The sequence below is a fragment of the Brenneria salicis ATCC 15712 = DSM 30166 genome (assembly GCF_003315515.1).
In the GTDB taxonomy this organism is placed as follows: Bacteria; Pseudomonadota; Gammaproteobacteria; order Enterobacterales; family Enterobacteriaceae; genus Brenneria; species Brenneria salicis.
The window spans coordinates 1-55,541 of sequence record NZ_QNRY01000025.1 but is presented as its reverse complement, the minus strand read 5'-3'; the positions used below and the strand labels follow the sequence as shown (position 1 = coordinate 55,541).

The following is a 55,541-nucleotide window of genomic DNA, read 5'->3' as shown; positions in this document are numbered from 1 at the left end:
GCGGAACCACCGTAGGTTTTAGCCAGAACGGTAGTGATAGCAGCGGTCAGCGTTGTTTTACCATGGTCAACGTGGCCGATAGTACCGACGTTAACATGGGGTTTTGTACGTTCAAATTTTTCTTTAGACACGGCGATATTCCTTACTCAAATGCTCTCTCCCTATGGAGGGAGCACGGGATCAATGTGTTAAACCCGGATTATTTACCACGGGCTTCAATAACGGCCTGAGCTACGTTGTTCGGCGCTTCAGCGTACTTCAGGAACTCCATGGAATATGAAGCGCGACCCTGAGTCTGCGAACGCAGATCGGTAGCATAACCAAACATCTCGGACAACGGAACCTGTGCGCGAACAGTCTTGCCGGTTGCAGTATCTTCCATACCTTCGATGATGCCGCGACGACGGTTAAGGTCACCGATTACGTCACCCATGTAGTCTTCCGGCGTTTCAACTTCAACTTTCATGATCGGCTCAAGCAGAACAGGTTTCGCTTTCTTAAAGCCGTCTTTAAACGCCAGTGAAGCAGCCAGTTTAAACGCCAGTTCCGAGGAGTCGACATCATGGTAAGAACCGAAGTGCAGACGCACAGCGATATCCACTACCGGATAACCCGCCAGAGGACCCGCTTTCAACTGTTCCTGAATCCCTTTATCAACAGCCGGGATATATTCGCCAGGGATCACACCACCTTTGATGTCATTGGTAAAGGTGTAACCCGGGCCGCCTGGTTCCAGCGGAGACAGGTCGATCACAACGTGACCATACTGACCGCGACCACCAGATTGCTTGGCATGCTTACCTTCGATGTCTTTAACCGTGTCACGGATTGTTTCACGATAGGCAACCTGAGGTTTACCGATGTTCGCTTCAACGTTGAATTCACGCTTCATACGGTCAACGATGATTTCCAGGTGCAGTTCACCCATACCTGCGATGATCGTCTGGTTTGATTCTTCGTCAGTCCATACACGGAAAGACGGGTCTTCTTTCGCCAGACGTCCCAGTGCCAGACCCATTTTTTCCTGGTCAGCTTTGGTTTTTGGCTCAACCGCGATAGAGATGACCGGCTCTGGGAACTCCATACGCTCCAGAATAATCGGAGAGTTTGGATCACACAGGGTGTCGCCTGTCGTCACGTCTTTCAGACCGATTGCCGCAGCAATGTCGCCGGCACGAACTTCTTTGATTTCTTCACGTTTGTTGGCGTGCATCTGAACGATACGGCCAAAACGCTCACGCGCGGATTTCACTGAGTTCAGTACCGTGTCGCCGGAGTTCACCACGCCAGAGTATACGCGGAAGAAAGTCAGGTTACCCACAAACGGGTCGGTGGCGATTTTGAACGCCAGTGCAGAGAACGGCTCTTTGTCATCGGAATGACGCTCAGCCGGGGTATCTTTACCGTCGTCCAGAATACCTTTGATCGCAGGTACGTCGGTCGGCGCCGGCAGATATTCGACAACCGCATCCAGCATTGCCTGTACGCCCTTGTTCTTGAACGCGGAACCACAGGTGACCAGAATGATTTCGTTGTTCAGCACGCGTTGACGCAGAGCGGATTTGATCTCTTCCTCGGACAGTTCTTCACCGCCGAGATATTTTTCCATCAGTTCTTCGTTTGCTTCAGCCGCGGACTCGATCAGATTCTGGTGCCATTCCTCAGCAAGATCCTGCATATCAGCCGGAATCTCTTCATAAGTGAAGGTCACGCCCTGATCGGCGTCATTCCAGTTGATGGCTTTCATCTTCACCAGGTCGACAACACCAGTGAAGCTGTCTTCCGCGCCGATTGCCAATTGCAGCGGAACAGGGTTCGCACCCAGACGGGTTTTGATCTGTCCCACGACTTTCAGGAAGTTCGCGCCCATACGGTCCATTTTGTTAACGAACGCAATACGCGGAACTTTGTATTTGTTAGCCTGGCGCCATACGGTTTCAGACTGGGGCTGAACACCACCAACCGCACAGTAAACCATTACTGCGCCGTCAAGAACACGCATGGAACGTTCTACTTCGATGGTGAAGTCAACGTGTCCCGGGGTATCGATGATGTTAACGCGGTGCGGCTCAAACTGCTTGGCCATACCAGACCAGAAAGCGGTGGTAGCAGCGGAGGTGATAGTGATACCACGTTCCTGCTCCTGCGCCATCCAGTCCATGGTGGCCGCGCCGTCATGAACTTCACCGATTTTGTGGTTTACACCCGTGTAGAACAGAATACGTTCTGTCGTGGTGGTTTTACCGGCGTCGATGTGTGCACTAATACCGATATTACGGTAGCGTGCAATGGGTGTTGTACGAGCCATTTGTTTCCTCTATATCCTAGGGCGTTCAATTTAGTTAACCCAGGCGGGTTGGCTGTTTGAAGCGCCCGCCTGGTTAGCATAACTACAACGAAGGGATTACCAACGGTAGTGAGCGAACGCCTTGTTGGCTTCAGCCATACGGTGAACGTCTTCACGTTTCTTGACAGCAGTACCTTTGTTTTCCGCTGCATCAGAAAGTTCGTTCGCCAGGCGCAGAGCCATAGATTTATCACCGCGTTTACGAGCAGCTTCAACGATCCAACGCATTGCCAGGGCATTGCGACGGACCGGACGAACTTCAACTGGTACCTGATAAGTAGAACCACCAACGCGGCGAGACTTAACTTCGACAGTCGGGCGAACGTTATCCAGCGCTACTTCAAAAGCTTCCAGGTGATCTTTACCAGAACGCTGAGCCAGGGTCTCAAGCGCGGTATAGACAATTGCTTCAGCAGTAGATTTTTTACCATCTACCATCAGGATATTTACAAATTTGGCCAGCAACTCTGATCCGAATTTCGGATCCGGCAGGATTTTACGTTGACCAATGACGCGACGACGTGGCATGGAAATACTCCGTTGTTAATTCAGGATTGTCCAAAACTCTACGAGTTTAGTTTGACATTTAAGTTAAAACGTTTGGCCTTACTTAACGGAGAACCATTAAGCCTTCGGCTTCTTCACGCCGTATTTGGAGCGGGCTTGCTTACGGTCTTTAACACCAGAGCAGTCCAGCGCGCCACGAACGGTGTGGTAACGCACACCTGGCAGGTCTTTAACACGACCGCCACGGATCAGGATCACGGAGTGTTCCTGCAGGTTATGACCTTCACCACCGATATAGGAGGTAACTTCAAAACCGTTAGTCAGACGAACACGACATACTTTACGCAGTGCGGAGTTCGGTTTTTTCGGAGTGGTGGTATATACACGCGTACATACGCCACGTTTCTGCGGGCAGGCTTCCAGCGCCGGAACGTTGCTTTTCGCAACCCTCAGAGCGCGCGGCTTGCGTACCAGCTGGTTAATTGTTGCCATTAATAAAGCTCCTGGTTTTTGCTTCGTAAACACGTAATAAATCGTCTCGTACTCGCGCAAGGCAAAGTATGAGGACGCAGAATTTTAGGGCTGGCGGTGAAAGGAGTCAAGAAATATACAAAAATTCAGCGTTACCACGCCAGCTGTTGTGGATGTTGCGCCGTCAATTGAACAAACTGATTATAACCAATTAACATGGCACTGCCTAAAATTTGTGCAGCGATACCTCTGGCATCGGCATCATGCTGGATAACATATAAAGAGACAGGCGCTGCATGCAGGCGTTTCGCCATGTCGGTTTCAGCCAGCGCCGCAATCACGCCGTCCTGCATTAAGACCAACACGTCGCCAGACTTCAGACAGCGTAGAAGTGAATCCATGTCGCTGTGGTAGGGGGAATGAGAAAGAGTGTGCAACATAAATAAAGTGCCTGTCGCTAAAATGTGAGAACCGAATGGTAACCGGCTAACTTGTCACGCCACGCCGCCGGAGCAAGCAGTTCAATGTCCACAACCCAATCCGTATTCATATTGACGCCACGCTGACGGATTGATGTTTCGCAAGCATAGCAATGTTCAATGTCATACAGCGGCAGCACGCCAAAGGTCGCGATATAGTTACGCATCAGAATTTTTTCAGGCTGTTGCGCCGGCAATAGTTGCAAAACGCCATCGCCAATAAAGAATACGCCGATTTCTTCGGTTAGCGCGGACATCGCCAGAAGCGCATCCAACCCTTCCCGTCCCGACGCGTTGCCATGAGGCCCGTGACTAAAAACAAAAGCAATACGCTTCATGACTCTGCCTTCAAAGCCCGATTAAAACTGTATGACCCGATCACATGCCAGCACCGACTGGGCCAACTCGCCCAAACCGCTCAGAGTAAAACCAGACTGTAAATTGGCGCCGCCCAATTTGAGTTGCTCAGCCTGCTGTTGATCAGTAACCCCACGCCGCAATGCGGCGGCAACACAGACGTTCAGCGCCACATCATGCTCCTGTCCCAAACGCTGCCAGGCACGGACAAGATCAAACTCATCGTTTGCCGGCGACGTCAAGTGGTTGGCATTAAGTACACCTTCACGGTAGAAAAAAACGCTTTCCAACCGATGCCCTTCCACCAATAGCGCTTGCGCGAACTGAAAAGCGCTACTCGCCTGCTGAGTTCCGTAGGCTGGCCCCGTCACCAACAGACAATAACTCAGCATCCGCGCTCATGTCCGCTGAAATCGCCGCTTTTAAACTGGCGAATATAAAGATACACCGTGTGCTTGGAAATATTCAGACGTTCGGCGACCTGGTTGATCGCATCTTTGATGTCGAAAATGCCTTTTTCATACAAACTCAGGACAATCTGCCGGTTCTTCGCATTGTTTGAGACATTGCGATCGGCATTGACTTCCTCAATAGAGAACTCCAACGTCTGTGCTACCAGATCATCGACCGAAGAAGCAAAGTTGACCGATGACGCCACCTCGTGCGCTTCGGGCGGAATGAAGGTCTGAACAATCTGGGAAAAAGGGACATCCAGATTCATATTGATACACAACAACCCAATGACGCGCTGGTTGCGATTGCGAATCGCAATCGTAACCGATTTCATCAGTACGCCGCTTTTAGCACGGGTGAAATAAGCTTTGGATACGCTGCTATCCTCCCCGGCCATATCATGCAACATACGCAATGCAAGATCAGTGATGGGCGAGCCGATTTTCCTGCCGGTATGTTCACCGTTGGCAATCCGCACGGCTGAACATTTAAGATCTTCAAGCGAGTGCAAAACAATCTCGCAATGCTCGCCGATTAACATGGCCAGACCATCGACCACCGCTTCATACGATTTCAGGATCTCATAATCCGTCTGACTAAACGGACGTTCATCCAGCAAATCAAGGTCATAAGATTCGCCGGATACAAGCGAATTAGACATGGCAGACACCACCCTCAACGTCATTTATTTATTGTATTGACAGGAGACATAGTCTAGCAAATGTCCACTCTATCGTCCCCGAATTTAACGGTTGCATTACGGAACGTTGAACTTGCTCATATCTTTATATTGGAAAGAAAAAACCGCAGGCTGATGACCTGCGGTTGATGTCTCATCATCTTATTTTGATATGAGTTACTGGGCGCTTTCCTTGGTGGCAGGTTTTTCTGCTTTCGCAGCATCCGCGGCTTTCACGTCAGCTTCAGATTTGATATCCAGCAGTTCAACGTCGAATACCAGCGTGGAGTTAGCTGGAATGCCAGGTACGCCGTTTTCACCGTACGCCAGTTCTGGTGGAATAACCAGTTTGATTTTTCCGCCTTTCTTCACATGTTTCAAACCTTCAGTCCAGCCAGGGATGACGCCATCCAGACGGAAGGAAAGCGGTTCGCCGCGTTTATAGGAATTATCAAACTCGTTATTGTCTACCAGCGTACCTTTGTAGTTAACCACCACCGTATCGCTGTCTTTCGGCGCGTTGCCGCTGCCTTCTTTCTCTACCAGATAGAGCAGGCCGGATTCGGTTTTTTTCACGCCTTTTTCTTTGGCGAAAGCGTCACGATACTTGGCGCCTTTATCCGCGTTGTCTTTCGCGTCCTGCTTCATCTTGGTTTCAGCCGCTGCTTTTACCCGGCCTTCAAAACCTTGCAGCGTCTTTTCAATTTCTTCGTCACTCAATTTGCTCTTATCGGCAAATGCGTCCTGAACGCCGGCAATCAGCTGATCTTTATCCAGTTTGATGCCCAGTTTTTCCTGCTCTTTCAGCGAATTATCCATGTAACGCCCCAAAGAGGCGCCTAATGCGTAAGCCGCGGCCTGTTCATCATTCTTGAATTTAGCCGTGGCGCTCGCCGTCTCTGCCGCCAGAGCCTGACCAGCGTTCAGAGTGAGTGCCATCGTCGTCGCTAACAGCGTTACTTTAAACAGTGATTTCATCCATTTCTCCAGCATCTGGAGCAACACGCTCCAGCCATCATTAAAATAAATTCGCGCCTACTATAACTGTGCGTCCGAAGACAACACAACGACACGCATAACAAACTTTTGATAAAAAATCGTCAGATAGCCTATTGGTCCCTATTCCGACCGTTTTTACTACCAGAAGTTTCCGCTTTCTGACAAACTCAGAGGGAAACAGCGTCAAGAGGAAAAACCATGTCTCCGTCTTTACTTGAAGAGCGGCTCGAACTACTGGAAAGCCGTCAGGCCTTTCAGGAACTGACGATAGAAGATCTGAATCAAACCATTATTCAACATGAGCGGGAAATCAGTCGGTTACGTGAGCAGGTGCGTCTGTTGACGGAAAGATTACGGACTCAGCAAACCTCGTTAGTCGCGCCACAATCAGAAGAAACGCCGCCGCCGCACTACTGATATCCGATCGCCTGGCGTCGCCCCCATACAAAAAACCTCAGAACAACAGCCATTGCTCTGAGGTAATCTATCTCTCTTATCTCTATCCACCCACCGCGCGCCACACCGCGCTTTGAGAACAACATTCACGTTTATCCGCAAAACGATTTCCGTCAGCCCTCAGGCCAGACGCATTAGTGGCAACCGCAGCCTCCGTTGCCGCCACAACCACCTTTACCGTGCTCGTGACCCTGCTCATGGCCATGACCGCCGCAGCAACCATCGCCATATTCATGATCGTGTTCGCCGTGAACGTGACCATGCGCCAGTTCTTCTTCGGTCGCTTCGCGGATCGCGATGACTTCGACGTTGAAGCTCAGATTCTGGCCTGCCAGCATATGGTTGCCATCAACCACCACGTGGTCGTCTTCCACTTCGGTGATCTCGACCGGCACCGGGCCCTGGTCGGTTTCAGCCAGGAACCGCATGCCGACCTGAAGCTCATCCACGCCCATAAAGACATCTTTGGGCACGCGCTGCACCAGGTTTTCGTCATAGTTGCCATAAGCGTCGTTGGAAGCAATATTCACATCGAAACGCTCACCCACAGCACGGCCTTCCAACGCATTTTCCAGACCGGAAATCAGCGAGCCATGACCATGCAGATAGTCCAGCGGCGCACTCACCGGAGACTCATCAACCAATACACCGTCTTCTGTACGTACCTGGTAGGCCAAACTGACCACCAGATCTTTTGCTACTTTCATGATATCTCCTACCGTTGGAAATCAAACTGGCGCAAATTGTAGCTGAAAAAAATCCTCATGTACCGTCCGCCAATTCAATCAGGATGAAAAATGCCGATAATGTCTTCCGTTGAGCGTCCCGATGGCGCAGCCGGTTCATCCGACTGGCGTTGGTGATAGCCGCATTTGACGCAGGTCACAACCTCAGTGTCATCTTCACGTCCTACAGCCAGCGTATCCTGCGCCTGACATTTGGGGCAGACCGCCCCGGCAATAAATCGTTTACGCATTATTCATGGCCTATTTTCTGTTTCCGCATCGTCAAGCTCGTCCCAGTCATCAGGTCGGCGTCGTTCACGCTGCATTTCCCGCTGGAAAATATCCTCCAGTTCACGCCGCGCTTCTTTAACACGGGAGATCTGAGCGCCATCCCCCGGCAACTGCGGCATCAGTTCACGCAGCATGCGCATATCCAGACGCCGGAAATGCTGTTGCGCGCGGAATGCCTGATGCGGATGCATCCCCAGCGACATCAGCGTTTTACGTCCCAACTCCAGCGCACTGGAAAACGTTTCGCGCGAGAAATGCATTACGCCGGCCTGCAACAATTCATGCGCTTCAACCCGCCCGCGCGCCCGCGCTAAAATTTCCAGATGCGGAAAATACTGTTGACACAAATGCACAATCTCCATGGTATCTTCCGGCGCATTACAGGTAATGACGATCGACTGCGCTTGCTCCGCCCCCGCCGCCCGCAATAGCTCCAGTTCCGTCGCATCGCCATAGTACACTATTATAACCATAGCTTCTCATCAGGCTGACGGCGCTGATATCGCGCTCCAATACCGTGATCCGCATTTTGTTCGCCATCAACAAACGGCCAATGACCTGCCCGAAGCGCCCGAATCCCACGATAATGACCTGCGGTTCATCGTCGGCCACATAGGGATTCTCATCGGAGACGCCCTGTTGGTTATAACGGCGCACCAGAATGCGATCGATCACCTGCATTAACAGTGGCGTCGTCATCATGGATAACGTCACCGTCACCAACAGCAGCGGCAGTTGTTCGCCTTTCAGTACGTTGTGGGTCGATGCGGCGGAAAACAGGACAAACGCAAACTCTCCGCCCTGGCTTAACACGCCGGCAAATTGCAAACGCTCCGAACGGCGCATCCGATTGCGTCGCGCCAAAACATAGAGCACCACGCCTTTGACCGCGACCAACACCAATACCGCAATCAATATCTTAATGATATGGGTATAGAGGATCCCCAGATTCAGCGCCATCCCGACGGAGATAAAGAACAATCCCAGCAACAGTCCTTTAAACGGTTCGATGGCGATTTCCAGTTCATGACGGTACTCGCTTTCCGCCAGCAACACGCCCGCGATAAAAGTGCCAAGCGCCATAGAGAAACCCAGCGCTTCCATAAAGAGCGCCGAGCCCAACACCAGCAACAGCGCGGCGGCGGTAAAAACCTCGCGCACGCCGGATGCCGCAATGAAGCGGAACAACGGACGCACCAGATAACGGCCGCCAATCAGCATCCCGATGAACGCCGCCACCTTCAGTCCGATATGGCTCCAGTCGTCCACCTCGCCTTGTACCCCGGCCAGAATCGGGATCAGCGCCAGTGCGGGTATCACCGCCAAATCCTGAAACAACAGCACAGAGAAACCAAGCTGGCCCGATTCGCTGCGGTTCATGCCTTTTTCACGCATCAGCTGCAGCGCCATCGCCGTGGATGACATAGCAAGCCCGATACCGCCAATCAAGGCAGACTGCCAGGAGAAATCCGTCAGATAGAGTGCGCCGCCCAGTATCACCGTACTCAGCCCGACCTGTGCGGCGCCCACGCCGAAAATCGAACGCCGCAGCGTCCACAATTTTTTCGGATTCAGTTCCAGGCCGATGATAAACATCAGAAAAACCACGCCAAGCTCGGAGAAATGCAAGATCGCCTCAACGTCCCGGATGAATCCCAACCCCCACGGTCCAATCGCGATCCCGGCGATCAAATAGCCCAATACCGCGCCGAACCCCAATCTTGCGGCAATAGGCACAGCAACCACCGCCACAAATAGAAACAGCACGCCAGCGGTCAGTAGCGCAGAGCTCGCCATAATCAGCGTTCCTTTTTATCGAAAGGCGATGCCAGCCACTCACCATAAGCCTGGGCATAACTTGCCAGAACATCCGGTTGCAGTCGTCGCGCCCAGTAAACCACCATCGGTTGTAGCCAGTGCATACGGCACATCGACGCCGTCAGTTCAAATGGACGCAACAGATCCCCGATGGAGAAGCGGCTATGACCTTCTGTCTGATAGACATATTCAGGCTCGCCCGTGGTAATCACCGAACGCCAGTATTTTCCTTCCTGCGCATTGCCGCCAATACCATTGGCAAATCCACGCGACAATACCCGATCAAGCCATTCTTTCAGCAAAGCCGGGCAACTGTAGGTATAAAGCGGGTGTTGGAAAACAATCACGTCATGTTCACGCAGCAACTGCTGTTCATGGTGGATATCAATAAAAAAATCAGGATAGTGCGCGTACAAATCATGCACCGTGACATTATCCAACTGTTGTGCCGATTGCAATAAAACCCGGTTCGCCACTGAATCCTGTGATTCAGGGTGGGCATACAGCAGCAAAATCTTTGGCGGCTGCGACATCAATCCCCTCCAAAGCGTCGTCATGGTTGACGTTTTCCGTTACCATGCAGCGCAACGACAAAAAAGCGGGACACAATACGCCCTGCTATCAGGTCCATAATTTAACATACTCTGAACATACGGCGCTTTATGATTGTTTTCTCTTCGCTGCAAATTCGACGTGGTGTGCGCGTGTTATTGGATAACGCGACAGCCACGGTTAATCCAGGTCAGAAAGTCGGTTTGGTCGGTAAAAATGGTTGTGGCAAGTCTACGCTGCTGTCATTACTGAAAGGTGAAATCAGCGCCGATGGCGGCGGCGCCACCTTTCCGCAGAACTGGGCGCTGGCATGGGTGAATCAGGAAACCCCGGCGCTGGATGTCCCGGCGCTTGATTACGTTATTGATGGCGATCGCGAATTTCGTCAGTTGGAAGCCGAACTGCAAACCGCCAACGAAGAGAATAACGGGCATGCCATTGCGACGCTGCATGGCAAGCTGGACACCATTCAGGCCTGGACCATTCAGGCCAGAGCCTCAAGTTTACTGCATGGACTAGGTTTCTCGCAAGATCAGCTACAGCAGCCCGTCAGCGCATTTTCCGGCGGCTGGCGTATGCGCCTTAATCTGGCGCAGGCGCTGCTTTGTCGCTCTGATTTGTTGTTGCTTGATGAACCGACCAACCACCTTGATCTCGACGCCGTCATTTGGCTGGAAAAATGGCTGAAAAGCTATCCGGGTACATTGGTGCTGATTTCGCACGACCGCGATTTCCTCGATCCCGTGGTGAATAAAATCCTGCATATCGAACAGCAGACGCTGAACGAGTACACCGGCAACTACTCCTCATTTGAACGTCAGCGGGCAACCCGGCTGGCGCAACAGCAATCGCTGTATGAACACCAGCAGGAAAGAGTGGCGCATTTGCAACACTATATCGACCGTTTTCGCGCCAAAGCAACCAAAGCAAAACAGGCGCAAAGCCGGATAAAAATGCTGGAGCGCATGGAGTTGATCGCCCCGGCCCATGTGGATAATCCTTTCCGTTTCAGTTTCCGCCCGCCAGAATCGCTGCCCAACCCGCTGTTGCGCATGGAGAAGGTCAGCGCAGGCTACGGCGATAAGCTGATTCTGGAGTCAATCAAACTGAATCTGGTGCCTGGCTCGCGTATCGGCTTGCTGGGGCATAACGGCGCGGGGAAATCCACGCTGATTAAACTGCTGGCGGGAACGCTCGCGCCGATACAAGGTGAAATCGGCCTGGCCAAAGGGGTGAAGTTGGGATATTTCGCCCAGCATCAGTTGGAATTTCTGCGGGCGGACGAATCGCCGTTACAGCACCTTGTCCGTCTGGCCGAACGGGAAACCGAACAGCAACTGCGTGATTACCTCGGCGGTTTTGGTTTTCAGGGCGACAAAGTCACCGAGATCACCGCGCGTTTCTCCGGGGGCGAAAAAGCCCGTCTGGTTCTGGCGCTGATTGTCTGGCAGCGCCCGAACCTGTTGCTGCTGGATGAACCGACCAACCACCTCGATCTGGATATGCGGCAGGCGCTGACCGAAGCGTTGATCGATTTTGAAGGCGCGCTGGTGGTGGTATCGCACGATCGCCACTTGATCCGCTCCACAACCGACGATCTTTATCTGGTGCACGACCGCAAAGTCGAGCCTTTCGATGGCGATCTGGAAGACTACCAGCAATGGCTGGTCGGCCTGCAACGTCAGGATAATGCCTCGGATGAGATGTCAAAAGAGAACACCATCAACAGCGCACAGGCCCGAAAAGAACAAAAGCGGCGGGAAGCCGAACTGAGAGCGCAAACGCAACCGTTGCGTAAGCAGATCGCCAAACTTGAGCAGCAGATGGAAAAGCTGGGCGCCGCGTTAAGCACAATTGAGGCACGGCTGGCTGACAGCGAACTTTACGATATCAGCCGCAAAGCGGAGTTGACCGACTGCCTGCAACAACAGACCAAAATCAAAACCGAACTGGAAGAAACCGAGATGGCCTGGCTTGACGCGCAGGAGCAGTTGGAGCGGATGAATCAATCGCTGTCATAACGAATACCGGTTGCGGGTTGGCAGGCGATACCAACGCGCAACTGGCTGCTAACGCCAAATCAACAGCACGCACGCCGCGGTCGGCAACCCCATCGAAACGTTGAAGATAATCCACGCTTTTTTACTGCGCAGCAGACGGCCAATCAGAGCGCCAAACCCCAGCCATATGATGCCCGCCACCACATTCACTAGCACCATGCTAATGCTTATCGCAATGACCGACCGGCTGTATCCCTCACCCGCCAGACTAAAACTGGCGACCGCCCCCAACGCCATCAACCACGCTTTCGGGTTCAGAAACTGTAGCAGCCAGCCCTGATAGAGTCGCACTGGCTGGGGCGGTGCAACGGATGTGTCGAGTTTCTCATAAGCGGAGGTGGCAATTTTCCACGCCAGCCAGAGCAGGTAAGCACTGCCGAGCACTTTGAGGATAAGATGCAACGAGGGATAGAGCAGAATCAGGCTGCCAACGCCAAACGCCACCATCAGTAAAATACTCTGCATCCCCAACATAATCCCCAGCATCAGCCACAAGGAACGCAGAAAACCAACATTGGCGCCAGACGTGGTTAGCAACATATTATTAGGTCCGGGCGTGATCGCGGCAACCCACAGGAAACCCAACATCGAGAGAAATAAACTCAGTTCCATGAAGTGGGCGCCCCTCGCCCGACCATATTGATTTGATACTGTTTTGTCGTTTGCAAAAAAGAGTGATTAACTGGCAGCCTCGAAGCTAACAGTGTGATATTGATCGCACAAGATCTACCAACAACATTTTATCAATATGATGCATGACGTTTTTCGCCCGCTTATCGGCGCCAGCAATCCCCATATTCAGACACTGCTCCCCAGACTGGTGCGACGCAAGGCATTGCTGCAACCGATCTGGCAGACGCTCGAACTACCTGACGGCGACTTCGTCGATCTCGCCTGGAGCGAAGCCCCTGATCAAGCCCGCCATAAGCCGCGCGTGGTGTTATTTCACGGTCTGGAAGGCAATTTCCATAGCCCGTATGCGCACGGTCTGTTACATGCCTGCCGGCAACACGGCTGGCTGGCCGTCATCATGCATTTTCGGGGATGCGGCGGTAAGCCCAATCGCATGAAACGCATCTATCACTCTGGTGAAACAGAAGATGCCAGCTACTTTCTACGCTGGTTACAGAACACTTATGGCGATGTCCCTACCGCGGCGATTGGCATTTCTCTGGGCGGAAACATGCTGGCCTGTCTGCTGGAAAAACAAGGCGATGAGTGCCTGTTGTCCGCCGCCGTGATTGTTTCGGCACCATTGATGCTGGAACCGTGCAGCCGACGGATGGAACAGGGCTTCTCTCGCGTTTATCAACACTATTTACTGCATCTGCTGAAGCAAAATGCGATGCGAAAGCTGGTCGCCTACCCCGGCACGCTGCCGGTTCAATTGGCGCAGTTGAAAAAAATAAAACAGCTACGCGAATTTGATGATGTGATTACTTCACGGGCTCATGGCTTTAACGATGCCGCCGATTATTACCACCGCTGTAGCGCCCTGCCCCAGCTGTCGCTGATACGCAAACCGTTGCTGATTATTCATGCGAAAGACGATCCGTTTATGACCAAAGATGTCATTCCCGACTTTTCCCGCTTACCGGCTAATATTGAATATCAACTGACAGATTACGGCGGACATGTGGGTTTTGTCGGCGGATCGCTGCTTAAACCGGAGATGTGGCTTGAACAACGTATTCCGCACTGGCTTACTCCTTTTCTGGATAACGTTATTTCTGACTAACTTTCCGACTCTCTATTGTGGAAAAACACCGTGATTATTCCCTGGCAACAACTCGATCCTGAAACGCTGGATAACCTCATCGAATCTTTTGTACTGAGGGAAGGAACCGACTACGGCGAAGAAGAACGCACGCTGGCGCAAAAAGTCGCGGATGTACGGCGGCAATTGCAAGCCGGCGAAGTGGTGCTGGTCTGGTCTGAATTGCATGAAACCATCAACATTATGCCCCGCGGCCAGTTTAATGCCGGTGAGCATCACTCGTATTGAGCGACTAAACATGTTAAAAATCATTCATACGACACCATGCATATCTGTTTCCTTTTCTGATGGCGTTCAGTCTCCGTGATGGCAGTACGGATGCGCGCCGCCATCACGGAGTAACGCGTCTCATGTCACAAAAGCATCCGATTATTGCCGTCACTGGCTCCAGCGGGGCGGGAACCACCACCACCAGTCTGGCATTCCGCAAAATTTTCCAGCAGTTAACGATACGGGCCGCCCAACTGGAAGGAGATAGTTTCCATCGTTATACCCGTCCTGAAATGGATATGGCGATTCGCAAAGCACGCGATCTTGGCCGACACATCAGCTACTTTGGCCCTGAAGCCAATGATTTCAGTCTGCTGGAACAATCATTCATTGAATATGCCCAACATGGTCGAGGACAGACCCGAAAATATCTTCATACTTACGACGAAGCGATCCCCTACCATCAGGTTCCCGGTACTTTCACCCCCTGGGAACCAATACCATCCCCGACCGATGTGCTGTTTTATGAGGGCTTGCACGGTGGCGTAGTCACCGATCATCATAATGTGGCGCAGCACGTTGATCTACTGGTGGGCGTGGTGCCTATCGCCAACCTGGAGTGGATTCAAAAACTGATCCGTGACATCAATGAACGCGGGCATTCACGCGAAGCCGTCATGGATTCCGTCGTGCGCTCAATGGAAGACTACATTACCTACATCACGCCGCAGTTTTCACGCACCCACATTAACTTCCAGCGCGTCCCCACCGTGGATACCTCCAATCCGTTTGCGGCCAAATCCATTCCGTCGCTGGATGAAAGCTTCGTGGTGATCCACTTCCAGGGGCTGGATAATATTGATTACCCTTATCTGCTCGCCATGTTGCAAGGATCATTTATTTCTCACATCAATACGCTGGTTGTCCCCGGTGGAAAAATGGGGCTGGCGATGGAGTTGATTATGGCGCCGCTGGTGCAACGGCTGCTGGAAGGGAAAACCATTGAATAACCTGGCTGTGACACGACAAGCGATGCATGTCGCGTCACGATGATAGTACGTCAAGTTATGTCCGGCCAGATCGGAAGCCTTACGTAAGATCCCGCACTTGATGACTGTGTGTAACCTCAACAGTCTTACTCAGCATCAACGCCACCGAACAATATTTCTCTGCTGACAGCGACACCGCACGCTCTACCGCTTTATCGGTCAGCCCTTTCCCCGTTACGATAAAATGCAGATTGATGTGAGTAAACAGACGAGGCGCTTCCGTTCTCCGTTCAGAGGTTAATTTCACTTCACAATCGACGATATCGTGACGTCCTTTCTGCAAAATCGACACCACATCGATTGCACTGCAACCGCCAACCGACATTAAAACCATTTCCATCGGGCTTGGCGCTTTATCCCCCGCATTGCCGTCCAACAGAACCTGATGCCCTGATGAGGACTCGCCAAGAAACGTTAACCCCTCAACCCATTTGACTCGTGCCTGCATGGTGCCTCCACTAAAAAATATTTGAACATTTATACGGTTACTCTATAAAAAATCCGATAACCGACGCTTTGTCATGCTGAAGCGAGACAACACAAGACACGCCCCCTCAAGCTGTGCTAAAAACGAAAATAGAATCTGCGTTTTCTGGACAAACTCAGATACAAGGAAGATGATGGCGTCGCCAGATAGTAGGTTCCAGTATATTCCCTGACGTCACTCGGCCTACATGGAATTTGGTTTCTTAGCAGTAAAATACGCCGTACAGGGAACTCTGAGCCCTGTGATTTGCGCAGTGAATTACAACAGAGGATAATAGCGAATGGTTCTCGGCAAACCGCAAACAGACCCCACTCTCGAATGGTTCCTTTCCCATTGCCATATCCATAAGTATCCATCGAAGAGTACGCTTATTCACCAGGGTGAAAAAGCAGAAACGCTTTACTACATCGTGAAAGGCTCTGTCGCAGTGCTGATCAAAGATGAAGAAGGCAAAGAAATGATTCTTTCTTACCTCAATCAGGGAGATTTTATCGGCGAGCTTGGCCTGTTTGAAGAAGGCCAGGAGCGTAGCGCCTGGGTTCGGGCTAAAACGGCTTGTGAAGTCGCTGAAATTTCTTATAAGAAATTCCGGCAACTGATCCAGGTCAATCCAGATATCCTCATGCGTCTGTCCGCGCAGATGGCAAGTCGTCTGCAAGTGACGTCAGAAAAAGTCGGCAATCTGGCTTTTCTTGATGTGACAGGACGTATTGCGCAAACATTGCTCAACCTGGCGAAACAACCGGATGCCATGACTCACCCGGATGGCATGCAAATAAAAATCACCCGTCAGGAAATTGGACAGATCGTTGGCTGTTCGCGTGAAACCGTGGGCCGCATTCTTAAGATGTTGGAAGACCAGAATCTGATCTCCGCACATGGCAAAACGATCGTCGTTTACGGCACTCGTTAAACCATTCTCCTACCCTACAAAAAGCGTGAAGATTACTTCACGCTTTTTTAATCATTTCAAGCCAATAACGAATTAACTGGCGGCGTTAACCACCGCTGCAACAGCTTTCGCAAACTTGCTCATTCCCTGATCGATATCTTCCTGCTCAATAACCAGAGAAGGGACGAAGCGAATCACGTTCGGACCGGCCATCAACACCATTACCCCCTGCTCCGTTGCCGCGGCTAAAAAGTCACTTGCACGGCCATGCCACTCAGGTTTCAACTCAGCGCCTAACAATAACCCCATACCGCGAATCTGCTCGAAAATATTATATTGCTGATTAATCTTTTCCAGCGCATTGACGAACCGATCATGGCGATCCGCCACTCCCGACAGCACTTCCGGCGTATTGATCGTATCGAGTGCGGCCTCTGCCACCGCGCAAGCCAGCGGATTGCCGCCATAGGTCGTGCCGTGCACGCCCACTGTCATCACCGAGGCAATATCTTCGGTGGTCAGCATCGCGCTGATCGGAAACCCGCCCCCAAGCGCTTTCGCCGTAGTCAGAATATCCGGCGTAATCCCGTAATGCATATAGGTAAACAGTTTGCCCGTTCTGCCCATGCCGCTTTGCACTTCATCGAACACCAGCAACGCATTATGCTGATCGCACAGGTCACGCACCCCTTGCAGAAACGCGGGCGTCGCCGGCGTAATTCCGCCCTCGCCCTGCACCGGTTCCAACACCACCGCGCACGTATGGCCATCCATCACCGCTTTGACCGCCGCCAGATCGTTAAAAGGCACATGAACGATATCCGCAGGTTTTGGCCCAAAACCATCGGCGTATTTTGCCTGCCCGCCAACGGACACCGTGAACAAGGTTCTGCCATGAAACGCGTTATAAAACGCGATGATCTTGGTCTTGTACGGGCTGTGGCGTTTAATGGCATAGTGACGCGCCAGCTTAAACGCGGCTTCATTGGCTTCCGCCCCGGAGTTCACAAAGAATACGCGATCGGCAAAAGTCGCCTCAATCAGCTTACCGGCCAGACGCAACGCCGGTTCATTGGTGTAGATATTACTGGTGTGCCACAGTTGTTCGCCCTGCTGTTTCAATGCGGCAACCAGCGCAGGATGGCAATGCCCCAGCGCGGTAACGGCAATACCTCCAGAGAAATCAATATATTCCCGCCCCTGCTGATCCCATACCCGGCTTCCTTTACCTTTTACCGGCACAAACTGCGCTGGTGCATAAACCGGCAAAATCATTTTATCGTGAGTTTCTCTTGTTACTGCTTTGTTCTCTGTCGCCATTTGCAGCCCCGCTCTGATATCCCATTATTCCGCATGAAAATATAGTCATCAAATATGCATAAAAAATCAAATTCAGGCAATATTAAATCACTAGTGCAAAACAATTACTTTTTATCTGGTTAAATTTTAAGGAAATTATCAAGAAGCTGATGCCCTTGCTGACTAAGTATGCTTTCTGGATGGAATTGAACTCCTTCCAAGGGTAGTGAGCGATGCCGAATCCCCATAATCTCATCACGTTCGCCGTCACGCTCACTCCAGGCAGTCACCGCAAAGCAATCGGGTAAAGAATCCGCGGCAATGATCAGCGAATGGTAACGCGTCACCGTCAACGGCTGAGATAACCCGGAAAACACTCCGGCATCATCATGAGTGATAACGGAAGTTTTCCCATGCATGACCTGGCGTGCGCGTATAACACGCGCGCCAAATGCCTGTCCCAGCGCCTGATGACCAAGACAGACGCCCAGAATAGGCAATTTATCAGCAAAATGGCGGATCGCCGCCAATGAAATACCGGCGTCATCCGGGGTACAGGGGCCAGGAGAAATCACCAGCCGATCAGGTGCAAGCCGCTCAATATCCGCCAGTTGCAGTTCATCATTACGTTTGACCAGCACGTCCGCCCCTAACTCGCAGAAATATTGATACAGGTTGTAGGTAAAGGAGTCGTAGTTATCGATAATCAGCAACATGATTAAATCAACTTATTGATAAATAAAGGTTATATGATTTTTTGTTTCTTTTGATACCCGCAAATAATCCTGGTGCTTTCTCATGGGAAAGCGCAATACAGACTATTGTACCTGTATCCAATACCAAAAGGGTGGCAAGAGATTAACGTCATCAATCATACGGACGATCTTCAACCAATTGGGATTAAGGTACGGCGTGAGAAGCTGAACATCAGGCAGTTTGTTTTCGTGCACCAACTGAATACCAGTGTTTCAACCGGATAGCTAATTTATTAGCAGACATATAATGACTCAGGCATTAATAATACATTCATCAAAAAAAGCTTATTATTGATAGGTAATATATATTATTCCCGTCCATTAAAATATAAAACCATTTATGAATGCTTGAAGAGCTTTTCGTCTGATAATAACGGTGATTTTCGTCGAAGATTTGCACCCAGGAAAATTAAAATTTTAGTTAAGTTACAAATGAGCATTGATATCAATCACAACAATAATTTCACATTGATAATAACATGATATTATCTGGAAAAGAATTAAAGAAACAGCACTGTAATTAAACTCCAAATAAACCACATCTATATGATTTTAAAAATTAAATTAGGAATAACTCATACAAAAATTGATAACAATAATTAATAAACCTTACCAAAAATGAATTTTAAATATATTAAATTACAACTATTGCAATATTCGTTTTTTTTGATAATACTGTTTTCGGGTTTTAATAGAAATTTCGTTTCATTTTTATTGAAATAAAAACCCAATAACTGGGCATCAATAATCATAAATGCCCTTATGAGCGTTATTCTCAAAGGAGATGAGCCAAATGAAATATCTATTGCCTTCAGCAGCCGCTGGGCTGTTATTGTTAGCTTGCCAATCGACAATGGCGGCTAGTACGGGGGGTTATGCCACCACGGATGGCGGCGACGTATCTGGCGCCGTCAAAAAAACCGCACGTTCTCTACAAGATATCGTTGATATCATTGAAGCGGCGAAAAAAAATGATAGTGGTAATAAAGTCAAAGGAGGCGCTTATCCACTGGTTATTACCTATAACGGGAATGAAGATGCGCTGATCAAAGCCGCTGAAGATGATATCTGCGGGCAATTGAGCAAGCCTACCCGCAGCGTTACGATCAAGGAGTTCACCAAAGGGATCACGATCACCGGCACCAATGATTCTTCAGCCAACTTTGGTATCTGGATTATCAATTCATCTGATGTCGTGGTACGCAATATGCGTTTTGGCTACATGCCTGGCGGGGCGAATGATGGAGATGCTATCCGCGTCGATAACTCACCCAATGTCTGGATCGACCACAACGAGATTTTTGCCAAAAACGTTGAGTGTTCCGGTACGCCGGACGGTGATACCACGTTTGAATCAGCCGTGGATATCAAGAAAGGAGCCACCAATGTCACCGTCTCTTACAACTACATTCACGGTATCAAGAAAGTGGGCCTGAGCGGATCAAGCTCCAGCGATACCGGTCGTAACCTGACCTACCATCACAATATCTACAGCGATGTGAACGCCCGTCTCCCGTTGCAGCGTGGCGGCCAGGTGCACGCCTATAACAACTTGTATACCGGCATCACCAGCTCCGGTCTGAACGTTCGTCAGAACGGTATTGCGCTGATTGAACGTAACTGGTTTGAAAATGCGAAAAACCCGGTGACATCACGTTACGATGGTTCCAACTTCGGTACCTGGGAATTGCGTAACAACAACATCACAAAACCTGCTGATTTCGCGACCTACAATATTACCTGGGATAAAGACTCCAAGCCCTACGTCAATGCCGAGGATTGGAAAAGCACAGGTACTTTCCCTGCCGTCCCTTACAGCTACTCACCGGTAACGGCGCAGTGCGTGAAAGATAAGCTGGCGAATTACGCAGGTGCAGGCAAAAACCTGGCGGTGCTGACCTCTTCCGACTGTAACTAAAATCAACCGCATTTCGCTCTCACTCAGAGAGGAAGGACGGAACATGCTTGGGCGAGATCGTCGGATCTCGCTCATTTTTTTGGATTTATTTAATTCGATAAAATACCCGCTATCGGTTGCGCTCACTCACTGACAACAACAGGCGCCGACATAAATCCATCACAATTTTTATCACTTCGCTTGCCGCTTAAATTTTATTCATATTTAACAAAAAGTGCTCAAGCTCCTATGTAACATGCCGATAACATATTATGAACCACCATTATATCTACGGACAACCTATCAGCCCGCATTTTCCCTGTCGGCTAACGCGCAGGGAGGCTAAATCACAGGTCTCTTCATCAGAGATTTTAGACATTAGAGAGTTACCAGGGCTTGAATCATGAATTTCATTCGTAATACCAAAATCAGAACCATGATGGTGCTTATCCTCATTCTGTTTTCATTGCTATGGGGGGGTGTCTCGGCATTTGCCTTATATTCCTTAAACCAACTAACTTCAGAACTAAACCTGACCGGCGTTCAGCAAAATAATGGCGATATTATCAATGGCGCCAGCGGGCAATACTATCGCGCTAAAAGTGCATTGGATCGTGCGGTTGAGGCCAGAGATCAAAACAACGCTGCCGCTGTCGATGAGGAAATGCGCAGCGTCGCTGCTGAAATCGCCAGCCTCAAGGCCGGTCTGGAAGCGTTCCAGGTAACCGATCACGCTAATATCGATAAGGCCACTATCGATAATATTTACAATAGCTCCTATCAGTTGTTCAGTCAGGCCATCGTACCGATGTACGACGCCATAAAAGCGGAGCGTATGGATACATTTTTCCAGCTTTCCACTCGCGACTATCGCGATCTGCGCAGAAACTTCACCAGTGCCATTGATCAATACAATGGGGTGATCAATCAGTTGAAGCATAAGGCGCAGGCACGCATTAATTATTGGGTAAGCCTGTGTCAGAAAATGCTGGTCGCCGCGTTAATCGCCGGCTTGATCATCGTCCTGTTGACGGACCACTATCTGGCGAAATTTGTCGTTCGACCTCTCGAACTGATCCAACAGCACCTTGAGATCCTTTCTGTCGGCCAGTTGCATACCCGTCTGGCGGAAACCGGGAGGAATTGCGTCGGCAAACTGATCCCGTTCGTGCAGCAGATGCAGTCAAACTGGGTTAAAACCGTTTCCGAAATTCGGATGAGCGCCGAGGAGATCTACCGTAGCTCTGGCGAAATCGCCACGGGCAACACGGATCTGTCTTCTCGTACTGAAGAGCAGGCTTCCGCGCTGGAGCAGACCGCCGCCAGCATGGAAGAGCTAAGCGCCGTCGTCAAACAAAACGCCGACAACGCCAGTCAAGCAAGCGTATTGGCGCAGAACGCCTCGAAAACCGCTAACAACGGCGGCGATATCGTTGGCGGCGTGGTCAAAACGATGAGCAATATCTCCGGGAGTTCACAGAAAATTTCCGATATCACCAGCGTGATCAATAGCATCGCCTTCCAGACCAATATTCTGGCATTGAACGCCGCGGTGGAAGCCGCGCGCGCCGGCGAACAAGGCCGTGGTTTCGCCGTGGTCGCCAGCGAAGTGCGTAACCTCGCTCAACGCAGTGCGCAGGCGGCGAAAGAGATTGAAAGTCTGATTGTCGAATCGGTCAATAACGTCAAGATCGGTTCAGAGCAGGTGGCGCTTGCCGGCAACGCGATGGAAAATATCATGAAAGCCGTCACCAACGTTACCGACATCATGGGAGAAATCGCCTCGGCATCAAGCGAGCAAAGTAAAGGCATTAGTCAGGTTGGCGAAGCGATTGTGGAAATGGATAGCGTAACGCAGCAGAACGCCGCGCTGGTTGAGCAATCAACCGCCGCCTCCGCGTCTCTGGAAGAGCAGGCCCGCCATCTGACGCAGGTCGTGTCTATTTTTAAACTTTCTGCCGAGACGGAAGCGAAAACCAGCGATATCAAGCACAAATCAGCCCAGCCAGTGGCTGCTCTGGCGCCGAAGAAACCGCTCGTCACCAACGGGAACACGAACTGGGAAACCTTTTGATACTGTCTTGTCGCTGACCTGATGCGCCAGAAAAGCCAACTTTTCGGTCTGTGTCAATCGCGACGGCGAAAAAGCCAAATAATGCCCCGACCCTCTCCATCAGGAGAGAGCCGGGGCGGATTGAGAGAATATCAGGGCAGCACTTTCGCCGACTGGATCACGATAGGTTTGGTCGGCACATTCTGATAAGGACCGACATTTTCAGTCTGCACCTGCGAAATTTTATCCACCACGTCCATACCTTTCACCACCTTGCCAAAGACCGCATAGCCGAAGTCACGTTGACCATGATCGAGAAACGCGTTATCGGCCACATTGATAAAGAACTGGCTGGTCGCGCTGTCTTTTTCTGCCGTGCGCGCCATAGCGATGGTGCCGCGCAGGTTACGCAAACCGTTGTCCGCTTCGTTTTTGATCGGCGGATTAGGTGCTTTCTGCTGCATATCGCTGCTAAAGCCGCCGCCCTGAATCATAAAGCCGGGGATCACACGATGGAACGTCGTACCGTTATAGAAGCCGTTGTTAACGTACTCGATAAAGTTTTTCACCGAAACCGGTGCTTGTTGATTATCCAACGCCAGTTCAATATCCCCGGACGAGGTAGTCAGCAGGACGTTCGTGATGCCGGAAGCAGCAAATACCGGAGAAAAAGCAGTCAGTGAAATAAAAGCCGCCGCAGCAACCAGAGTACGTTTAAACATGAGAATTCCTTTTTGAAGAGGCCAACTACAGAAAGCGTAATGATTGTAAATATCCATACACTTCAAAGCCACCCATTTACCTTTTTTTACGTATTACACTCTGATTGTAACCAGCCGTAACGCAATAATGGGAAACGTAATCCTATCCCATCCGTTCCGAACGCACAGCCAGATCGCGGCTATACTGGCGGCTGGCATCCACCAGCATTGTGGTATAGGCGTTCTTTGTCGTATCGCGGGTTAAATCGCCGGTTTCCAGCGTTTCGAGTATTCGGCCGTATTGCATCACCGCGACGCGATCGCATAAATGGGCAATAACGCCAAGATCGTGGGTCACCAACAGATACGTTAATTTCTCCTGCTGTTGCAATTCAGCCAGCAGATTCAGAATTTCCGCCTGCACGGAAACATCCAACGCCGAGGTCGGTTCATCCAGCAATAGCACCCTGGGTTCCAGAATCAACGCGCGGGCAATGGCCACACGCTGGCGCTGCCCGCCCGAAAGCTGGTGCGGATAACGGCGGCGAAAGTGTGTTCCCAGCCCTACTTTCTCCAGCAACGTATCGATACGATCCTCGCGATCGTTAAAACGGTGGATGGACAGCGGTTCTTCCAGGATCGCCTCCACCGTATGACGAGGATGCAGAGAGCCGTAAGGATCCTGAAAGACCATCTGTACTTGACGACAACGCGCCGGATCGATGCGGTGCGCCAGCTGCCGACCATCAATCAGCAGACGTCCCCGCCAGTGATTGAACAACCCGGACAGACATTTCAGCACGGTGGTTTTCCCCGAACCGGATTCACCGACCAGACCGAAAATATCGCCATCGTCAACGGTCAGGTTCACGTCATACAGCACCTGATTTTGGGTACTTCCCTGACCAAACGACAGGTTAAGGTTATTCACTTCAATCATCGTCTTGTTCAGATTCAACGTTTCAGCAGTCATGATTATTTTCCTATCCATTGAGCCAGGCCGGATCGCGGTTCATCACCGGTAAACGCGCACGCGGATGATCAATACCCGGTAACGCGTTCAGTAAGCCGCGGGTATAAGGATGCTGCGCGTTATCCAGATCGGCGGCGGCAATGGACTCCACCACCCGCCCGGCGTACATCACCAGCACCCGATCGCAAAAGCTGCGCACCAGATTGATGTTATGGCTGATGAAAATCAGCCCCAGACCGCGTTCGCCGACCAGATCGTCGAGCATCGCCAGCACCTGCAAGCGCACGGAAACATCCAACGCCGACGTCGGTTCATCGGCAATCACCACTTGCGGTTCGGTAATCAGCATCATCGCGATCATGATGCGTTGCCCCTGCCCGCCTGAAATTTCATGGGGATACAATCGGTAGACCCGTTCCGGCTGGCGGATGCGCACCACGTCCAGCATCGTCATGACTTTTTGCTTCGCTTCCTGACGTGAAACGTGATGATGAGCCAGATAAGCTTCGGCGATCTGATCGCCGACGCAGACCACCGGATTCAGCGAATATTTCGGGTCCTGCATAATCATCGACATCCGCTTGCCGCGGATCTGACGCATGCGGGCTTCGTCCGCTGTTAACAAATCCGTGTCGCCGAAACGCAGTTTATCGGCGGTGATGCAGGCGCTATGAGGATGCAGCCGCAACAGCGCGCGACCGACCGTGGATTTACCGGAACCGGATTCACCGACAATCGCCAGTTTTTCACAGCCCAGGGTAAAAGAGACGCCGCGCACGGCATCGGTAACCACGCCGCCATTGACGAAACCAACCCGCAGATTTTCAACATCCAGCAACGGTTTCGCCTGCGGCGTAAGGTGGGAAAGATTATTCGGTTCTGGGATCAAGGATGTCACGTAGGCCGTCTCCAAGGAAATTGAACGCCAGGCTGTTGATCAAAATCGCCAGCCCCGGAATAGTCACCAACCACCAGCACTCCATCATGTAACGACGCCCGGCTGAAATCATCGCGCCCCATTCAGGATCGGGCGGCTGAGCGCCTAACCCCAGGAAACCCAGCCCGGCGGCCGTCAGAATGATGCCCGCCATATTCATGGTGATACGGATAATCACCGATGGCAGGCACAGCGGCACAATATGATGCAGCAGGATGCGCGCGGAAGAAGCGCCTTGCAGCTTCACGGCGCAAACAAAATCGGCGTGACGCAACGACAGCGTTTCCGCCCTTGCCAGACGCGCAATCGGCGGCCAGGCCGTGAGCGTAATCGCGATCACCACATGTTCCAGCCCCGGCCCCAGCGCCGCGACAAATGCCAGCGCCAACACCAGACTGGGGAAAGAGATGAAGATATCGGTGATGCGCATCAGAATGGTATCGACGATACCGCCGTAATACCCCGCGACCACCCCAAGCAACAGGCCGATCGGCCCGACCGTTACCGACACCAACGCCACGATATACAGCGTGATGCGCGAACCATAAACCAGTCGGCTGAACACATCCCGGCCAAACTCATCGGTGCCGAACCAATGGGCGGCGCCGGGCGCCTGTAACGCATTGGCCAGATCCTGCGCCAGCGGATCGTGCGTGGCGATCCACGGCGCGAAAATCGCCACCAGCATTAACATCAGCACAATCGCGGAACCTATCGCCGTCAGCGGATTACGCGCCATCAGCAGCAGGAATCCGGCGATCCGCGCGCCACGCTGCTTCAGACGACTCACACGCTTTTCCGGTTGCGAGCGAACGATTGATCCACCTGTAATCGGCGGTTCAGAGGAAAGATTCATGCGTTCGTCCTCGGATCAAAGAGTTGATACAACATGTCCGACAGCAGATTGAGGGTGACGAAAATCAGCCCCACCAGCAGGACACATCCCATCACCCCGTTCATATCGCCCAGCAGCAGGCTACTGGTAAGATAAGAACCAAACCCCGGCCACGAGAATACCGTTTCGATCAGCACCGCGCCTTCCAGCAGCGAGCCATAAGCCAGCGCCACCACGGTCAGCAGTTGCACCAGAATATTGCGGAACGCGTGAGCCCAGACCACCCGGAATTCAGACAAGCCTTTAACTCGCGCGGTAATAATGTACTCCTGCGAAAGCTGCGCCAGCATAAAGCTGCGCGTCATGCGGCTGATATACGCCAGAGAGTGAAACCCCAGAATGGTGGCGGGCAGCAGCAGATGGTTCAGGGCGCTGCGAAACACCGCCCAGTTCCCTGCCAGCATGGAATCCAACAACAGCAGGCCGGTTCGGTTCTCCACCAGACCGTCATACGCCATGTCCACGCGTCCGGCGCCGCCGACCCAGTTGAGCCAGGCATAAAACACCAGCAGTCCCATCATCCCGACCCAGAATATCGGCGTGGAATAGCCAGCCAGACTGATAAAACGCACCACGTAATCCGCCCATTTTCCGCGTCGCGCCGCCGCCAGCACGCCCAGCGGCACGCCTAAACCGGCGCCGACGATAATCGCCAGCGTCGCCAACTCAACGGTGGCGGGGAAAACCCGGATAATGTCGTCCATCACCGGTCGCCCGGTCAGCAGCGCATTGCCCAAATCCCCCTGCATGAGCGCATTGAAGTAAATAAAAAATTGTATATACAAAGGCTTATCCAGCCCCAGTTGCTGATAAACCTGTTGATAGGTACTTTGGTCGGCATCCTGTCCGACAATCGCCAGCACCGGATCGATCGGCATCACGCGGCCAATCACAAAAGTCAGAATCAATAACCCGAATAACGTGACGACTACCTGAAACAGGCGTTTTGCCAGCCGACGCGCTACGCCGCCTGGCTTGATCCAATCAGAGAAAACCATGTGTTCTTTCTCCTGATATCCCGGTTAGCAGCGACGTTAAACCACTGCTAACGCGGTTATGTCGTGTTTGACGTTTCTGACGGGATGACTGAACGCAAGCCCCCCCCGCTGAAACTGAGTGAAAAAGCTAGCGCTGTTTATAGACCTCGCGCAGTTGTGTGGTGGAGGACGGATGCGGCACATAACCTTTCACGTCTTTGCGCAACACCACGGAATCGACCATCTGCGACACCGGAATGATGGCCGGGAACAGTGCGTCATAACGATTCTGGATGTCGAAATACCTCTGCTTCTGTTTCTGCGGATCTTTCTCCAGCAGCGCCTGATCGATCATGTCGTTCAAGGGTTTATCGTAGAAAGACGTGCGCCAGCCCTGAAAATTGGTCAGTTTGGCTTCGTCGCTGTTATTCGGGTTGTAGACCACCGAGCGCAGGCTGGAGTGAGGATGCGGATCGACGCCGCCGCCGCCGCGTCCAACCAGCATGTCGAATTTACGATCGCGCATCGCGCCGTAAACCTGGTTACCGGTGCCGGAGAGAATTCGGGCTTTGATACCGGCCTGCGCCAGCGTTGACTGCACCGAGGTCGCCAGATTCAGGAAAGGCTGATCCGACAGCACGCGCAGCGTGGTTTCAAATCCGTTCGGGTAACCCGCTTCCGCCAGCAGTGCTTTCGCCCGCGCCACATCCAACTGGTAACCAGGATTGGGCAACGTCGCGTCCATCCCTGCCTGGATCGGGCGTTGGTGATAAAAGCCATAACCGGGCATCACGGTTTTATTGATGCCGTCGTAGTCAATGAGGTAACGAACCGCTTCGCGCACTTTAGGTTTTGCGAAGTACTCGTTTTTCAGACTCATCGCCACATAATACATTGAGCCTTTTTTCACCTCATCAACGACAACGTCTTTGTCCCGCTTTAACGCATTGATATCCGGCACCGACATGCCGGAAGCCACATCAATATCGCCTTTTTCAACCATCAGGCGCAGCGCCTGCGACTCGGTCATATGGCGGAAAATGACGCGTTTCATTTTGGCGTCGCCGTGCCAGTTGCCCTCCACCCGGCTGATGCGCAGCACATCTTTCGCCTGCCAGACATCCAGCTTAAACGGGCCGGAGCCCGCCTCGTTGGTGGTCAGCCAGCCATTGCCCCAGTCGCCGTTTTTCTCGTGCTGCATCACGGTTTTGCTGTCCAGCACCGATCCGCTGCCAAGCGTCGCCAGCGAATAGATAACCAGTTTGGGATCGTTCGGTTTGGGCAGTTCGATTTCCACTGTATGGGCGTCTTTGGCGCGGATCATTTTCTCCACGTTCTGCGCCGTAAACCCATAGGATTTCCAGGTTGTGGCCTGCGCCATATTGAGGTTGAGCAAGCGTTTCATCGACCAGGCGAAATCTTGCGCCGTCACCGGATTGCCGGAATGAAACGTTGCATTGTCCACCAGATTAAAGGTAATGACGTTGCCGTCATCACTCACGCTCCAGCTTTTCGCCAGAGACGGCAGAACATTGCTCAGGTTGACCGGATCGAGCACCACCAGTGAGTCATACAGATTGACGATTATGCCCACCACTTCATTGCCGGTCATTGCCGCCGGATCGAGCGAGAGCATGTTGTTCATATTCATGCCGACGATCAGTTGATCATCCGGGGTTTTGGCCGACAGCATGACCGGTGTGACGGTCATACACAGGGTACTTAACAGTAAGGTACGTAGTATTGCGCGCGCTTTCATTACTCTTCTCCTGATGTGGAAGTATGGAAAACGACAACTTTTTATTTTTTAAGAGTATTTTCTTTCAGACCTGACGTTCTATTCTTTACTTAGCGTATGCTCCTCAATCCAGTCAAAATTGATATCCTCACCCAATCCCGGTCGCTGAGGCAGATGCACAAAACCCTCGTCATCCATCGGATCGACAATCGCATTCAGGTAAGCGGCGGGTTCATCGTAATTGAGGAAGGGGTGCAACAGGCCGCGCTCGTACCAGCGGCAGTTCTTGATGGCGCCGACCACGGCCAGATTGGGCGCCCCGTTGCCATGAATTTCGCAATCCATACCAAAGGCTTCAGCAAGACTGGCGACTTTCATACACGGCGCAAGACCGCCGACACCTTGTACGCCCGCGCGTAAAATATCGCATGCTCCCTCTTTCACCCAATCAGCACGGCTGAAGTACTTGCCTGACAGACTTTCCGGCCCAATCACATCAATATCCAGACGTTTGCTCAGCCAACTGTAGGACGCCATGCTCTGCTCTTCCATCGGCTCCTCAAACCAGGTGAAGTCCAGCTTCTGTAGCTCACGACCGATATACAGCGCATCACTGCGGCTATACCAGTGGTAGCCATCCAGCATCAGGCAAATATCCGGGCCGACGGCTTCACGCACCGCGGCACACGCTTTCACATCCATTTTCGGGCTGGGCGCGAAAGAGACCGGCGGCATCCAGGTATGCAGCTTGATCGCTTTATAGCCGCGCCGCACCAGTTTCTCGGCGAACTGAGCGTACTCGTCCGGGGTGGACAACCCGCCTTCCAGTTCATCGCCGCACATGGTGCTGCCATAGGCCGGCACTTTTTCGCGGTATCCGCCCAGTAGCTTATGAACCGGCATATTCAGCACGCGCCCTTGCAGATCCCACAGCGCCGATTCGACAATCGACAATGCGCGATCGGTCAACTGATTGGCGCTGCCGCGCTGCCAATGCACCAGATCCTGCCACAGACGCTCACGATCAAACGGGTTTTGTCTGATCAGGACCTTACGGAAAAACGCATTCACAATATGCGGGCGAATCACTTCTGGCGGCGCGAAGGCATAACCTTCCCGCCCCTCGTCCGTGCGGATGGTCAGCAGGGCCATTTTTGCCTGATTTTCCTTCCCCGGATGTGAATGCCCCGCGCTGTCGGACACCCGGCGCGTGGGATAAGTAAAGACGGTGACATCAATTGATTCTATTTTCACGTTGTTACCTGCCTTGATATTTGACACAACACATCTACAAAATTTGGCCGCTAAAAACGGCGTTCTGTGTGGATAATGACATGATATATCTGTATTGCCGCTCTGCCATTCCGTCAGCGCGATCCGTATCACATAAAAAGAAATTACGTGTTAATTAAATGGAAATGGTGTTTTATTTTTAAATTATTCCGGTTATTGCCCGGTTAGTCATTAGGCATTTTCTTTCATATGAAGAAATTATGGAGCGGATTATTGGGCAAATGCCCACGTTGTTGTGAGCGTTATCACTGGAGAAACCTGAAACCGGCACGAACAGGTGCTGGCGCGTTGATGAAGACCGGTATTGCGCCTCGTCAACGCCAAACGCTTCATACTTAGCAAGAATAGACGTTTAAATAACTATTAAAATCACAGACATACAACATTTTTGCCGATAAAATAGCCGTTCTACGGCAAATAAGATGCAAATGAAGCGTTTATCCATCGCCGTTGATAATGATTGCCGTTAATAATGCACTGTCATTGACGTCACGCGACGCATCCTGCCGCCAGGCGAGATATTCTTTGGTTTGAGTTGATCACAAGTATAAAGAGGCCTCACATGGATTATCTGCCAATATTCTGCCAGTTACGCGGTAAACATTGTCTGCTGGTCGGCGGCGGTGAAATTGCAGAACGGAAAGCGCGCCTGCTGCTCAATGCCGGGGCGATGCTTACGGCAAACGCCATCAGTTTCAATGAACAGTTTATGGTCTGGCGGGAAGCAAACCAGGTCACACTGGTGCAGGGTGGTTTCGATCCTGAATTACTGGAGCGCACATGGCTGGTTATTGCCGCCACTGACGATCACGATATCAACAGGCGGGTTTACGAACAGGCCAGCCAGTTGCGGATCTTCTGCAATGTGGTCGATGATCCCCAGAACGCCAGTTTTATCATGCCGTCGATTGTTGATCGCTCTCCGCTGATCGTCGCCGTATCATCCGGCGGCACGGCGCCGGTTCTGGCGCGTCTGCTGCGGGAAAAGCTGGAAAGTATCCTGCCCCAGCACCTTGGCAAACTGGCGGCGCTGGCGGGTGAATTGCGCCAGCGCGTACAAAGTCGTTTCCGGCATTCAGGCACACGCCGCCGCTTCTGGGAAAAACTGTTCATTCACGACAGGCTGGCTCAGGCGTTGGCGAATCACGACAACATCAGCGCACAACAACTGACCGAGCAGCTTTTTTCCGCGCCGCTGGATGACCGGGGCGAAGTGGTGCTGGTCGGCGCCGGTCCGGGGGATGCGGGTTTGCTAACGCTGAAAGCCTTACAGCAGCTGCAACAGGCGGATATTGTGGTCTATGATCGGCTGGTTTCCGACGACGTTCTGAATCTGAGCAGACGTGATGCCGAACGTATCTATGTGGGTAAAGCGTCTGGCTGCCACACCATTGCCCAGGAACAGATTAACCAGTTACTGAAAGAAAAAGCGCTGGCCGGTAAACGAGTCGTGCGGCTGAAAGGCGGCGATCCCTTTATTTTTGGCCGTGGCGCAGAAGAACTGGAGCACCTGCAACAAGCTGGTATCCCGTTTTCCGTCGTACCCGGCATCACCGCCGCCTCTGGCTGTGCGGCCTACAGCGGCATTCCCCTCACTCACCGCCACCATTCGCAAGGGGTGCGACTGATAACCGGCCATGTCCGGCAAGATAGCGAACTCGACTGGTCCAGTCTGGCGGGCGAAAAACAGACCTTGGTGTTCTACATGGGGCTTCAGCAGGCGGTATACATCCAGAGCAAACTGTTGGAACAGCGGCTACCTGCAACCGTGCCGGTTGCGCTGATCGAAAACGGCACTTCAACCACGCAGCGGGTTTTTACCGGCCAACTATCACAACTTGGTGAACTGGCGAAACAGGCGGTAAGCCCAAGCCTGATTATCGTAGGGAGCGTTGTCGGCCTGCGGGAAAAACTGAACTGGTTTGCTCATCAGACAAAATAACGCCGTCCCGCCTCGTCAATCGAACGCGACCTGATATCAGGTCGCCGTTGATCTCGCGCGCCCACAGGACAATGTTTTCTGTAACGGCATAACAATTTCCGTAACGGCATAATAATGCGCTTTTTTTCACTTCCTTTCCTGCCCAGACATTTTTTTAGTGCTTTACCCTGGGCTTTATCTGTCTTATTTTGACTAAACGCAAATTCATTAATAAGCAGACTATATGAATAATTAGTCAATCATCATGACGTAAAACGTGGCCGACCATTGATTAGCGGGTTAATCCACTGGCGGTCAGGCGTCTGAATGGTTCACAACGCGTCGTTATACCTCTACATCGTCGTTCCCGAACAGGGTGTGCGATCCTCTGATCACAAAAATCGTTCTGATTATCTCGTTTTCATGACAGAACAATAAGAAGTTGGGAGCTATTTGTGGAAGACATGACTTTCTGGCAACTCATCAGTTTTGGTGAAAATGGCTGGGGGAAATTATTACTCATCGGCACAAGCATGACGCTCGGGCTGGCAAGCAGCGGTTTTCTGCTTGGCGCGTTCATCGGCACCCTCGGCGCCTGGTCAAAAATCTGCGGTAATCGTCCGATTCGCTATCTGGCTGACGGCTATACCACCATCATTCGCGGCATCCCGGATTTGCTGATTATCTATCTGCTTTACTTTGGCGGCAGTTCCGCTTTAACCCTGATAGCCAAACTCTTTGGCAGCCAGGGGTTTGTCGGTTTCCCCGGTTTTATCGCCGGGATTGTGGCGGTCGGCATCTCTTCAGGCGCACAACAAACGGAAGTTTTTCGCGGCGCGTTCTATGCCGTTTCTCGCGGTGAAATCGAAGCCGCCAAAGCCTGCGGCATGTCCACGCTGCTGCGTCTGCGGCGTATCATTGCGCCGCTTTTGCTGCGTCATGCCATTCCGTCGCTGGGCAATGTCTGGCAGTTGGTGCTGAAAGCCTCCGCGCTGGTTTCGGTTACCGGCGTGGCTGAACTGCTGACGCAAGCGCAGACCGGCGCAGGTTCAACGGGAAAACCGTTTGATTTTTTCATGGCCGCCGCCTTGCTGTACCTGATTATCTCTATCTGCTCCGGCTGGATCATGCGTCGGGCGGAGTCCTATTATTCCAGGGGTGTGAAACGCTGATGGATTTTCCTTTTATTTACGCAACGTTTCTGGAAATTATTCCCGGTATTCCGCTCACGTTGCAACTCGCCATCGGCTCGGTATCGTTCGGTTTCTTTCTGGCGTTGGGGCTGGCATTGATGCAGCTTTCCCCTTACCGGGTGCTGCAAGCCATTGCGCGGACCTATGTGCTGTTCTTCCGCGGTACGCCGCTGCTGGTGCAACTGTTTCTCATCTATTACGGATTGGGCCAATTTGTCTGGGTGCGGGAAAGTATGCTGTGGCCGCTGCTGCGTGAACCTTATTGGTGCGCGCTGCTGTCACTCAGTTTATGTACCGGCGCTTACGCCAGCGAAATCATCCGTGGCGGATTACAATCCGTCCCCGCAGGGCAAATCGAAGCGGCCCGCGCCTGCGGCATGCCCAGGCATATGATTTTCAGGCGCATTATTTTCCCGCTGGCGATCCGTCAGGCGCTGCCCGCTTATGGTAATGAATTGATCTCCATGATCAAATCAACCTCGCTGGCATCCATTATCACGCTGATGGAAATTACCGGCATCGCGGCGCGCATCATTGCGGAAACCTACCGGGCGTTGGAAGTTTTCCTGATTGCCGGCGCTATCTATCTGTCTATCAATCTTGTCCTGACACGTTTGCTGATGTGGGCCGAATTCAAAATGACCCCCGCATTTGCGTGCGCCCGTCACACTGACGACGGCAAAAAAAATTAAGAAACTGGGAGACCTTCAATGACCACGCCAGCGATCAGCCTGCACAACATTCATAAACGCTTTGGTTCTCTGGAAGTGCTGAAGGGTATCTCGCTTGAAGCCAGCCAGGGAGAGGTAATTTCCATTCTCGGTTCATCCGGCTCAGGAAAATCCACCCTGTTGCGCTGCATTAATATGCTGGAGCTTCCCGATCAGGGAGAGATCATCGTCGCGGGCGAATCCATCGAAATGAAGCCCAACCGTAAAGGGCAAAACCGGCCATCGAATCCGAAACAGATTGACCGTATACGCAGTCAGCTTGGTATGGTCTTTCAAAACTTCAACCTGTGGTCACATAAAACGGTACTGGAAAATATCATTGAAGCGCCGGTACATGTGTTAAAGCGCCCGCCGGCTGAATGCGTGGAACACGCCGAGCAATTGCTGGAAAAAGTCGGTCTGGCGGAGAAGCGGCATTACTACCCTTCCCAACTTTCCGGCGGCCAGCAGCAGCGCGCCGCGATTGCCCGCGCACTGGCGATGGCGCCCAGGGTGATGCTGTTCGACGAACCGACATCGGCGCTCGATCCCGAACTGGTCGGCGAAGTGCTGCGCGTCATGCGCACACTGGCCGACGAGGGGATGACCATGCTGGTGGTCACCCACGAAATGGATTTCGCCCGCGAAGTCTCTAACCGCGTGGTGTTCCTGCATCAGGGGGAAATTGAAGAACAAGGCACCCCGGAGCAGATTTTCACTGCCAGTCAGTCGGCCCGCTTCAGGCAATTTATCGCCAGTTGGTAAGTCATCTATTTGCTAGAAAATTAAAATATAACACCAGGAGAACACCATTATGTTGAAGTCAAAATTAAAAATGATCGCCTGTTCACTGTGTCTGGCAAGCACGCTGGCCGCGTCTTTCACCGCCTCGGCGGAAGGGAAGAAATGGACCACGGTACGCATCGCCACCGAAGGCGCTTTCCATCCTTATAATTTTACCAAGCCGGATGGAACGCTGGATGGCTTTGAGATCGATATGTATAAAATTCTGTGCGACAGCATGCAGGTGAAGTGCGAGATCATCGTGCAACCCTTTACCAGTACCATCCCGGCACTGAACGCCGGCAAGTTTGACGCCATCATTTCCGGTATGTCCGCTACCGAGAAACGCCGCCAGGTTATCGATTTCAGCCAGCCTTATACTCAGGCGGGGCAGACTTTCGCGGTTCTGGCTTCCAGCGAACTGGCCAAAGCACTGCCTGACGGCGGAAAACGTTTCTCTCTCAAACCGGCTGACGAAGCCGCCGCATTAGCAGAAGTCGAGAAGTTGAAACCACTGCTGAAAGGTAAAACTATTGGCGTGCAGTCCGCCTCAATCGCCAGTACGTTTTTGGATAAATATCTCAAGGGCGTCATGACCGTGCGTGAATACAAAACCACGCAGGAACACGATCTGGATTTGAAAGCCGGGCGCGTCGATCTGGTTATTGCCTCCGCCGCCTACCTGAAAGGCATTACTGGAAAACCCGGCAACGCCGACATCGTTACGCCGGGTCCGCAGTTTATCGGCGGCATTCTGGGAAGCGGATCGTCCGTCGGCTTGCGTAAGAGCGATCCTGAATTAAAAGCGATGTTTAACGCCGCCATTGAGAAAGCTAAAAACGACGGCACGCTGAAAAAACTGAGCGAAAAATGGTTTGGCATGGATACATCACCACTCTGAGTCTCTCAGAACATGAATCCCCATTTCCTTGTCATGACAAAATGAAGAGCATATAGCGCATGAACCCAGTACCGACTGAAAAGATATTGCCGCCCGTCAATCGGCAAACCGTGGAAGATCTCTGCGGATTAATTGCGGCTAAACGGCAACAGTTTTTTACCCTGAGTGATGGCATATGGGACACGCCGGAGTTGAACTATCAGGAATATCGTTCTGCCGCGCAGCATGAGACGGTGCTGAAAGCAGAAGGTTTTCGCCTGACGCAAGGCATTGCCGGTATGCCCACCGCATTATTGGGCGAATTTGGCGCAGGAAAGCCCGTCATCGCTATCCTCGGCGAGTATGATGCGCTGCCAGGATTAAGTCAGCAGGCGAATGTCGCAGAACCCGCGCCGTTGGAAAAGGGCGGCAATGGGCACGGCTGCGGACATAACCTATTGGGCACCGCCGCATTACAGGCCGCGACAGCCGTTAAGGATTACCTGCAAAAGCACGCGATACCGGGAACCGTTCGTTTCTATGGTTGCCCGGCGGAAGAAGGCGGATCGTCGAAAGGCTTTATGGTCAAAGCCGGCGTGTTTGACGATGTGGATATCGCGATCTGCTGGCACCCGGCGACCTTTACCGGCGTCAACAGTCCGGTATCGCTGGCCTGCAACGAACTGAATTTTCACTTCAAAGGCCGGGCATCGCATGCCGCCAGCAGTCCGCATCTGGGACGCAGCGCACTTGATGCCGTCGAATTGATGAACGTCGGCGTTAACTATATGCGCGAGCATATGCCTTCATCCGCCCGCGTACATTACGCCATCACCGACAGCGGCGGTCATGCGCCCAACGTGGTGCAGGCGAATGCCACGGTGAGGTATCTGGTGCGAGCGCGTCAGTTGCCGGAGTTGCATCAGTTGGTCAAACGGGTAAAAAAGATCGCCGAAGGCGCCGCGTTGATGACGGAAACCGAAGTCAGCCACGAAGTGATTAGCGGTGACGCCAACCTGATCGGCAATCCGCCGCTGGAGCAGCGCATGCATGAACATTTGTTGACGCTGGGGCCGATTGAGTTTGATGAACACGATCGCCAACTCGCCGCTAAATTTCAGGCCGCGATGACCGCGGAAGACATTGCGAATGCTTACGCGCGGTTTGGGGTAGAACCACAGGCGGATCTGGCGTTGCACGATGGCATCTATCCGCTCTACAGCCCTAACGAAGCCTTTATCGGCTCTACCGATGTGGGAACCGTAAGCTGGGTGGTGCCAACCGTACAGATCCGCAGCGCGACCTATGCGATCGGCACGCCGGCCCACTCATGGCAATTGGTTGCGCAGGGTAAAACGGCGGCGGCGCACAAAGGGATGGAATATGCGGCTAAAGCGATGGCATCGTTGGCTATCGACCTGATGTTGACGCCGGACTTGATCGCTCAGGCCAAAGCCGACCATCAGGCCAGGTTCCAGAAGACGCCGTTCGAGAACCCAATCCCGGATGACGTGTTTCCACCGCTGCCGCAATGATGGGAATAAAGCAGTAAGCGTCTGAAAAACGTAATCAGGAGGCACCGCCTCCTGATTTTTTAACGTTTACGGACGGGGTACAAATCCAACCGCGTCATAAACTTTTTTCAATGTTACCTGCGCGCGCGCGCTGGCTTTTTCCGCTCCCTCACGCATCACCTGCTGCAAAAAGGCTTCGTCAGCGCGGAAACGATGATAACGCGCCTGCAATTCCGTCAACATCCCTGATACCGCATCAGCGACGGCGCCTTTCAGGTGACCATACATCTGACCGCTGAACGCCTGCTCCAGTTCGACAATGGTTTTTCCCGTCACCCCAGACAGTATATCCAGCAAGTTGGATACACCGGCTTTATTGACGATATCGTAGCGAACAACCGGCGGCTCGTCGGAATCCGTTACCGCACGTTTGATTTTCTTCACCACCGCTTTCGGTTCTTCAAGCAGACCAATCACATTGTTGCGGTTATCGTCCGACTTGGACATCTTCCTGGTCGGGTCCAGCAGCGACATTACGCGAGCGCCGGATTTCGGTATAAACGGTTCCGGTATTTTAAAAATGTTTTCACCGTACAAACTGTTGAAACGCTGGGCGATATCGCGGCTCAGTTCCAGATGCTGTTTCTGATCTTCGCCCACCGGCACCTGAGTGGTTTGGTACAACAGGATATCCGCCGCCATCAAAACCGGATAATCAAAGAGACCCGCGTTGATATTTTCTTCGTAACGCACTGATTTATCTTTAAATTGCGTCATACGGCTCAGTTCACCGAAATACGCATAGCAGTTCAGCACCCAACTCAGTTGACTATGTTCCGGTACATGAGACTGAACAAAAATAGTGCTCTTCTTCGGGTCGATCCCACAGGCAAGATAAAGCGCCAGCGTATCCAGTGTCGCTTTGCGCAACTGCTGCGGATCCTGACGTACCGTAATGGCGTGCAAGTCAACGATGCAATAGATGCAATCATAGTCATCCTGCATATTCACCCACTGACGTAACGCACCCATGTAGTTACCAATGGTCAATTCCCCTGACGGTTGTGCACCGCTAAATACAATGGGTTTACTCATGCTAATGCTTCCTGATTTTTTGAAGATGACGGCCCGACAAGGGGCAAGAGATCGGCAAAACGATCCAGCACGATGTCTGGACGACTCAATTCGATCGCTTCGCCATAGTTATATCCATAAGTCATACCGACGCAGGGGCAGCGGGCAGCCTGAGACGCCTGAATATCATTACGCGAATCGCCCACAAACAGTAACTCGCCGGCGCGTAGTCCCAACGTACCCAGAACCAGATACAACGGCGCGGGGTGCGGCTTTTTCGCCACCACATCGTCGCCGCCGATAATCAGCGAAAAGTACTCGCCAATTCCCAGCGACGTCAGCAACGGCGCGACGAATGGCGTAGGTTTGTTGGTCACGACAGCCAGAGGAAAACCACGTTGCGCCAGGGCCGCCAGCGTTTCCTTCACCTGAGGATAGAGCGCGCTGCCGCGCTCCACGGTTTCAGCATAATAGTGGTTAAACTGTTTGCGCGTTTCACTACGCCGCGCTGCGGTCGGTTCAACCCCCGCCCAACGCAATGCCCGCTCAACCAACACGTCCGCGCCATTGCCAATCCAGGTGGCGACCCGCGCCTCGCCAGCCGCCGGCAAGGATTGCGCCAGCAAAGCGAGATCCATCGCGGCAGCCAGCCCTGGCGCGCTATTGATCAGCGTGCCGTCCAAATCAAACGCCAGCCCGCGGATCGACGTCATGTCAGCCATGATTCACCCTGGCTATTTCAGCGCGCATCCGCTCAATGACGGCACGGTAATCCGCTGCACCAAAAATAGCCGAGCCCGCCACAAACATATCCGCACCAGCCGCGGCGATATCGCCGATGTTATCCACTTTGACGCCGCCATCCACCTCAAGACGGATGTCATAACCGCTGTCGTCAATCAGCCTGCGTACCTGACGCAGTTTATCCAAAGTTCCCGGAATAAAGGATTGGCCGCCAAAGCCTGGATTGACGGACATCAGCAGAATGATGTCCAGTTTATCCATCACGTAATCGAGATAGCTGAGCGGCGTTGCCGGATTGAAAACCAGCCCCGCTTTACAGCCATGATCTTTAATTAATTGCAGGGAACGATCGATATGTTCCGACGCTTCCGGGTGGAAAGTAATGAAACTCGCGCCCGCCTGGGCGAAATCGGGAATGATGCGATCAACCGGTTTCACCATCAGATGCACATCAATCGGGGCGGTAATGCCGTAATCGCGCAACGCTTTGAGCACCTGCGGGCCGATGGTCAGATTAGGCACATAGTGATTGTCCATCACATCAAAGTGCACCACATCAGCCCCGGCGGACAGTACGTTGGCGGTATCCTCGCCAAGCCGGGCAAAATCCGCCGACAGAATAGACGGGGCGATTAAAAATGATTTCATTCGCTTCTCCAAACGATAAAGTCCGAATCTCTGCTGTCGGCGCTTGCGTTTACCCACCTTCCGATCAGCGATGGTTATTGACAGCCAATCATCTTTCGTTGGTTTTAACCCTGCTTACTGCCGACCAATTAACAATACAGGGCCAATAATTCGTTTACTTTACTACGACCAAGAATATTACTGCTAATCGTCCGACGCGCTTTGACCACATAAAGTGAGGCATCCTGATACCATTCACGGGTCAGCACCGTATCATGGTTGGAAATGAGCACCGGGATCTGGTTTTCAACCGACAAGCGCTGCGCCAACCGAGCCAGGTTCTGCTGATCGACATGGTTGAAATTATTGGTGTGATACGCTGTAAAATTCGCGGTCGCCGACAAAGGCGCATAAGGCGGATCGCAATACACAACTGAACCCGGCGCCGCTTTGTTCAGCGTTTGCTGATAATGTTCACAGACAAAGGTCGCACTTCTGGCTTTGAACGCAAACCAGCGAATTTCCTCTTCTGGAAAATAGGGCTTCTTGTAACGTCCGAATGGCACATTGAATTCGCCGCGCATGTTGTAACGGCACAGGCCGTTGTAACAGTGGCGGTTCAGATACAGGAACAATACCGCGCGACGATAAGCGTCGGTACAAAGATTAAACTCTTTGCGCAGCAGGTAAAACGTCGTGGAGGAATTGACTTCCTCGGTAAACAACTTGCGAGAGTCACGCACAAATTCGTCAGTATTTGATTTGACGATGTTATACAGATTGATCAAATCGCTATTGATATCGGCCAATATGTAGTTGTCGTATTCTGTATTCAGAAATACAGAACCCGCACCAACAAAGGGCTCGATAAGGCAGTCTCCTGCGGGTAAATAGCGACGAATCTCTTCTACCAGCGGATATTTACCACCAGCCCATTTTAAAAAAGCGCGGTTTTTCTTCATGCCGTCGTTAGTTACTCATACGTGTCAGAGCCGCGGATTGTACTCTGTGTCAGACAGCACATCAGGGCTAAAATTGGTGTTACTTATTCAAGTCCTGCTTCACCTGACGGATCGGCTTAACCCACGGTTTTTTCGCTTGTACATCAGCGGGCAATGTAGCAATGGCCCGTTTTGCTTCAGCGGAGGAAGCATAGACTCCAGTGACTAACACATACCAGGATTTTCCATCACGTTTAGTTTCATAAACCCACGAATGGGTCAGGTTATGCTGTCTGGCGTAGGCTTTCAGCGTATCTGAACGGGATGCGCTGCTCAGTTGCAAAGTAAAGTGACTGGCAGGCGCGTTTGGGATCGAACTGCCCGACGCGGAAGATGTGCTACCCGCATTTGCTGGCTTGCTGGTCGCCGCTTTCGGCGTGCTCGTCGTCGCAGGCTTGCTGGTACTGTGAGTATTTTTTTCCGCAGGTGTACGCGCAGGCGTCTTTGCGGCAGGGGCGAGCGTCGCCGGCGACGTAGGCAACGAGGTGCCGGTCGCACCCTGGGAGAATGCATTGACGCGATCCTGCTGTTGGGTAAGCGCGTCCGTCATATTACCCGGCAATTCAATGCGCTGCTGACCGCTCGGCGTCGGCTGTATGGCGGCTTGCGTTGGCGTACCGGCTATAGGCGGCGCACTCAGCGTCTGTGGCGCAGGCGCAGCATCGCCGGCAGCCGTCGCCGGGGTTTCCGTTGACATGGCAGGCGGTGAGTCTGGCGTCATGGAAGTCGACGAAGAGAGGTCGATACGTTTTTCAACGCCGCTTTGACCTTGAGTTTGAGATTGTCCTTGAACCTGAGGCGTTTCTGGACGAGAAGGCGCCTGTAAAGCGGAACCAATCCCAATAATCAGCAATACCAGCACCAAAATCCCGACACCAATCATCAGGTGTTGTCTGGAAAGCGTGATTTTCGGTACGGAAAAACGGCTGTTTTTATGCTGCCGTGTGGGTCGACGGTCACTGGCGTCAGGCTTCAGCTCATCTTCCGGTTTAAACTCATCCATTTACAACCCTCCAACTGAAAGGCTAAAACTCGTGACATGCTCGCCGTCACGAATTGTTAAATCATAATGCATTGTATTTTATTAACCATAAACCATGGTCGCTCATCTGTCGTTAACACGTGTTATTTCGTTAACATCGCAGAGAGCTTCTCAGGCAAGACAATCCGCTATCGACGCCAGCACAGTATCATGCGCCACGCCGCCACGAACTTCGGAACGGCCAATAGCAGTCGGCAGCACCAGACGCAGTTCACCCGCCAGCACTTTTTTATCACGCATCATATGGGGAAGATAAGATTCCGGCGCCATCTGTTGCGGCCCATTGACCGGCAAGCCAGAGCGAACCAGCAACGATTTGATACGTTCGATATCACCGGCGGAAAACTGTCCGAGACGACGGGCGGTTTGGGCCGCCATCACCATTCCGGCGGCAACCGCTTCGCCATGCAGCCAATTGCCGTATCCCATTTCCGCTTCAATCGCGTGGCCGTAGGTATGACCAAGGTTAAGCAACGCCCGTATGCCGCTCTCACGTTCATCGGCGGCGACAACAGCGGCTTTTAGTTCGCAACAACGACGGATACAGTAAGCCAGCGCATCAGCTTGCAGTGAACGAACCGCGTCAATGTTCTCTTCCAGCCAGACAAAGAAAGCGCCATCCAGAATAATGCCGTACTTAATGACTTCCGCCAGTCCTGACGACAATTCGCGGGCAGGCAAGGTATTCAGGCAATCCAGATCGATAACCACCGATGCCGGTTGGTAGAAAGCGCCGATCATGTTTTTACCCAGCGGGTGATTCACCGCGGTTTTACCACCGACAGATGAGTCCACTTGCGCCAGCAGCGTGGTCGGCACCTGGATAAAACGAACGCCGCGCTGATAGCTCGCGGCCGCGAAACCGGCAAGATCGCCAATCACACCGCCGCCCAAGGCAACGATGGTGGTGTCGCGACCATGTGGCTTGGCGAGCAATGCGGTAAATACCTGATCCAATACGGTCAGGGATTTGTATTTCTCGCCATCTGGCAAAATGACCTGATCAACATGCACCCCGTTTTGCTCAAGCACACGGCGGACACGCTCAAGATAAAGAGGGGCCAACGTCTGGTTGGTTACCAGCATGGCCTGTTCCCCGGCCTGCAACGGCATAAAAGAAGCCGAATCATCAAACAATCCGGCGGCTATCGTAATGGGATAACTACGTTCCGCTAATGTTACGGTAATTCTTTCCATGCTCGTTCAATAGCCTGTTTAGAATCAGCATGATATAAAAAATCATGCATTAAAATCAGTTACTTTCCAGCATATTGATGATCTGGTTGGCAACTACTTTGGCGCTCTGTTCGTCGGTTCGGATAGTGACATCCGCGATCTCCTCGTACAACGGATTCCGCTCTCTCGCCAACTCTTCCAGAACTTCACGCGGCGGTGTTTCAACCTGAAGCAACGGACGCTTTTTATCGCGCTGAGTGCGGGCAAGCTGCTTTTCGATCGTCGTTTCCAGATACACGACAACACCACGTGCGGAAAGACGATTGCGCGTCTCACGTGATTTAACCGAACCGCCCCCTGTCGCCAGGACAATACCCTGTTTCTCCGTCAATTCATTAATGACTTTCTCTTCACGATCGCGGAAACCCTCTTCGCCTTCCACATCGAATACCCAGCCCACATCAGCCCCGGTGCGTCGCTCAATTTCTTGATCGGAGTCGAAAAACTCCATATTGAGTTGCTGAGCTAACTGACGGCCAATAGTGCTTTTGCCGGCACCCATAGGCCCAACCAGAAAGATATTGCGTTTCTCTGCCATGTTTTTTGGTATTACTAAGACAATTCGTTAATGATAACCCGCCCCGCCAATCAACCCAGCGACGGGACCTAAACTGAAACCTCATGAGCGATAGTGCGAGAATCAGACAAAAAATTATCTCAATACTCAGGGTGGTTTGGCAACCGAATAAAATGTCACACCTCATCCAGGCGGATAATATCGTGTGTTTTATCGACATTTTCGGTGGAACAACACTTCTGTGCTCAATTCGCTAACCCTTGTAAGCTAAATCCGCCGCAGCGTCAAACTTAGAAGGCATGAATCAATCAAAATATTGCGCCGCTTTCATGAAAACGCCCCTTATAAACAGAGAATAGAACAGGCTTTTTTACGACAACGGCGGGATCAGGGTTGGTGTAATAAAAATAACCAACTCCCGCCGGGTGCGCTGCTGAGCATTATTTTTGAATAAATGCCCCAATACGGGAATATTCCCTAACGCTGGCACCTGACGATAACGGCGCTTCTTCTGCTGCTGGAAGATCCCGCCCAAAACAATGGTTTCGCCATCGGCCACCGTGACTTGCGTTTGTATTTCCTGCTTATCGATCGCCAGCGCTTCGCCGTTGTCACTCTGTTTTATCGTCTGTCCCGGCATATTCTGACTGATTTTCAAATTTAGCGTGATGCGTCCGGCCCGCTGGATACTGGGCGTGACTTCCATCCCCAGCACGGCTTCCTTAAACTCGATCGATGTCGATCCGCTGGTGCCGCTGGAAACCTGATAAGGAATTTCTGTCCCCTGTTTAATGCTGGCCGTCTGCTGATGAGCGGTAAAAAGCCGTGGGCTGGCAATGATTTCAACCTGATTTTCCTGCTCCAGCGCCATTAACTCCAAATCAAGCAAGCGGCCATTTAACCGCGCCAGATGAAACCCGGCATTTATTGCCGGCGTATCGACAGGCAGACTGACGTTGAAATTATTCAGCCGTAACGCCCTGTTTGTCGCCTCACCGGTTCCCAGCCCCCAATTGACGCCCAGTTCTTGCAGATTCTCACTGCTGATCGTCACGATATGCGCCGCCAATTGCACTTGTGATAACGGCAAATCCAGTTCATTTATCCAGGGCTTAATCTGCGCCAATACCGCTTCGGTATCGCGAATCAGCAACGTATTAGTTCGCTTGTCCACCGTCACGCTGCCGCGCTCCGTCAGCAATGTGCCGCGTTGCGCCAGCACGCTGCCAGCCACTTCGTCGGCCTGTGCATACTTCAGCGTGACAGAGAGATTCTGCAACGGTTGCTTTTGCGTTTGTCGGGCCGACAGTTCCTCTTTTCGACGCTCGACGGCTTCGAGATGTGCCGCAGGATAGACCAGCAACACACTGCCATCACGCTCCATCGTCAACTGTCCCATGCGCAACACGATATCCAACGCCTGCCGCCAGGGGACATCCACCAGTCGCACGCTCAGGTTGCCCGCAACGCCGGGGGCGACCACCAGATTCAATTGCTGATGGTCCGCCAATGCATGAAGTACCCGCTGAACAGGAGAATCCTCAAACGCCATGGATATCGGTTCTTCCGCCCTGGCGGGCACCGCCAGACAGACCAACAGTAACATTCGCGCCATTACTTTCCGTACCAGCCAACGCTTCATAACTTTCCTTGTGTTCCTATTGCGCAACATGCTTATTCATAAACGGTGATGCCAGAGAAACCGTCATTGGCGCGCCATCGCAGGCTCCGGCTTGCGTCACCGCCGTTAATTGCATCTCCGCGCTATCCAGTTGGCTGACCTGCCAACGCCCAGGCGGGATCACTGCACCCTGTTTCAGTTTCAGCCACGGCGCATCTGACTGCGCCAGCCACCCCACCCAATGGTTACCGGCTCCTATCACGCCTTTCAGTTGCCACTGCCGCGTCACATTCAGCGGGGAACAGACCACAAAGGATGAAGGGTGAAAAGGATCGCGCGGGATGTCTGCCGCGTTGCCCTGCGCAGCGGCGAAAGCAAACCAGGCCGCGGACACCAGCATCAGCACGCCATTGTTCACGCTATTCAATACGCTGACTCCGCCCGACGGTCGGCCTCATTACGGTCATTTCGACGCGTAACCATCTATCCGCTTTCGATGCTTGCGCCGTTGATTTCACCATCAACTGCTCCAGGCGCAACACATAGGGAAGTGAAATAAAGTGACGAACTACGTTTATCAGGCCCGAATAGTCTGAATGAAAGCTAAGGTTCCAGGCGCTGTCCTCAGCGGTGGCCGGAGCATTCTGCTGGACAGGCTGCCAGGAAAGCAGCAGCGCGCCGGATTGGGATAGCGGCTCCGTCACCCATTGCGCCGCCATATCCACCGAAAATGGCGTCTTGTCTTTTGTCCATGCAGTTAATTGGGTTTGCATTTCGGCAAGCGTCGGCATGGTTGTCAGTTGCTGCTGAATATTTCGTATGCCACGTGATTGTTCGCCAATCTGCTGCTCGCTAACCGCGATCTCCCGCCTGAGTTCCTCCAATACCAGTCTGTTCCCCAGGCAAATGAAAGCCGTTATGAGGACAATCTGCGCCAGCGCCAGTTTCCACCATGGCTGGCTTATCCACAAAGTCCAGTTAATCATCGGGTTGGTCATGAGCGCCCCCACTGTCGATGGACTCATCATTTTTCCAGTCAGCCTGAAGAGAAAAACGCAACAGCGAGCGCACATTCTGCTGTCTGAATGCATTGAGAACCCGCGCCCGCGCCACGGCTGGGTGGCTGATCAACGCATGGTTTAACGAGACAATGTCGGTATAGTTTTCACTCATCCCGACGATCGACAGATAAGTTCCACGATCGGCGATCTCCGTCAACCAAAGACGTTCAGGCATCATGCCCGAAAGCTGTTCCAGCAGGCCAAGATAACGTTGATTGTGACGCACGCCTGCCGCATCAGCCTGCTGTTGCGCCTGATAACGTTGTAACCGGCTCCGTATCCGGCGGGTTTGTTGGTAGTGTGCCGCCAGTTGTTGCCGCTGTGTGGATACCTCGCTGAACTCGTCGCGTAACTCTGTATATTGCTGGTGCCAGCGCGAGTAAATCATGCCGAGCAGCAGTCCGGCCAACAACAGTTGCAGCAGCAAAGCCAGCAGCCCATGACGCGCACGCCGCCGCAAGCGGCGCTGGCGCCAGGGTAAAAGGTTAACCAGCAGCATACTCAGGCATCTCCGGGACGCAGGGCCAGACCGCTCGCAATAACAAAAGCAGGCGGAAAATCCGGCACAGGCGCTTGCATATGGTTAAACGCCACCAACGGCGACCAGGTCAGTAATTCGTCAGATTTTCCCCGCGTACAAGAAAAAGAAGAGGATGTACTGCTGTAGTAAGCGGCGTCGCCAATATCCTGTTCATACCGGGCGCGGATCACTGGCAGGATCGCCGCCCCCTCGCTCCATTCATCGCTATGGATCATGCCGAAACGAAAGGCATGATTGAGCGGCGATACCCACAGCCATCCATCAATTGACCGATGCAGGAAAACCCGGTTGTTTTCAAGCCCGGCCAGGCTCGCCATACAGCGAATGGCGCATGCTGAAATATCAACGACGTCAGGATGCAGATCCGCGGCTTGCAGACACGCAATCCAGCGCGCCAGTTCACTTCGCCGTGCGGCGGTAATCAATAAAGCATCGGGCGCGTGCGGGTCCGCACGGTAGTCCATTGATAGCAAATCGCTACTTATCGGCAGCTTGCGGGCCGCCATGCTTTCGATGTACCAGCTACGTTCAGGCTCCCGTAACCGACTGTCCGGCGCGGGCAGGCGTTGCTGCAACACCTGTTGCGCGGGAAAGGCGACACGCAGGGAAATATGCCTAGGCAATAACCGACGCCATTGCCGCAAGACCTCACAAAGTGCTTCCGTATGGTGTAAACTACCCAAGTGCAATGTGTCGTCCGGTAAAGGAAACTGCCACCAGTGACGAAGCTGCCAGCCGATGCGACGCTGCTGGACCGCCAGCGCACGCATGAAACCATTTTGTATATCTAACCCAACCCGCCAGATGTGATAAGCCATGTTCAACCCGATATCCTTGTCTAATAAAAGAACGTATCCACAGTGCTGGCTTACCTTTATACTAGCGCGCGATTGTTTATAAACTGTCCAAACGCTACTGAATGGAAAATCTCAGGTGAAGTTCGTAAAGTATTTACTCATCCTTGCAGTGACTTGCATCCTGTTTGGAGCCGCCTCGATATATGGTTTGTACCGTTATATCGAACCACAGTTGCCCGATGTCGCCACGCTGAAAGACATTCGGCTGCAAACACCAATGCAGGTATACAGCGCCGAGGGTGAGTTAATCACTCAATTTGGCGAAAAACGCCGTATCCCGCTGAAACTGGATCAAATCCCCCCGGTGATGGTGCAAGCCTTTATTGCAACGGAAGATAGCCGTTTCTATGAGCACCACGGCGTCGATCCGGTGGGAATTATCCGTGCCGCCTCGATTGCGTTGACGTCCGGTCGCGCGTCTCAGGGCGCCAGCACCATTACGCAGCAGCTTGCCAGAAACTTCTTTCTGAGCCCGGAGCGCACGCTGATACGTAAGATCAAGGAAGTCTTCCTGGCCATTCGTATCGAGCAATTGCTCACCAAAGATGAAATTCTTGAGCTTTATCTGAACAAGATTTATCTCGGCTATCGCGCCTATGGCATCGGCGCCGCAGCTCACGTTTACTTTGGCCGCTCCGTTGATCAATTAACGCTGAGCGAAATGGCAATGATTGCCGGTTTACCGAAAGCGCCGTCAACTTTTAACCCGCTCTATTCCTACGACCGGGCGATCGCGCGTCGTAATGTCGTGCTGACTCGAATGAGAGATGAAAACTACATCACTCAGGCTCAGTATGATGAGGCGCGTAACGAAAAACTGGTGGCGAACTACCATACGCCGCAGATTGCCTTCTCCGCGCCGTATATCGCCGAGATGGTGCGTCAGGAAATGGTGAAACGTTATGGCGATGGCGCTTATAACGACGGCTACAAGGTCTACACCACTATTACCCGAAAATTGCAGTTGGCGGCCCAGGATGCTTTACGTAATAACGTTATGGCATACGATATGCGCCACGGTTACCGTGGTCCAGGCGATGTATTGTGGAAAGTGGGCGAACGCGCCTGGGATCAGGAAAAAATCGTCGCCACATTGAAAACGTTGCCGGTTTACGGTCCGCTGTTCCCCGCCGTCATCACCACCACGACGGCTGATCAAGCGATTGCGGTCCTGTCGGACGGCAGCAACATTGCCCTGCCGATGGCGGGCATGCGCTGGGCTCGGCCCTATCGCTCCGATACCCAACAAGGGCCGACGCCCAGACGCGTGACGGACGTGGTGCAAACCGGTCAGCAAGTGTGGGTACGTAAGGTTGATAATGACTGGTGGCTGGGACAGGTGCCGGATGTCAACTCCGCGCTGGTTTCGCTCAATCCAACCAACGGCGCGGTTGAAGCGCTGGTTGGCGGTTTCGACTTCAACCAAAGCAAGTTCAACCGTGCGACGCAGGCACTGCGCCAGATTGGTTCCAACATTAAGCCGTTCCTGTATACCGCCGCTATGGATAAAGGCCTGACCCTGGCGACCATCCTCAACGACGTTCCCATTACCCGTTGGGATGCGGGCGCAGGTTCGGACTGGCGTCCGAAAAACTCGCCCGCGACTTATGATGGTCCAATCCGCTTGCGTCAGGGCCTGGGGCAATCCAAAAACGTGGTGATGGTGCGCGCCATGAGAGCGATGGGCGTCGATTATGCGGCAGATTACCTACAGCGTTTCGGCTTCCCGGAGCAAAATATCGTGCATACCGAATCGCTGGCTCTGGGTGCAGCCTCGTTCACCCCGTTGCAGGTGGTGCGCGGTTATGCGGTGATGTCTAACGGCGGCTATCTGGTTGATCCCTATTTCATTACCAGAATCGAGAGCGAAGCCGGCGGCGCCATCTTTACCGCCACGCCGAAAGTGGTCTGCGATACCTGTAATTTGCCGTTAGTGTATGGTGAAACACAGCGTTCCGCGACATTGTCCGCCGACAGTATGGAAAACGTCGCCACCTCTCAGGAAAACCGGCAGGGTGTGCCGCCAATGCCGCAACTTGAACCGGTAACGCCGCAAGAGGCGCGACAAAGCACGCAACCTTATGCGCCGCATGTCATCAGCACGCCGCTGGCTTTCCTGATCAAAGACGCGCTGAACAGCAACATCTTTGGCGAACCAGGCTGGATGGGTACAGGCTGGCGAGCAGGCCGTGACCTGAAGCGCCGTGATATTGGCGGAAAAACCGGTACAACCAACAGTTCCAAAGACGCCTGGTTCTCTGGTTACGGCCCGAATCTGGTCACTTCCGTCTGGATCGGTTTCGATGACCATCGGCGTAACCTCGGCACGAGCAGCGCTTCCGGCGTGATTAAGGATCAGATTTCAGGCTACGAAGGCGGCGCAAAATCCGCTCAGCCAGCTTGGGACGAGTTTATGAAAGTAGCGCTGGAAGGCGTGCCGGAGCAACCGCTGACGCCGCCGCCCGGTATCGTCAGCGTAACCATCGACCGCAACAGCGGTAAGTTGTCCAACGGCGGCGGAAACAGTCTTTCCGAATACTTTATCGAAGGAACGCAGCCGACCGAATATGCGGTGCATGAAGTCGGTACAACGCTGATGGATAACGGACAAAGCGAAGAGTTGTTCTAATCGAAGAATCGTTCTGATAATGCAGTAGGGATACTACAGACACAGGGCGCGGATTTCCGCGCCCTGTGTCTGTTCTCAGCGCGACGAACGATTCAACCAATCCTGCGTCAGAAACAGCGCGCTCACATTACGCGCTTCCCGAAAATCGGCGTCCTGCAACAACGACATCATGTCGCTTAACGGCCAGCGCACTTTCGTCATCGGCTCCGGTTCATCACCTTCCAGACTCTGCGGATACAGACCGCGGGCCACGACGATATTCATCTGGCTGGAAAAATAAGAAGGCGCCATCGTTAATGTCGCCAGCAGTTCCATGTGCTCCGCGCCAAAGCCGACTTCTTCCATCAACTCACGATTGGCGGCTTCAAATACCGTTTCACCGGGATCAATCAATCCCTTCGGAAATCCCAGTTCATACTGTTCAATCCCTACGGCATATTCGCGGATCAACAGCAGTTCATCATCAATAATCGGCACAATCATCACGGCCTGACGTTCGGAAGGCCGCATACGCTCATAAACCCGACGCGCGCCGTTACTAAACTCCAGATCGATGGATTCAACATTGAACAGCCGTGAACGCGCAACCGTTTCTACCTTCAGAATTTTAGGTTTTTGCAGGTTATGACTCATAATGGCCTCTGGAAATATTAGCCTCCCTCATCCAACCCAATGACAGGTAGCCGCTGCCTTCATCGCTTATGTCGGCATACCGCTAATTATTAATGAAGAAAAGGGATTGTTAATTTTCTTTTTTGATCTTGCTCACATTGTGCGTTAACAACGCCCTTTGCTGCAACTACAGCGATCTCGAATTACTTTTTTGCAACTTGCAATACACATTAATATTAGTGAATTTAAATCGATCAATGAAAGTCAATATATCGGCTGAAAATCAGATGATCCTTATTTCAGCGGCATCCTGCACTTGTTACCATCATCACCTTACGCGATTAATTTACACAATTTTTTAGTTATTAATCTAATAAAACAACAGCATACGGGTTATCATCGATTGGATAAGTTTGTTAAACTCCAACGAGGACAAGGAGCAAATTGCTTTGGAATGGAGATACGATGAGCACAATATTTACCATCCTGGCGATATTGTTAGCCTGTCTAATCGCCGTCGGTGCTTTTATTGTCTACCGTATGCGTGAGCGCTTACCGTTAGTTAAGCCACTGCCAGTAACACAATCGTTACCTCGCCAATTGACCCCGGAAGAACGGGTGGCGGTGGAACAATATCTCGCTCAGGAAAGCGCGCAGAAAACAACGCCGCTTGATACGCCCAACGCACAGCCGCGACTTCCCCGCTCATTACAGAGTGATCGGGTTTATCCGATTGCTCACACCATCACACGTTACGGTCTGAGTACTGATTCACAAAATAAATGGCGTTACTATATTGATACGCAGGAAATTCACCTGCCCCCCGCCTGGGAACAGTATATTACCGAGAATAACAGCGTTGAACTGATCAAAACCCGTTCCATTCCTTTAGTCATTTCGCTGAACGGACACTCGCTGGCGGAGTGCATAGACAATCGTGAGGTCATGTCCGTACCCAATATTCCGGTGCCTAACGCGTCTATCAGCCAGGCAGGGAATGAACACGCCGAGTTGATTACCATCCGCAAGGAAAGCAAAGAAGAGCACGCCATCCACCATTCCCGTGGACTGAAAGAAGCCGCTGTGCTGTGCCTGTCTTTTTTGCTGTTGTTCATCAGCCTGAACAGCCCCATCGTCCTGCTGCCCTGGCTTACCGGAACCGCCGCTTTACTGGCGGCCTGGAGCCTCTGGCAGCTTTTTCGCTCGCCTTCCTGCAAGGAGCTACAGGATGTCCATTGCCTGCACGGTACGCCGCAAAGTCTCGGACTTTTTGGCGAATCCAATCAGGGACAGATAGGCAATGTCTCGCTCGGTAATATCGACCTGATTTATCCGTCGCACTGGCAGCCCTATATCGGTCACGATCTTGGCCGCAAGACCGATGTCGATATCTACCTGGATCGTCAGGTCATCCGACAAGGCGAGCACTTGTCGCTGCATGACGAAGTGAAACACTTTCCGTTGCAACAATGGGGAAGAAATCTGCTGCTTGCGGCAGGTTCTCTGCTCAGCCTGATCCTGTTAATCACTCAAGTGCCGCTGGAATTGCCGTTGAAACTCAGCATGGCCTGGCTTCAGGGCGCGCAGCACATCAAAGTGGCCGAGGTGGATGAGTTGGAAAAGATGCCGCTCAAAATCGGTGATACGCTAGAAGTGCAAGGATCAGGGATGTGCTATGTCGCCGCCGGCCCTCCCCCCGCGACGATGATACAAAACTCGGCGTTCGCCCCGTTTGATTGTTCCGCCATTTACTGGAATAACGCGGCGCCCTTGCCGTTGCCGGAATCAGACATTGTTGAAAAGGCTTCCGACTTGCGTAAGACCGTGAATAGTCAGTTGCATCCGCAAACAGATGAAAGCGGTCAGATAAATTCGCAACTGGCCTCCGCCATTCAGAAATCAGGCATGATTCTGTTGAATAATTTTTCCGATATCGTGCTGAAAACCCAGGCGCTTTGTGAACAGGAAGGGCATTGCGCCCGGCTGAAAAATGCGCTCATCAATCTGGGCAACGTTAAAAGCTGGGATATTCTGGTAAGACGGGCCGATTCTGGCGCGCTAAAAGGCATGAACGTGATACTGCGCCCGGTCAGTGCGGAAACGCTGGAATCACTGGTCAATAGTTCAACAGAATTCTTCTTTTCTCAGGAAATCAATAATGCGGCGAACTCACTGAATAGCCCACCGCCGGGCGGCTTTCTGATACGCAGCGATGAAGGCCGCCAGTTGGTCAGCCATCCCTTACCACCGATGCCGCTGAACGAGTACCGGGCTTCTGACCAGTGGCAAGAGCTTCAACGGCTATCCGCCATGTTGTTGCACACGCCATTTAACGCCACAGGCGTCATTACCAGGATTAGCATCGACGCCAATGGCACCTGGCACATCAGCATTCACAGCGAACCGGATATGATTACGCTATGGCGTTATTTGGGTAGTTGCCTGCTCTTAATGTTGTTCTCCATCATTCTGATCATCAACCTGGCGTTTCTCGGCATCAAAATACGCAGGGGCCGACAGCGGATAATCGGCATCCAACGTTACTATACCGAATGCTTTAATGCAGGCGGGACGTTACCGGACCATCTCCCACACCATTCCTGAGCGTCATCCTGCCAGTTATCGTCAATGGTTATGTTACGCTGAAAAGCATGCGCAATCGTTCTGTATCTGGAGTATTTATGAGTCCCGACTTCGACTGGCCTAACATCGATACCGTCATTCTGGACATGGATGGCACTCTGCTGGATCTGGCCTTTGACAGTTACTTCTGGTTACAGCTTGTGCCACAGTCCCTCAGCGACAAACGCGGCATCAGCCTTGAACAGGCCAGGCAACTGATCACTCAGGAATATCAGGCCGTACAACACACTCTGAACTGGTATTGTTTTGATTACTGGAGTGAACGGCTGGGGCTGGATATCTACCAGATGACGACGGATATCGGCGCCCGCGCCCGCCTGCGCGAAGACACCGCCCCGTTTCTGGCGGCCCTGCGCGGCAGCGGAAAGCAGACCATACTGCTGACAAACGCGCATCCACACAGTCTGGCGGTTAAAATTCAGCATACCGGGTTGGATCAGCACCTTGATTTATTGCTTTCCACCCACACTTATGGGTATCCGAAAGAGAATCAGCAGCTATGGCAAGCCATACAACAACACACCGGATTCGATCCGGTCAGAACATTATTTGTTGACGACAGCGAGCCGATTCTGGATGCGGCGAAAACCTTCGGTATTCGTTACTGTCTGGGCGTCAGCAATCCTGACTCCAGCCAGCAGGAAAAATCATTCCGGCAATATCCATCCATGAGTGATTATCTTGGGCTGTTGCCATCACTGCATCGTTCGGCGCGTTTTGTATAGCCAGCAGACAATGACGTCACCGCGCCGTCATCAGGAGGATTCATTATGAAAGCAACCGAGAACACCGGCGATGCCGTTCGTCTGGATAAATGGCTTTGGTCCGCACGCTTTTATAAAACCCGGGCTATCGCCCGTGAAATGATCGACGGCGGCAAAGTGCACTACAACGGGCAGCGCGGCAAACCAAGCAAACTGGTTGAACTGAATGCCGAGATCAAACTGCGTCAGGGCAATGACGAACGAACCGTCACGGTGCTGGCGCTCAGCAGCCAACGCAGAACCGCGGCAGACGCGCAGGCATTATATCGGGAAACGGACAGCAGCATTGAGAAAAGGGAAAAGCTGGCTTTAGCGCGAAAAATGAATGTGCTGACAATGCCGCACCCGGATCGTCGTCCCGACAAAAAAGAACGCCGGGATCTGATTAAATTTAAATACAGTGATCAGGAATAACGGTCACCACAGCGAGAAAATATATGGCCAACCATGACCAATTACATCGTTATCTGTTTGAAAATTACGCCGTTCGGGGCGAGTTGGCGACCGTAAGCGATACCTGCCGGCATATTCTGGCCAACCATGATTACCCGGCGGAAGTACAGACATTGCTGGGCGAAATGCTGGTGGCGACCAGTTTGTTGACGGCAACGCTGAAATTCAGCGGTGATATTACCGTCCAGCTTCAGGGAGAAGGTCCGCTCAAACTGGCCGTGATTAACGGTAACCATCTGCAACAGATGCGAGGTGTGGCGCGTCTTCAGAGTGACATTGCCGCCGGGAGTTCACTCAAAGAAATGGTGGGCAATGGCTATCTGGTCATTACCATTACGCCGACCGAAGGCGAGCGCTATCAGGGAGTGGTTGGACTGGAAGGCGAAACCGTTGCCGATTGTCTGGAAAACTATTTTCAGCAATCGGAACAACTTCCGACCCGGCTGTTTATCCGCGCCGGCCTGCACGATGGTCATATGGCCGCAGCGGGGATGCTGCTGCAAGTGCTGCCGGCGCAACAGGCCGGGCATGGTGATTTCGACCATCTCGCTCAACTCACCGCCACGGTCAAGGCGGAAGAGTTATTTACCCTATCGGCAAACGACGTACTGTACCGTTTGTATCATCAGGAACAGGTCACGGTATATGAGCCACAACCGGTTTCCTTTCAATGCCATTGCTCACGCGAGCGTTGCGCGGATGCATTAATCACGCTGTCTGATCAAGAAGTGAACGATATCCTGGAACAGGATGGCGAGATCGACATGCACTGTGATTATTGTGGTAATCATTATATTTTTAACGCTCACGACGTGCACGGTCTGCGACAAAATTTATCAGATAATCATCTGCATTGATCATTTTACGGGTACGTTGTACCCGTCCCATCACATGCGCTAAATAACTGCGCCTATTACCGCTCCACTTTTGTTAGTCCAGGTTTGTTGCCTGGGAAAGGTGATGCGGTTTTAATAAATTGTCTGACATTTTT

55 protein-coding genes and 1 pseudogene are annotated in these 55,541 nt (G+C 52.3%); 19 read left to right on the top strand and 37 right to left on the bottom strand.

What is annotated here, in order from left to right:
- The 9 genes from DES54_RS11635 to fkpA all read right to left on the bottom strand — a co-directional run.
- On the bottom strand, positions 1–131 hold a 131-nt coding region (locus DES54_RS11635; protein WP_004146313.1), incomplete at its 3' end, for a GTP-binding protein.
- A 68-nt stretch (positions 132–199) separates the two neighbouring features.
- Entirely contained in the window at positions 200–2,308 is a 2,109-nt protein-coding gene (fusA, locus tag DES54_RS11630) for an elongation factor G (RefSeq protein WP_113867543.1), read from the bottom strand.
- A gap of 96 nt (positions 2,309–2,404) precedes the next feature.
- Positions 2,405–2,875: a 30S ribosomal protein S7 gene (gene rpsG, locus DES54_RS11625; protein ID WP_009111198.1), complete on the bottom strand. Its 471-nt coding sequence runs from the start codon at positions 2,873–2,875 to the stop codon at positions 2,405–2,407.
- A gap of 96 nt (positions 2,876–2,971) precedes the next feature.
- The gene (rpsL, locus tag DES54_RS11620) at positions 2,972–3,346 is read right to left on the bottom strand and encodes a 30S ribosomal protein S12 (protein ID WP_113867541.1); all 375 of its coding nucleotides are present in this window, start codon (positions 3,344–3,346) and stop codon (positions 2,972–2,974) included.
- Positions 3,347–3,477: 131 nt separating this feature from the next.
- The gene (gene tusB, locus DES54_RS11615; RefSeq protein ID WP_113867539.1) at positions 3,478–3,765 is read right to left on the bottom strand and encodes a sulfurtransferase complex subunit TusB; all 288 of its coding nucleotides are present in this window, start codon (positions 3,763–3,765) and stop codon (positions 3,478–3,480) included.
- A gap of 17 nt (positions 3,766–3,782) precedes the next feature.
- The gene (gene tusC, locus DES54_RS11610) at positions 3,783–4,142 is read right to left on the bottom strand and encodes a sulfurtransferase complex subunit TusC (protein ID WP_113867537.1); all 360 of its coding nucleotides are present in this window, start codon (positions 4,140–4,142) and stop codon (positions 3,783–3,785) included.
- Between the two features lie 21 nt (positions 4,143–4,163).
- On the bottom strand, positions 4,164–4,553 hold the full coding sequence (tusD, locus tag DES54_RS11605) for a sulfurtransferase complex subunit TusD (protein ID WP_113867535.1): 390 nt from the start codon (positions 4,551–4,553) through the stop codon (positions 4,164–4,166).
- Entirely contained in the window at positions 4,547–5,275 is a 729-nt protein-coding gene (locus tag DES54_RS11600) for a helix-turn-helix transcriptional regulator (RefSeq protein WP_113867533.1), read from the bottom strand. Before DES54_RS11600 ends, tusD begins: the two co-directional genes overlap by 7 nt.
- Before the next feature lie 195 nt (positions 5,276–5,470).
- The gene (gene fkpA / locus DES54_RS11595; protein WP_113867554.1) at positions 5,471–6,271 is read right to left on the bottom strand and encodes an FKBP-type peptidyl-prolyl cis-trans isomerase; all 801 of its coding nucleotides are present in this window, start codon (positions 6,269–6,271) and stop codon (positions 5,471–5,473) included.
- Positions 6,272–6,490: 219 nt separating this feature from the next.
- Here fkpA and DES54_RS11590 point away from each other — a divergent pair, with 219 nt between their 5' ends.
- Complete coding sequence (locus DES54_RS11590; RefSeq protein WP_113867531.1) at positions 6,491–6,709, top strand: SlyX family protein; 219 nt, start codon at positions 6,491–6,493, stop codon at positions 6,707–6,709.
- A gap of 173 nt (positions 6,710–6,882) precedes the next feature.
- On the opposite strand, the gene slyD is transcribed toward DES54_RS11590, so the two are convergent.
- From slyD to kefG, 4 genes and pseudogenes are all read right to left on the bottom strand, one after another.
- A complete protein-coding gene (slyD, locus tag DES54_RS11585) occupies positions 6,883–7,455 on the bottom strand; it encodes a peptidylprolyl isomerase (protein ID WP_113867528.1) in 573 nt (190 codons plus the stop codon).
- A gap of 74 nt (positions 7,456–7,529) precedes the next feature.
- Entirely contained in the window at positions 7,530–7,724 is a 195-nt protein-coding gene (locus DES54_RS11580; protein ID WP_113867526.1) for a YheV family putative zinc ribbon protein, read from the bottom strand.
- A gap of 3 nt (positions 7,725–7,727) precedes the next feature.
- Positions 7,728–9,561 (bottom strand): annotated as a pseudogene (gene kefB, locus DES54_RS11575) (glutathione-regulated potassium-efflux system protein KefB).
- A 2-nt stretch (positions 9,562–9,563) separates the two neighbouring features.
- On the bottom strand, positions 9,564–10,115 hold the full coding sequence (gene kefG / locus DES54_RS11570; protein ID WP_113867525.1) for a glutathione-regulated potassium-efflux system ancillary protein KefG: 552 nt from the start codon (positions 10,113–10,115) through the stop codon (positions 9,564–9,566).
- Positions 10,116–10,244: 129 nt separating this feature from the next.
- Here kefG and DES54_RS11565 point away from each other — a divergent pair, with 129 nt between their 5' ends.
- Positions 10,245–12,155: an ABC transporter ATP-binding protein gene (locus DES54_RS11565; protein WP_113867523.1), complete on the top strand. Its 1,911-nt coding sequence runs from the start codon at positions 10,245–10,247 to the stop codon at positions 12,153–12,155.
- A 48-nt stretch (positions 12,156–12,203) separates the two neighbouring features.
- Here the strand turns inward: DES54_RS11565 and DES54_RS11560 are convergent, their stop codons facing one another.
- Positions 12,204–12,806: a LysE family translocator gene (locus DES54_RS11560; RefSeq protein ID WP_113867521.1), complete on the bottom strand. Its 603-nt coding sequence runs from the start codon at positions 12,804–12,806 to the stop codon at positions 12,204–12,206.
- Positions 12,807–12,945: 139 nt separating this feature from the next.
- Between DES54_RS11560 and DES54_RS11555 the strand changes: the two genes are divergently transcribed.
- From DES54_RS11555 to DES54_RS11545, 3 genes are all read left to right on the top strand, one after another.
- Positions 12,946–13,932, top strand: a complete 987-nt coding sequence (locus DES54_RS11555; RefSeq protein WP_113867552.1) for a hydrolase — start codon at positions 12,946–12,948, stop codon at positions 13,930–13,932.
- 30 nt (positions 13,933–13,962) lie between these two features.
- Complete coding sequence (locus DES54_RS11550) at positions 13,963–14,199, top strand: YheU family protein (RefSeq protein ID WP_113867519.1); 237 nt, start codon at positions 13,963–13,965, stop codon at positions 14,197–14,199.
- 122 nt (positions 14,200–14,321) lie between these two features.
- The gene (locus DES54_RS11545) at positions 14,322–15,191 is read left to right on the top strand and encodes a phosphoribulokinase (protein ID WP_113867516.1); all 870 of its coding nucleotides are present in this window, start codon (positions 14,322–14,324) and stop codon (positions 15,189–15,191) included.
- A 79-nt stretch (positions 15,192–15,270) separates the two neighbouring features.
- Here DES54_RS11545 and DES54_RS11540 read toward each other — a convergent pair whose 3' ends face one another.
- The gene (locus DES54_RS11540) at positions 15,271–15,678 is read right to left on the bottom strand and encodes an OsmC family protein (RefSeq protein WP_113867514.1); all 408 of its coding nucleotides are present in this window, start codon (positions 15,676–15,678) and stop codon (positions 15,271–15,273) included.
- Positions 15,679–15,997: 319 nt separating this feature from the next.
- Here DES54_RS11540 and crp point away from each other — a divergent pair, with 319 nt between their 5' ends.
- Positions 15,998–16,630 carry a cAMP-activated global transcriptional regulator CRP gene (gene crp, locus DES54_RS11535; RefSeq protein ID WP_004090925.1) on the top strand — a complete coding sequence of 211 codons (633 nt, stop codon included), beginning with the start codon at positions 15,998–16,000 and terminating at the stop codon, positions 16,628–16,630.
- Between the two features lie 72 nt (positions 16,631–16,702).
- Here crp and argD read toward each other — a convergent pair whose 3' ends face one another.
- Positions 16,703–17,929, bottom strand: a complete 1,227-nt coding sequence (gene argD / locus DES54_RS11530) for a bifunctional acetylornithine/succinyldiaminopimelate transaminase (protein WP_113867512.1) — start codon at positions 17,927–17,929, stop codon at positions 16,703–16,705.
- A 119-nt stretch (positions 17,930–18,048) separates the two neighbouring features.
- Positions 18,049–18,624: an aminodeoxychorismate synthase component II gene (locus DES54_RS11525; protein WP_113867510.1), complete on the bottom strand. Its 576-nt coding sequence runs from the start codon at positions 18,622–18,624 to the stop codon at positions 18,049–18,051.
- Between the two features lie 832 nt (positions 18,625–19,456).
- On the opposite strand from DES54_RS11525, the gene DES54_RS11515 reads away from it, so the two are divergent.
- Both DES54_RS11515 and DES54_RS11510 read left to right on the top strand, forming a co-directional pair.
- Positions 19,457–20,581 carry a polysaccharide lyase gene (locus tag DES54_RS11515; RefSeq protein WP_113867508.1) on the top strand — a complete coding sequence of 375 codons (1,125 nt, stop codon included), beginning with the start codon at positions 19,457–19,459 and terminating at the stop codon, positions 20,579–20,581.
- Between the two features lie 382 nt (positions 20,582–20,963).
- A complete protein-coding gene (locus tag DES54_RS11510) occupies positions 20,964–22,634 on the top strand; it encodes a methyl-accepting chemotaxis protein (RefSeq protein ID WP_113867506.1) in 1,671 nt (556 codons plus the stop codon).
- A 131-nt stretch (positions 22,635–22,765) separates the two neighbouring features.
- Here the strand turns inward: DES54_RS11510 and ppiA are convergent, their stop codons facing one another.
- From ppiA to DES54_RS11475, 7 genes are all read right to left on the bottom strand, one after another.
- Entirely contained in the window at positions 22,766–23,335 is a 570-nt protein-coding gene (ppiA, locus tag DES54_RS11505; protein WP_113867504.1) for a peptidylprolyl isomerase A, read from the bottom strand.
- A 142-nt stretch (positions 23,336–23,477) separates the two neighbouring features.
- Complete coding sequence (locus DES54_RS11500) at positions 23,478–24,254, bottom strand: ABC transporter ATP-binding protein (protein ID WP_113867550.1); 777 nt, start codon at positions 24,252–24,254, stop codon at positions 23,478–23,480.
- 43 nt (positions 24,255–24,297) lie between these two features.
- Positions 24,298–25,185: an ABC transporter ATP-binding protein gene (locus tag DES54_RS11495; RefSeq protein WP_427846307.1), complete on the bottom strand. Its 888-nt coding sequence runs from the start codon at positions 25,183–25,185 to the stop codon at positions 24,298–24,300.
- Complete coding sequence (locus DES54_RS11490; RefSeq protein WP_113867502.1) at positions 25,157–26,080, bottom strand: ABC transporter permease; 924 nt, start codon at positions 26,078–26,080, stop codon at positions 25,157–25,159. The genes DES54_RS11495 and DES54_RS11490 overlap by 29 nt, the downstream gene beginning before the upstream one ends.
- Positions 26,077–27,117, bottom strand: coding sequence for an ABC transporter permease (locus DES54_RS11485; protein WP_113867500.1), 1,041 nt, complete (start codon positions 27,115–27,117; stop codon positions 26,077–26,079). Before DES54_RS11485 ends, DES54_RS11490 begins: the two co-directional genes overlap by 4 nt.
- A 127-nt stretch (positions 27,118–27,244) precedes the next feature.
- Entirely contained in the window at positions 27,245–28,855 is a 1,611-nt protein-coding gene (locus DES54_RS11480; protein ID WP_113867499.1) for an ABC transporter substrate-binding protein, read from the bottom strand.
- A gap of 78 nt (positions 28,856–28,933) precedes the next feature.
- On the bottom strand, positions 28,934–30,088 hold the full coding sequence (locus DES54_RS11475; RefSeq protein WP_113867497.1) for a mandelate racemase family protein: 1,155 nt from the start codon (positions 30,086–30,088) through the stop codon (positions 28,934–28,936).
- Positions 30,089–30,689: 601 nt separating this feature from the next.
- Between DES54_RS11475 and cysG the strand changes: the two genes are divergently transcribed.
- The 6 genes from cysG (at position 30,690) to DES54_RS11445 (ending at position 37,149) form a co-directional block, all read left to right on the top strand.
- Complete coding sequence (cysG, locus tag DES54_RS11470; RefSeq protein WP_113867495.1) at positions 30,690–32,069, top strand: siroheme synthase CysG; 1,380 nt, start codon at positions 30,690–30,692, stop codon at positions 32,067–32,069.
- Positions 32,070–32,503: 434 nt separating this feature from the next.
- The gene (locus DES54_RS11465; RefSeq protein WP_113867493.1) at positions 32,504–33,220 is read left to right on the top strand and encodes an ABC transporter permease; all 717 of its coding nucleotides are present in this window, start codon (positions 32,504–32,506) and stop codon (positions 33,218–33,220) included.
- Entirely contained in the window at positions 33,220–33,933 is a 714-nt protein-coding gene (locus DES54_RS11460) for an ABC transporter permease (RefSeq protein WP_113867491.1), read from the top strand. The genes DES54_RS11465 and DES54_RS11460 overlap by 1 nt, the downstream gene beginning before the upstream one ends.
- Before the next feature lie 18 nt (positions 33,934–33,951).
- Positions 33,952–34,716 (top strand): ABC transporter ATP-binding protein, encoded by a 765-nt coding sequence (locus DES54_RS11455; protein ID WP_113867489.1) that lies wholly within the window; start codon positions 33,952–33,954, stop codon positions 34,714–34,716.
- A 49-nt stretch (positions 34,717–34,765) separates the two neighbouring features.
- Positions 34,766–35,635: a transporter substrate-binding domain-containing protein gene (locus DES54_RS11450; protein WP_113867487.1), complete on the top strand. Its 870-nt coding sequence runs from the start codon at positions 34,766–34,768 to the stop codon at positions 35,633–35,635.
- Positions 35,636–35,694: 59 nt separating this feature from the next.
- Entirely contained in the window at positions 35,695–37,149 is a 1,455-nt protein-coding gene (locus DES54_RS11445) for a M20 family metallopeptidase (RefSeq protein ID WP_113867485.1), read from the top strand.
- A 66-nt stretch (positions 37,150–37,215) separates the two neighbouring features.
- On the opposite strand, the gene trpS is transcribed toward DES54_RS11445, so the two are convergent.
- The 12 genes from trpS to pilM form a co-directional block, all read right to left on the bottom strand.
- The gene (gene trpS / locus DES54_RS11440) at positions 37,216–38,223 is read right to left on the bottom strand and encodes a tryptophan--tRNA ligase (RefSeq protein ID WP_113867483.1); all 1,008 of its coding nucleotides are present in this window, start codon (positions 38,221–38,223) and stop codon (positions 37,216–37,218) included.
- Entirely contained in the window at positions 38,220–38,924 is a 705-nt protein-coding gene (locus DES54_RS11435; RefSeq protein WP_113867481.1) for a phosphoglycolate phosphatase, read from the bottom strand. The genes trpS and DES54_RS11435 overlap by 4 nt, the downstream gene beginning before the upstream one ends.
- Entirely contained in the window at positions 38,917–39,594 is a 678-nt protein-coding gene (rpe, locus tag DES54_RS11430; RefSeq protein WP_113867479.1) for a ribulose-phosphate 3-epimerase, read from the bottom strand. The genes DES54_RS11435 and rpe overlap by 8 nt, the downstream gene beginning before the upstream one ends.
- A 128-nt stretch (positions 39,595–39,722) precedes the next feature.
- A complete protein-coding gene (dam, locus tag DES54_RS11425) occupies positions 39,723–40,535 on the bottom strand; it encodes an adenine-specific DNA-methyltransferase (protein ID WP_113867477.1) in 813 nt (270 codons plus the stop codon).
- Positions 40,536–40,614: 79 nt separating this feature from the next.
- Complete coding sequence (locus tag DES54_RS11420; RefSeq protein ID WP_113867475.1) at positions 40,615–41,577, bottom strand: SPOR domain-containing protein; 963 nt, start codon at positions 41,575–41,577, stop codon at positions 40,615–40,617.
- A gap of 150 nt (positions 41,578–41,727) precedes the next feature.
- Entirely contained in the window at positions 41,728–42,813 is a 1,086-nt protein-coding gene (gene aroB / locus DES54_RS11415; protein ID WP_113867473.1) for a 3-dehydroquinate synthase, read from the bottom strand.
- A 55-nt stretch (positions 42,814–42,868) separates the two neighbouring features.
- Entirely contained in the window at positions 42,869–43,390 is a 522-nt protein-coding gene (aroK, locus tag DES54_RS11410; RefSeq protein ID WP_113867471.1) for a shikimate kinase AroK, read from the bottom strand.
- 349 nt (positions 43,391–43,739) lie between these two features.
- Entirely contained in the window at positions 43,740–44,984 is a 1,245-nt protein-coding gene (gene hofQ, locus DES54_RS11400) for a DNA uptake porin HofQ (RefSeq protein WP_113867545.1), read from the bottom strand.
- A gap of 43 nt (positions 44,985–45,027) precedes the next feature.
- Positions 45,028–45,408: a HofP DNA utilization family protein gene (locus DES54_RS11395; RefSeq protein ID WP_240635004.1), complete on the bottom strand. Its 381-nt coding sequence runs from the start codon at positions 45,406–45,408 to the stop codon at positions 45,028–45,030.
- 1 nt (position 45,409) lies between these two features.
- On the bottom strand, positions 45,410–46,015 hold the full coding sequence (locus DES54_RS11390) for a hypothetical protein (RefSeq protein ID WP_147247290.1): 606 nt from the start codon (positions 46,013–46,015) through the stop codon (positions 45,410–45,412).
- On the bottom strand, positions 45,969–46,550 hold the full coding sequence (locus DES54_RS11385; protein ID WP_113867466.1) for a PilN domain-containing protein: 582 nt from the start codon (positions 46,548–46,550) through the stop codon (positions 45,969–45,971). The genes DES54_RS11390 and DES54_RS11385 overlap by 47 nt, the downstream gene beginning before the upstream one ends.
- Positions 46,551–46,552: 2 nt before the next feature.
- Positions 46,553–47,410 carry a type IV pilus biogenesis protein PilM gene (pilM, locus tag DES54_RS11380; protein WP_113867464.1) on the bottom strand — a complete coding sequence of 286 codons (858 nt, stop codon included), beginning with the start codon at positions 47,408–47,410 and terminating at the stop codon, positions 46,553–46,555.
- 115 nt (positions 47,411–47,525) lie between these two features.
- Between pilM and mrcA the strand changes: the two genes are divergently transcribed.
- A complete protein-coding gene (mrcA, locus tag DES54_RS11375) occupies positions 47,526–50,078 on the top strand; it encodes a peptidoglycan glycosyltransferase/peptidoglycan DD-transpeptidase MrcA (protein ID WP_113867463.1) in 2,553 nt (850 codons plus the stop codon).
- Between the two features lie 75 nt (positions 50,079–50,153).
- Here mrcA and nudE read toward each other — a convergent pair whose 3' ends face one another.
- Positions 50,154–50,711, bottom strand: a complete 558-nt coding sequence (gene nudE, locus DES54_RS11370) for an ADP compounds hydrolase NudE (RefSeq protein WP_113867459.1) — start codon at positions 50,709–50,711, stop codon at positions 50,154–50,156.
- Positions 50,712–51,155: 444 nt separating this feature from the next.
- On the opposite strand from nudE, the gene DES54_RS11365 reads away from it, so the two are divergent.
- The 4 genes from DES54_RS11365 (at position 51,156) to hslO (ending at position 55,407) form a co-directional block, all read left to right on the top strand.
- On the top strand, positions 51,156–53,294 hold the full coding sequence (locus DES54_RS11365; protein ID WP_113867457.1) for an intracellular growth attenuator family protein: 2,139 nt from the start codon (positions 51,156–51,158) through the stop codon (positions 53,292–53,294).
- Between the two features lie 77 nt (positions 53,295–53,371).
- Entirely contained in the window at positions 53,372–54,058 is a 687-nt protein-coding gene (yrfG, locus tag DES54_RS11360) for a GMP/IMP nucleotidase (RefSeq protein WP_113867455.1), read from the top strand.
- 45 nt (positions 54,059–54,103) lie between these two features.
- The gene (hslR, locus tag DES54_RS11355; RefSeq protein ID WP_205680217.1) at positions 54,104–54,511 is read left to right on the top strand and encodes a ribosome-associated heat shock protein Hsp15; all 408 of its coding nucleotides are present in this window, start codon (positions 54,104–54,106) and stop codon (positions 54,509–54,511) included.
- A gap of 23 nt (positions 54,512–54,534) precedes the next feature.
- Positions 54,535–55,407 carry an Hsp33 family molecular chaperone HslO gene (gene hslO, locus DES54_RS11350; RefSeq protein ID WP_113867450.1) on the top strand — a complete coding sequence of 291 codons (873 nt, stop codon included), beginning with the start codon at positions 54,535–54,537 and terminating at the stop codon, positions 55,405–55,407.
- Positions 55,408–55,541 lie beyond the last annotated feature (134 nt).

Bases quoted from the DNA above. Each gene is read 5' to 3' on its own strand.
- crp (WP_004090925.1), top strand. From the start codon at position 15,998: ATGGTTCTCGGCAAACCGCAAACAGACCCCACTCTCGAATGGTTCCTT.
- DES54_RS11580 (WP_113867526.1), bottom strand. From the start codon at position 7,724: ATGCGTAAACGATTTATTGCCGGGGCGGTCTGCCCCAAATGTCAGGCG.
- argD (WP_113867512.1), bottom strand. From the start codon at position 17,929: ATGGCGACAGAGAACAAAGCAGTAACAAGAGAAACTCACGATAAAATG.
- nudE (WP_113867459.1), bottom strand. From the start codon at position 50,711: ATGAGTCATAACCTGCAAAAACCTAAAATTCTGAAGGTAGAAACGGTT.
- kefG (WP_113867525.1), bottom strand. From the start codon at position 10,115: ATGTCGCAGCCGCCAAAGATTTTGCTGCTGTATGCCCACCCTGAATCA.
- DES54_RS11480 (WP_113867499.1), bottom strand. From the start codon at position 28,855: ATGAAAGCGCGCGCAATACTACGTACCTTACTGTTAAGTACCCTGTGT.
- DES54_RS11560 (WP_113867521.1), bottom strand. From the start codon at position 12,806: ATGGAACTGAGTTTATTTCTCTCGATGTTGGGTTTCCTGTGGGTTGCC.
- DES54_RS11600 (WP_113867533.1), bottom strand. From the start codon at position 5,275: ATGTCTAATTCGCTTGTATCCGGCGAATCTTATGACCTTGATTTGCTG.
- cysG (WP_113867495.1), top strand. From the start codon at position 30,690: ATGGATTATCTGCCAATATTCTGCCAGTTACGCGGTAAACATTGTCTG.
- DES54_RS11555 (WP_113867552.1), top strand. From the start codon at position 12,946: ATGCATGACGTTTTTCGCCCGCTTATCGGCGCCAGCAATCCCCATATT.
- DES54_RS11485 (WP_113867500.1), bottom strand. From the start codon at position 27,117: ATGGTTTTCTCTGATTGGATCAAGCCAGGCGGCGTAGCGCGTCGGCTG.
- DES54_RS11445 (WP_113867485.1), top strand. From the start codon at position 35,695: ATGAACCCAGTACCGACTGAAAAGATATTGCCGCCCGTCAATCGGCAA.
- rpe (WP_113867479.1), bottom strand. From the start codon at position 39,594: ATGAAATCATTTTTAATCGCCCCGTCTATTCTGTCGGCGGATTTTGCC.
- dam (WP_113867477.1), bottom strand. From the start codon at position 40,535: ATGAAGAAAAACCGCGCTTTTTTAAAATGGGCTGGTGGTAAATATCCG.
- hofQ (WP_113867545.1), bottom strand. From the start codon at position 44,984: ATGGCGCGAATGTTACTGTTGGTCTGTCTGGCGGTGCCCGCCAGGGCG.
- DES54_RS11385 (WP_113867466.1), bottom strand. From the start codon at position 46,550: ATGCTGCTGGTTAACCTTTTACCCTGGCGCCAGCGCCGCTTGCGGCGG.
- DES54_RS11460 (WP_113867491.1), top strand. From the start codon at position 33,220: ATGGATTTTCCTTTTATTTACGCAACGTTTCTGGAAATTATTCCCGGT.
- DES54_RS11540 (WP_113867514.1), bottom strand. From the start codon at position 15,678: ATGCAGGCACGAGTCAAATGGGTTGAGGGGTTAACGTTTCTTGGCGAG.
- yrfG (WP_113867455.1), top strand. From the start codon at position 53,372: ATGAGTCCCGACTTCGACTGGCCTAACATCGATACCGTCATTCTGGAC.
- rpsG (WP_009111198.1), bottom strand. From the start codon at position 2,875: ATGCCACGTCGTCGCGTCATTGGTCAACGTAAAATCCTGCCGGATCCG.
- DES54_RS11515 (WP_113867508.1), top strand. From the start codon at position 19,457: ATGAAATATCTATTGCCTTCAGCAGCCGCTGGGCTGTTATTGTTAGCT.
- aroK (WP_113867471.1), bottom strand. From the start codon at position 43,390: ATGGCAGAGAAACGCAATATCTTTCTGGTTGGGCCTATGGGTGCCGGC.
- DES54_RS11390 (WP_147247290.1), bottom strand. From the start codon at position 46,015: ATGAGTCCATCGACAGTGGGGGCGCTCATGACCAACCCGATGATTAAC.
- fusA (WP_113867543.1), bottom strand. From the start codon at position 2,308: ATGGCTCGTACAACACCCATTGCACGCTACCGTAATATCGGTATTAGT.
- DES54_RS11365 (WP_113867457.1), top strand. From the start codon at position 51,156: ATGAGCACAATATTTACCATCCTGGCGATATTGTTAGCCTGTCTAATC.
- DES54_RS11500 (WP_113867550.1), bottom strand. From the start codon at position 24,254: ATGATTGAAGTGAATAACCTTAACCTGTCGTTTGGTCAGGGAAGTACC.
- DES54_RS11525 (WP_113867510.1), bottom strand. From the start codon at position 18,624: ATGTTGCTGATTATCGATAACTACGACTCCTTTACCTACAACCTGTAT.
- tusD (WP_113867535.1), bottom strand. From the start codon at position 4,553: ATGCTGAGTTATTGTCTGTTGGTGACGGGGCCAGCCTACGGAACTCAG.
- DES54_RS11435 (WP_113867481.1), bottom strand. From the start codon at position 38,924: ATGGCTGACATGACGTCGATCCGCGGGCTGGCGTTTGATTTGGACGGC.
- DES54_RS11490 (WP_113867502.1), bottom strand. From the start codon at position 26,080: ATGAATCTTTCCTCTGAACCGCCGATTACAGGTGGATCAATCGTTCGC.
- hslR (WP_205680217.1), top strand. From the start codon at position 54,104: ATGAAAGCAACCGAGAACACCGGCGATGCCGTTCGTCTGGATAAATGG.
- DES54_RS11545 (WP_113867516.1), top strand. From the start codon at position 14,322: ATGTCACAAAAGCATCCGATTATTGCCGTCACTGGCTCCAGCGGGGCG.
- DES54_RS11450 (WP_113867487.1), top strand. From the start codon at position 34,766: ATGTTGAAGTCAAAATTAAAAATGATCGCCTGTTCACTGTGTCTGGCA.
- DES54_RS11455 (WP_113867489.1), top strand. From the start codon at position 33,952: ATGACCACGCCAGCGATCAGCCTGCACAACATTCATAAACGCTTTGGT.
- rpsL (WP_113867541.1), bottom strand. From the start codon at position 3,346: ATGGCAACAATTAACCAGCTGGTACGCAAGCCGCGCGCTCTGAGGGTT.
- ppiA (WP_113867504.1), bottom strand. From the start codon at position 23,335: ATGTTTAAACGTACTCTGGTTGCTGCGGCGGCTTTTATTTCACTGACT.
- fkpA (WP_113867554.1), bottom strand. From the start codon at position 6,271: ATGAAATCACTGTTTAAAGTAACGCTGTTAGCGACGACGATGGCACTC.
- DES54_RS11420 (WP_113867475.1), bottom strand. From the start codon at position 41,577: ATGGATGAGTTTAAACCGGAAGATGAGCTGAAGCCTGACGCCAGTGAC.
- trpS (WP_113867483.1), bottom strand. From the start codon at position 38,223: ATGAGTAAACCCATTGTATTTAGCGGTGCACAACCGTCAGGGGAATTG.
- tusC (WP_113867537.1), bottom strand. From the start codon at position 4,142: ATGAAGCGTATTGCTTTTGTTTTTAGTCACGGGCCTCATGGCAACGCG.
- pilM (WP_113867464.1), bottom strand. From the start codon at position 47,410: ATGGCTTATCACATCTGGCGGGTTGGGTTAGATATACAAAATGGTTTC.
- aroB (WP_113867473.1), bottom strand. From the start codon at position 42,813: ATGGAAAGAATTACCGTAACATTAGCGGAACGTAGTTATCCCATTACG.
- DES54_RS11565 (WP_113867523.1), top strand. From the start codon at position 10,245: ATGATTGTTTTCTCTTCGCTGCAAATTCGACGTGGTGTGCGCGTGTTA.
- tusB (WP_113867539.1), bottom strand. From the start codon at position 3,765: ATGTTGCACACTCTTTCTCATTCCCCCTACCACAGCGACATGGATTCA.
- hslO (WP_113867450.1), top strand. From the start codon at position 54,535: ATGGCCAACCATGACCAATTACATCGTTATCTGTTTGAAAATTACGCC.
- DES54_RS11590 (WP_113867531.1), top strand. From the start codon at position 6,491: ATGTCTCCGTCTTTACTTGAAGAGCGGCTCGAACTACTGGAAAGCCGT.
- DES54_RS11510 (WP_113867506.1), top strand. From the start codon at position 20,964: ATGAATTTCATTCGTAATACCAAAATCAGAACCATGATGGTGCTTATC.
- slyD (WP_113867528.1), bottom strand. From the start codon at position 7,455: ATGAAAGTAGCAAAAGATCTGGTGGTCAGTTTGGCCTACCAGGTACGT.